Origin of the sequence: Burkholderia sp. BCC0506 (genome assembly GCF_902833145.1) — a bacterium.
Taxonomy (GTDB): Bacteria; Pseudomonadota; Gammaproteobacteria; order Burkholderiales; family Burkholderiaceae; genus Burkholderia.
In genome coordinates this window covers 288,358-346,028 of the sequence record NZ_CADFEN010000004.1, presented here as the reverse complement: position 1 = coordinate 346,028, position 57,671 = coordinate 288,358, and the positions used below count along the sequence as shown (strand labels likewise).

48 protein-coding genes and 1 riboswitch (1 of these 49 running past the window's edge) are annotated in these 57,671 nt (G+C 67.7%); of the genes, 35 read left to right on the top strand and 13 right to left on the bottom strand.

Annotation, left to right across the window (positions count from 1 at the left end; genetic code table 11):
• From HWX62_RS11500 to HWX62_RS11490, 3 genes are all read right to left on the bottom strand, one after another.
• Positions 1 to 1,024, bottom strand: the 5' portion of a protein-coding gene (locus HWX62_RS11500) for a type II toxin-antitoxin system HipA family toxin (RefSeq protein WP_175928484.1). The gene continues 317 nt to the left of window position 1, outside the view; 1,024 of the gene's 1,341 nt are visible here — the first part of the coding sequence; its start codon is at positions 1,022 to 1,024; the stop codon falls past the left edge of the window.
• A gap of 2 nt (positions 1,025 to 1,026) precedes the next feature.
• Entirely contained in the window at positions 1,027 to 1,434 is a 408-nt protein-coding gene (locus HWX62_RS11495) for a helix-turn-helix transcriptional regulator (protein WP_175928485.1), read from the bottom strand.
• A gap of 177 nt (positions 1,435 to 1,611) precedes the next feature.
• A complete protein-coding gene (locus HWX62_RS11490) occupies positions 1,612 to 2,277 on the bottom strand; it encodes a cation diffusion facilitator family transporter (protein ID WP_175928486.1) in 666 nt (221 codons plus the stop codon).
• A 62-nt stretch (positions 2,278 to 2,339) separates the two neighbouring features.
• Between HWX62_RS11490 and HWX62_RS33065 the strand changes: the two genes are divergently transcribed.
• The 17 genes from HWX62_RS33065 to HWX62_RS11405 all read left to right on the top strand — a co-directional run bounded on the left by HWX62_RS33065 (position 2,340) and on the right by HWX62_RS11405 (position 18,870).
• Positions 2,340 to 3,284 (top strand): hypothetical protein, encoded by a 945-nt coding sequence (locus HWX62_RS33065; RefSeq protein WP_244136030.1) that lies wholly within the window; start codon positions 2,340 to 2,342, stop codon positions 3,282 to 3,284.
• 33 nt (positions 3,285 to 3,317) lie between these two features.
• Positions 3,318 to 4,220, top strand: coding sequence for an alpha/beta hydrolase (locus HWX62_RS11480; RefSeq protein WP_244136029.1), 903 nt, complete (start codon positions 3,318 to 3,320; stop codon positions 4,218 to 4,220).
• Between the two features lie 260 nt (positions 4,221 to 4,480).
• Positions 4,481 to 5,500, top strand: a complete 1,020-nt coding sequence (locus HWX62_RS11475) for a DNA-binding protein (protein ID WP_175928748.1) — start codon at positions 4,481 to 4,483, stop codon at positions 5,498 to 5,500.
• A gap of 331 nt (positions 5,501 to 5,831) precedes the next feature.
• Positions 5,832 to 6,452, top strand: coding sequence for a TetR/AcrR family transcriptional regulator (locus tag HWX62_RS11470; protein ID WP_175928488.1), 621 nt, complete (start codon positions 5,832 to 5,834; stop codon positions 6,450 to 6,452).
• 234 nt (positions 6,453 to 6,686) lie between these two features.
• The gene (locus tag HWX62_RS11465; RefSeq protein WP_175928489.1) at positions 6,687 to 7,745 is read left to right on the top strand and encodes an NADP-dependent oxidoreductase; all 1,059 of its coding nucleotides are present in this window, start codon (positions 6,687 to 6,689) and stop codon (positions 7,743 to 7,745) included.
• 94 nt (positions 7,746 to 7,839) lie between these two features.
• On the top strand, positions 7,840 to 8,139 hold the full coding sequence (locus HWX62_RS11460) for a putative quinol monooxygenase (protein ID WP_175928490.1): 300 nt from the start codon (positions 7,840 to 7,842) through the stop codon (positions 8,137 to 8,139).
• A 147-nt stretch (positions 8,140 to 8,286) separates the two neighbouring features.
• On the top strand, positions 8,287 to 8,742 hold the full coding sequence (locus HWX62_RS11455) for a (2Fe-2S)-binding protein (protein ID WP_059505285.1): 456 nt from the start codon (positions 8,287 to 8,289) through the stop codon (positions 8,740 to 8,742).
• A 1-nt stretch (position 8,743) separates the two neighbouring features.
• Entirely contained in the window at positions 8,744 to 10,963 is a 2,220-nt protein-coding gene (locus tag HWX62_RS11450; RefSeq protein WP_175928491.1) for a xanthine dehydrogenase family protein molybdopterin-binding subunit, read from the top strand.
• A gap of 15 nt (positions 10,964 to 10,978) precedes the next feature.
• On the top strand, positions 10,979 to 12,283 hold the full coding sequence (locus HWX62_RS11445; RefSeq protein WP_175928492.1) for a cytochrome c: 1,305 nt from the start codon (positions 10,979 to 10,981) through the stop codon (positions 12,281 to 12,283).
• A gap of 158 nt (positions 12,284 to 12,441) precedes the next feature.
• A complete protein-coding gene (locus HWX62_RS11440; RefSeq protein WP_175928493.1) occupies positions 12,442 to 13,887 on the top strand; it encodes an NAD-dependent succinate-semialdehyde dehydrogenase in 1,446 nt (481 codons plus the stop codon).
• Positions 13,888 to 14,077: 190 nt separating this feature from the next.
• Positions 14,078 to 14,656 (top strand): DUF4337 domain-containing protein, encoded by a 579-nt coding sequence (locus HWX62_RS11435; protein ID WP_175928494.1) that lies wholly within the window; start codon positions 14,078 to 14,080, stop codon positions 14,654 to 14,656.
• A gap of 126 nt (positions 14,657 to 14,782) precedes the next feature.
• Positions 14,783 to 15,124, top strand: coding sequence for a hypothetical protein (locus HWX62_RS11430; protein ID WP_175928495.1), 342 nt, complete (start codon positions 14,783 to 14,785; stop codon positions 15,122 to 15,124).
• Positions 15,125 to 15,204: 80 nt separating this feature from the next.
• Positions 15,205 to 15,651: a VOC family protein gene (locus HWX62_RS11425; protein ID WP_175928496.1), complete on the top strand. Its 447-nt coding sequence runs from the start codon at positions 15,205 to 15,207 to the stop codon at positions 15,649 to 15,651.
• 105 nt (positions 15,652 to 15,756) lie between these two features.
• Positions 15,757 to 16,278, top strand: coding sequence for a hypothetical protein (locus HWX62_RS11420; protein WP_244136028.1), 522 nt, complete (start codon positions 15,757 to 15,759; stop codon positions 16,276 to 16,278).
• A 193-nt stretch (positions 16,279 to 16,471) separates the two neighbouring features.
• Positions 16,472 to 17,683, top strand: a complete 1,212-nt coding sequence (locus tag HWX62_RS11415; RefSeq protein WP_175928497.1) for a porin — start codon at positions 16,472 to 16,474, stop codon at positions 17,681 to 17,683.
• A gap of 401 nt (positions 17,684 to 18,084) precedes the next feature.
• Entirely contained in the window at positions 18,085 to 18,576 is a 492-nt protein-coding gene (gene pal, locus HWX62_RS11410) for a peptidoglycan-associated lipoprotein Pal (protein WP_175928498.1), read from the top strand.
• A gap of 132 nt (positions 18,577 to 18,708) precedes the next feature.
• Positions 18,709 to 18,870, top strand: a complete 162-nt coding sequence (locus tag HWX62_RS11405; protein ID WP_175928499.1) for a hypothetical protein — start codon at positions 18,709 to 18,711, stop codon at positions 18,868 to 18,870.
• Positions 18,871 to 18,949: 79 nt separating this feature from the next.
• On the opposite strand, the gene HWX62_RS11400 is transcribed toward HWX62_RS11405, so the two are convergent.
• From HWX62_RS11400 to HWX62_RS11390, 3 genes are read right to left on the bottom strand one after another with little or no spacing between them, the layout of a single operon-like run.
• Positions 18,950 to 20,209: a cytochrome c gene (locus HWX62_RS11400; RefSeq protein WP_175928500.1), complete on the bottom strand. Its 1,260-nt coding sequence runs from the start codon at positions 20,207 to 20,209 to the stop codon at positions 18,950 to 18,952.
• On the bottom strand, positions 20,206 to 20,904 hold the full coding sequence (locus HWX62_RS11395; RefSeq protein WP_175928501.1) for a (2Fe-2S)-binding protein: 699 nt from the start codon (positions 20,902 to 20,904) through the stop codon (positions 20,206 to 20,208). The genes HWX62_RS11400 and HWX62_RS11395 overlap by 4 nt, the downstream gene beginning before the upstream one ends.
• Entirely contained in the window at positions 20,901 to 23,777 is a 2,877-nt protein-coding gene (locus HWX62_RS11390) for a molybdopterin cofactor-binding domain-containing protein (protein ID WP_175928502.1), read from the bottom strand. The genes HWX62_RS11395 and HWX62_RS11390 overlap by 4 nt, the downstream gene beginning before the upstream one ends.
• Before the next feature lie 428 nt (positions 23,778 to 24,205).
• Between HWX62_RS11390 and HWX62_RS11385 the strand changes: the two genes are divergently transcribed.
• The 4 genes from HWX62_RS11385 to HWX62_RS11370 all read left to right on the top strand — a co-directional run bounded on the left by HWX62_RS11385 (position 24,206) and on the right by HWX62_RS11370 (position 28,726).
• Positions 24,206 to 25,258: an RNA-guided endonuclease TnpB family protein gene (locus tag HWX62_RS11385; protein ID WP_175928503.1), complete on the top strand. Its 1,053-nt coding sequence runs from the start codon at positions 24,206 to 24,208 to the stop codon at positions 25,256 to 25,258.
• Positions 25,259 to 25,368: 110 nt separating this feature from the next.
• Positions 25,369 to 26,919, top strand: a complete 1,551-nt coding sequence (locus HWX62_RS11380; protein WP_175928504.1) for a sensor domain-containing diguanylate cyclase — start codon at positions 25,369 to 25,371, stop codon at positions 26,917 to 26,919.
• A 254-nt stretch (positions 26,920 to 27,173) separates the two neighbouring features.
• Entirely contained in the window at positions 27,174 to 27,449 is a 276-nt protein-coding gene (locus HWX62_RS11375; RefSeq protein ID WP_175928749.1) for a hypothetical protein, read from the top strand.
• Between the two features lie 242 nt (positions 27,450 to 27,691).
• The gene (locus tag HWX62_RS11370) at positions 27,692 to 28,726 is read left to right on the top strand and encodes a succinylglutamate desuccinylase/aspartoacylase family protein (protein WP_175928505.1); all 1,035 of its coding nucleotides are present in this window, start codon (positions 27,692 to 27,694) and stop codon (positions 28,724 to 28,726) included.
• Between the two features lie 58 nt (positions 28,727 to 28,784).
• Here HWX62_RS11370 and HWX62_RS11365 read toward each other — a convergent pair whose 3' ends face one another.
• Positions 28,785 to 29,855 carry a zinc ribbon domain-containing protein gene (locus tag HWX62_RS11365; RefSeq protein ID WP_175928506.1) on the bottom strand — a complete coding sequence of 357 codons (1,071 nt, stop codon included), beginning with the start codon at positions 29,853 to 29,855 and terminating at the stop codon, positions 28,785 to 28,787.
• 251 nt (positions 29,856 to 30,106) lie between these two features.
• Here HWX62_RS11365 and HWX62_RS11360 point away from each other — a divergent pair, with 251 nt between their 5' ends.
• From HWX62_RS11360 to HWX62_RS11330, 7 genes are all read left to right on the top strand, one after another.
• A complete protein-coding gene (locus HWX62_RS11360) occupies positions 30,107 to 31,030 on the top strand; it encodes a recombination-associated protein RdgC (RefSeq protein ID WP_175928507.1) in 924 nt (307 codons plus the stop codon).
• A 457-nt stretch (positions 31,031 to 31,487) separates the two neighbouring features.
• Positions 31,488 to 32,048 carry a GNAT family N-acetyltransferase gene (locus tag HWX62_RS11355; RefSeq protein WP_175928508.1) on the top strand — a complete coding sequence of 187 codons (561 nt, stop codon included), beginning with the start codon at positions 31,488 to 31,490 and terminating at the stop codon, positions 32,046 to 32,048.
• A gap of 74 nt (positions 32,049 to 32,122) precedes the next feature.
• A complete protein-coding gene (locus tag HWX62_RS11350) occupies positions 32,123 to 33,076 on the top strand; it encodes an ABC transporter substrate-binding protein (protein ID WP_175928509.1) in 954 nt (317 codons plus the stop codon).
• 52 nt (positions 33,077 to 33,128) lie between these two features.
• A complete protein-coding gene (locus HWX62_RS11345; RefSeq protein WP_175928510.1) occupies positions 33,129 to 34,178 on the top strand; it encodes an LLM class flavin-dependent oxidoreductase in 1,050 nt (349 codons plus the stop codon).
• Positions 34,179 to 34,188: 10 nt separating this feature from the next.
• Positions 34,189 to 35,541, top strand: coding sequence for an LLM class flavin-dependent oxidoreductase (locus HWX62_RS11340; RefSeq protein ID WP_175928511.1), 1,353 nt, complete (start codon positions 34,189 to 34,191; stop codon positions 35,539 to 35,541).
• Positions 35,542 to 35,601: 60 nt separating this feature from the next.
• Complete coding sequence (locus HWX62_RS11335) at positions 35,602 to 37,380, top strand: amino acid ABC transporter permease/ATP-binding protein (RefSeq protein ID WP_175928512.1); 1,779 nt, start codon at positions 35,602 to 35,604, stop codon at positions 37,378 to 37,380.
• A 34-nt stretch (positions 37,381 to 37,414) separates the two neighbouring features.
• A complete protein-coding gene (locus HWX62_RS11330) occupies positions 37,415 to 38,347 on the top strand; it encodes an ABC transporter substrate-binding protein (protein ID WP_175928513.1) in 933 nt (310 codons plus the stop codon).
• Positions 38,348 to 38,422: 75 nt separating this feature from the next.
• Here HWX62_RS11330 and HWX62_RS11325 read toward each other — a convergent pair whose 3' ends face one another.
• Together HWX62_RS11325 and HWX62_RS11320 are read right to left on the bottom strand one after the other, a co-directional pair.
• Positions 38,423 to 39,517, bottom strand: a complete 1,095-nt coding sequence (locus HWX62_RS11325; protein ID WP_175928514.1) for an LLM class flavin-dependent oxidoreductase — start codon at positions 39,515 to 39,517, stop codon at positions 38,423 to 38,425.
• Between the two features lie 62 nt (positions 39,518 to 39,579).
• Entirely contained in the window at positions 39,580 to 40,548 is a 969-nt protein-coding gene (locus HWX62_RS11320) for an ABC transporter substrate-binding protein (protein WP_175928515.1), read from the bottom strand.
• Between the two features lie 298 nt (positions 40,549 to 40,846).
• On the opposite strand from HWX62_RS11320, the gene HWX62_RS11315 reads away from it, so the two are divergent.
• The 3 genes from HWX62_RS11315 to HWX62_RS11305 all read left to right on the top strand — a co-directional run bounded on the left by HWX62_RS11315 (position 40,847) and on the right by HWX62_RS11305 (position 44,092).
• Positions 40,847 to 41,764, top strand: a complete 918-nt coding sequence (locus HWX62_RS11315) for an alpha/beta hydrolase (protein WP_175928516.1) — start codon at positions 40,847 to 40,849, stop codon at positions 41,762 to 41,764.
• Complete coding sequence (locus tag HWX62_RS11310; protein WP_175928517.1) at positions 41,761 to 42,192, top strand: MarR family transcriptional regulator; 432 nt, start codon at positions 41,761 to 41,763, stop codon at positions 42,190 to 42,192. The genes HWX62_RS11315 and HWX62_RS11310 overlap by 4 nt, the downstream gene beginning before the upstream one ends.
• A 454-nt stretch (positions 42,193 to 42,646) precedes the next feature.
• Positions 42,647 to 44,092 (top strand): sialidase family protein, encoded by a 1,446-nt coding sequence (locus HWX62_RS11305; RefSeq protein WP_175928518.1) that lies wholly within the window; start codon positions 42,647 to 42,649, stop codon positions 44,090 to 44,092.
• Between the two features lie 130 nt (positions 44,093 to 44,222).
• On the opposite strand, the gene HWX62_RS11300 is transcribed toward HWX62_RS11305, so the two are convergent.
• Positions 44,223 to 44,729 carry a 6,7-dimethyl-8-ribityllumazine synthase gene (locus HWX62_RS11300; RefSeq protein ID WP_175928519.1) on the bottom strand — a complete coding sequence of 169 codons (507 nt, stop codon included), beginning with the start codon at positions 44,727 to 44,729 and terminating at the stop codon, positions 44,223 to 44,225.
• Positions 44,730 to 44,795: 66 nt separating this feature from the next.
• Positions 44,796 to 44,952, bottom strand: a riboswitch (FMN riboswitch).
• Positions 44,953 to 45,315: 363 nt separating this feature from the next.
• Between HWX62_RS11300 and HWX62_RS11295 the strand changes: the two genes are divergently transcribed.
• The 3 genes from HWX62_RS11295 (at position 45,316) to otsA (ending at position 51,310) form a co-directional block, all read left to right on the top strand.
• On the top strand, positions 45,316 to 47,400 hold the full coding sequence (locus tag HWX62_RS11295) for a TonB-dependent receptor (protein WP_244136027.1): 2,085 nt from the start codon (positions 45,316 to 45,318) through the stop codon (positions 47,398 to 47,400).
• Between the two features lie 464 nt (positions 47,401 to 47,864).
• Positions 47,865 to 49,484, top strand: coding sequence for a methyl-accepting chemotaxis protein (locus HWX62_RS11290; protein ID WP_175928751.1), 1,620 nt, complete (start codon positions 47,865 to 47,867; stop codon positions 49,482 to 49,484).
• A gap of 419 nt (positions 49,485 to 49,903) precedes the next feature.
• A complete protein-coding gene (gene otsA / locus HWX62_RS11285) occupies positions 49,904 to 51,310 on the top strand; it encodes an alpha,alpha-trehalose-phosphate synthase (UDP-forming) (RefSeq protein ID WP_175928520.1) in 1,407 nt (468 codons plus the stop codon).
• A 15-nt stretch (positions 51,311 to 51,325) separates the two neighbouring features.
• On the opposite strand, the gene HWX62_RS11280 is transcribed toward otsA, so the two are convergent.
• Positions 51,326 to 51,544, bottom strand: a complete 219-nt coding sequence (locus tag HWX62_RS11280) for a hypothetical protein (RefSeq protein ID WP_244136026.1) — start codon at positions 51,542 to 51,544, stop codon at positions 51,326 to 51,328.
• A gap of 25 nt (positions 51,545 to 51,569) precedes the next feature.
• Positions 51,570 to 53,546 (bottom strand): ATP-dependent zinc metalloprotease FtsH, encoded by a 1,977-nt coding sequence (gene ftsH, locus HWX62_RS11275; protein WP_175928521.1) that lies wholly within the window; start codon positions 53,544 to 53,546, stop codon positions 51,570 to 51,572.
• A 271-nt stretch (positions 53,547 to 53,817) separates the two neighbouring features.
• Here ftsH and HWX62_RS11270 point away from each other — a divergent pair, with 271 nt between their 5' ends.
• A complete protein-coding gene (locus HWX62_RS11270; RefSeq protein WP_175928522.1) occupies positions 53,818 to 55,482 on the top strand; it encodes an acid phosphatase in 1,665 nt (554 codons plus the stop codon).
• A 100-nt stretch (positions 55,483 to 55,582) separates the two neighbouring features.
• Here the strand turns inward: HWX62_RS11270 and HWX62_RS11265 are convergent, their stop codons facing one another.
• On the bottom strand, positions 55,583 to 57,448 hold the full coding sequence (locus HWX62_RS11265) for a phosphoenolpyruvate carboxykinase (GTP) (protein ID WP_175928523.1): 1,866 nt from the start codon (positions 57,446 to 57,448) through the stop codon (positions 55,583 to 55,585).
• Positions 57,449 to 57,671: the final 223 nt, after the last annotated feature.

Here is a 57,671-nt window from a genome sequence, read left to right as displayed (position 1 = left end):
CGGACAGCACGTCGTACAGCGGTGTGCTGCGATACGCATTCCCGGGCAGGTGCGCGATGCTGAAGTTCTTCGCGTGGCCATCGATTGCCGCCAGCACCCAGAACACGAGCTGCGCGACGAAAAAATTCATCCGGTCCCGGGAAGCGTCGGCCGAATTCGCGAGGATGCTCATGATCGTCTCGATGCCGGGGCCGCCGTCGGATTCGTATTTCGCCGCCGACGGCGTGCCGGTCGCCTGGCACATGTCTTCCTGCGGCAGCCGCAGGATCCACGAGCCGTCGCGCGACGGACGTCGGTCGAAGCGCTCGACGACCAGCGCCTTCTGGTCGTCGAACCGGCCGATTTCGCACGGCGCGACCGGCAGCCCGTACGCGGCGACGAGCTTCGAGCACAGCCATTCGTTTTCGACGGATGTCCGCATGTCTGCCTGCATGTTTCCGACGCGCCCGAGCGGCAGCTTGAAGATATGCGTCGTCGGCGTGCTGCCCGACGGCCGCAGCCAGCGGTTGCGATGACGCAGCAGCGCGGTCTTTTCCTGCGCGCCGGCGATCGACAGGCGCAGGTCGCCGTCCGGCTCCGCGCGGCCGGGCAGCGGCGTGGCCGTCGCCCGGCGCAGCACGTCGGCGACGGCCGCGTCGTCGAGCGTCACGCCGTCGATGGCCTCGAGGTCGACCGGCGCCTCGCCGGGCGGCAGCATCTGGATCGCGCCGACGCAGTCGCGGCCGATCGACGCGAGCAATTCGAACGGCGCCGTCGATTCGAGCCGGTAACGCTGCGCGATACGGCGGCGGATCGGCTCGCTGTCCGGCAGCAGGTTGTCGAAGTAGTCGGCCACGATCGCGCCCTGGTGCGGCTGGTTGCCGGGCGTGAAGGGCAGCGACAACGACAGTGGCCGGCCCTGGGGGTCGTCGAGCCAGTCCGGCAGGTAGACGAGGCGCTCGACGCCGCGTCGAACCTCCCAGTAGCCGACCGGAATACCGTTCATCCACAGGTCGAGGCGGTCGTGGCGGGCGCGGGTGGCCATCGTCACCAGTCCTCCCGCTTCGAGACGCGCGGCCTGGCCCGGGGCGTCGCTGGGGGGCGCTTCCGCTCGGAGGCGGCCGCGGCGCCGGTCGGCGCTTTGTCGGGCGTGGTGCCGCGCTTGCTCGCGACCGGCTTGCGGCGTACCGCCGGCTCGGCGCCGGAAGTCGAATCGGACGCTTCCGCCGGCGCATCCCGCTCGTCCAGGCTGAGCATCATGCGAACGCCGAGCACGTTCAGCACCTTGAAAAGCCGTTCGATGCTGACCGCCGACGGGTTGGCTTCGAGCTGGGCATAGGATTGCTGGGTGATGCCGAGGCGGGCGGCCAGTTGCGCCTGCGTGAGCCCCGCGGATTTCCGGAAGCCGACGAGTATCGGGCGCAACTGGGTCAGGGTCTGGACAGGAAAAGCCATCGGGCGCTCCGCGAGATGACAGGCGATCGCTTGTAATCGGAAAATACAGTCTATGGCATGTATTGTAAAAATACAAACAATAGTCTGTATTGACAAAAAACAAACGATAACCTGTTAAGAAGCACCCGATCGAGTGGGCAACAGCATGAATCGGACATTGGGCGATGCCCGCGGCGTTTACGACCCGCGCGTCGAGCGATTCGCCCAATCGGCCCATGCCGGCCATTGCGCCCGGCCGCGCCGGATGAACCCGGCGCCCGTGCGAATCACGAGCGCGCCGATCGCGAGCGCGGCCAGATCGTCCAGACGGCCGAAGCCGACCAGCGCCGCACTCATCGCGAGCGCCGCCAGCAACGACGACAGCGCATCGGTCCGCACGTGCCAGCCGCTCGCCTCGAGCAGCGCGGAGCCGGTCTCGCGTGCCTTGCGCAACATCCAGAACGACAGCACGGCCTTGCCGGCGAGCGTGGCGGCAACCAGCGCGAGCGCGGTCGCGCCCGGCTGCACGACGGGCGGCGTACCGAACCGGGTCAGCGCATGCCAGATCATCTGCGCGCCGGTTGCGACCAGCAACGCGCCGAGGCCCGCGAGCGCGAGCGGCTCGTAGGTCGGACGACGCGCCGGCGGCAGGCGCGCGTCGAGCCGGCAGGCGACGAGGATCAGCGCATCGGCCGCAAGGTCGATCGCGGCGTGTGCGACGTCCGCGAGCAGCCCCGACGAATGCGCACACCATGCTGCCGCCGTCTCGACGGCGAGCAGCAGCAGGTTGATCGCGAGGCTGACGGCAAGGGCGCGGGACGTGGCTGCGTAAACGTGGGGCGTGGCGCGCGAGGGGCGCTGCATGGCGGATCGCTTGTCGGAATCGGGGGCGACTTCGGACGTTACGGCCCGACGGTGGCACGCGAATGACAGACGAAACGAAGACGCCGGTCGAGCTTTCGATGCGACGGCGATCCGCCGACCGGCCACCCGCCGCGCTCACCGCTTTCGGTCGTGCTGAAAAAATTACAGCGCTCCTTCATTGGGTATCGGATTCGGTATGCAGCACACGGCGCTTCGGCTCCAGCGATGCAGGCCGCTCGATGGAGCGCCGAAGCACGATGAGCGACGCTGCCGACATGCAAGCGGGACCGTGGTTTGCTTTCGCGACGATCCGGCAGCTTCGCCCTGGCAGCCTATCCGACGGGTTCCCCGACCATGATCGGTGCACCGCCGGGCGACGAATCGCATTGCCCACTCGTTTCAGCAAGCCGATGCACGACCGCCAACGCCGTTCTTCGCCCGACACGATGCGTGAGTCAAGCACGATCGTCGTCAGCCGCGTCGTTCATCCGGGGCGGGAAGGGCAATTCGATCGCTGGGCGCGCGAGATCGACGCGGCAGCGCGGCGTTATCCGGGGCACCTCGGAAACGTCCGCCTGAGCGATTCGAGCGGCATCAACTACCTGATTTATCGCTTCGACTCGCCGGCACACCTGCATGCGTGGGAGTCCTCCGGGGAACGGCGAAAGCTGGTTGCGAAGGGCGACGAGATATCGGACGAACATCGCGACGCCGCCGTCGGCATGGATGCGTGGTTCGCGATCGCCGGCAAGCCTGCTACACCGAAGTGGAAGACGTTTCTCGTGACGTGGCTGGCCGTTTACCCGGTCCTGCTGTCGATCACCTTCCTCCTGAACGCGCTCCTTCCGGCGTTGGAGCGTCCTGTCCAACTCGCGCTCAGCTCCGCGCTGCTGACTTCGTCGCTGACGTGGATCATCATGCCGCTCCTCACGAGGCAACTTCGGCCATGGTTGCTCCGGGGCGTGAAGCAGGTCGACAGGCTGAGCGACCGACACAGCAACGGATGACGACCCATGCAGAATGAACACTCTGAACACTCGATGTCAGGAATGCCGGCGCCCGGCCTGCCGGCCGGTTTCGACCGACGATTCAGTCGACGCTACGCGCACGTCAACGGCGTCCGTCTCCATTACGTGACCGGCGGCCCGGACGACGGCGAACTGGTGGTCCTGCTGCACGGCTGGCCGCAAACCTGGTACACGTGGCGTCACGTGATGCCGGCGCTGGCGCAAGAGGGATATCGGGTCGTCGCGGTCGATTACCGCGGGGCGGGCGAATCCGACAAGCCGCTCGGCGGCTACGACAAAGCCTCGATGGCGGGCGACATCCGCGCGCTCGTGCGCGAGCTCGGCGCGATGCGCGTCCACCTCGTCGGCCGCGATATCGGCGTGATGGTGGCCTATGCGTACGCCGCGCAATGGCCGGCCGAGATCGTCAAGCTCGCGATGCTCGACGTTCCGGTGCCGGGCACGCGCGTCTGGGACGAAGCGAAGGCCCGTGCCGACCCGCAGATCTGGCATTTCGGACTGCATCAGCAGCGCGATATCGCGGAAATGCTGGTTGCGGGCAAGGAGCACGCCTACATTCTCGATTTCTACAAGAAGCGAACGCACGTCGCGCTGTCGAACGACGATATCGCCGTCTACGCCGACGCTTACGCGGCGCCGGGCGCGCTACGCGCCGGGTTCGAACTCTATCGCGCGTTCCCGCAGGACGAGACGCAGTTCAAGGCGTTCATGAAGCACAAGCTCCCGATGCCGGTGCTCGCGCTCGCCGGCGACAAGAGCAACGGCGCCAGCGAGCTCGACATGGCAAGGGAACTCGCGCTGAACGTTCGCGGAGCCGTTGCGCCGGACACGGGCCATTGGCTGCCGGACGAGAACCCGGCCTTCCTGACGCAGCAGTTGATCGATTTCTTCCGGGAATCCGAATCCGGCCGTTGACGGCTACATCCGTGACCGGGCAGGGGCAGTCGGCTTTCAAGCACGCAGTTGCGGCGTTTTCGAGGCGGCCATAGCGCTGCTTCTTGCTCGGCAACCACGTTGGGCGACAGCCAGGCGGCCAACTACGCACGTCGCTACCAAACACCCCCGGGATCAACGAATTCGACATTATAGAAATAATGTCAAATCTCAAGCGCCGACTGGTTGGATATTTAACGGTTTACGTTATATTATTTACGAAACTCCCGATACGACACGCCATGTCCGATCTCGCTGCCGACGAACCTCGCCTGACCGCCGAAATCGAGCGCCTCAAGGCCGACTTCCCGAAAACGCGCGAGCTGTACCGCGAAGCCTGCGCGCTGCTGTTCTTCCGCTTCGGCATCACGCCGACGGCGAACCGCCTGTACCAGCTCGTTCGGAGGGGCAGCATGAGCACGCCGACCGCCGTCCTCGGCGAGTTCTGGGCCGAATTGCGGGAAAAGAGCCGGGTCCGCATCGAGCATCCCGACCTGCCGGCCGATCTGCAGGCGGCAGCAGGCGAACTGGTCGCGGCGTTGTGGAAGCGGTCGAGCACCGACGCGGCCGCCGCTCTCGACGCGCTACGCGCGGAAGTCGAAGCCCAGCGGGCCGCGGCGCAAGCGGAAGTCGCGACGTTGCAGGCCGAACTGGCCCGCACCGAAACCGCGCTGGAGCAACGCACGGCCGCGTTGCTGGCCGCGCAGGTCCGCATCCAGGAACTGGAGCAGGCGAGGGCGGCGGACGAGGCGTCGCGGCACGCGTTGCAAGCGGATATCGAACGCCTGAAGGCAGACAACGCGGAGGCCGACCGTGCACTCGCGCAGGCCCGCGCGGATTTCACCACCCAGCTCGACCGGTTGCGCGACGACGCTGGCCGCGCCGAGGCGCGCCTGCGCGCATCGGAAAAGCGTGCGCTTCAGGAGATCGATCGCGAGCGGCTCGCGGCCGCGCGCTTGCAAAAGGAACTCGACGCCGTGACCTCGCGCGCAGAGGAGCGCGATGCGCAGCAGCGGAAGGACACGGCTGCACTACAGGCGCAGCTCGGCGACGCGTTGCATCGCTGCGGGGTGCTTCAGGGGCAGCTCGACGGCGCGCTGGCGGCCGAGGCGGCGCGCCGCGACGAACTCGATGCACTGAGGCGCGAGATGGCGGCACTCGTGCGCCGGCCGCCGTTGCGCGGCGTCAAGACTGCCCCGGCCGCGCAGCGCAGCGAGCGGCGGGCGCGCACGAGAAAGCGCGCCGACGAAGCGCCGCGCTGATGGCGCGGTCATGCGCGTGCGTCAACCGTCGGCGCCCCACGCACAAAGCGGAGGCCCACCAGGATTCGAGAGTCGCTACACGCGCGTGCAACGCCGGCCGCGGCCTTGCAAATCGCCGGCGCATGCGCCGCGCGCATTTGTCCGGGAGATCGATGAAATACCTGCGACGAAACCGGGTCGCCGATGTGACGCGACCCGCGCGCGGCACGGGCGTAGGCGGGCCGCGCCGCGCAGACATTGGGCGCACGACGGGGATCGGGTAAAGTGCCGCTCAACATGCCGGTTCGACGTTACTAGACGACCGGTCTAATCGTTGCTACCATACGCCATCATGAATGCATCTTCGGGCGCCGAAGTCCGCCAGCACATCCTGAATATCGCGAAGCCGATCATGCTCCACAAGGGGTTTTCGGCGGTCGGTCTGAACGAGATTCTCGCCGCGGCGGGCATCCCGAAGGGCTCGTTCTACCATTACTTCGGCTCGAAAGAGGCATTCGGCGAAGCGCTGCTCGAATCGTATTTCGAAGGCTATCTCGCGCATCTCGACAAGCTGCTCAAGCAGCAGGCCGGCACGGGCGCCGAGCGCCTGATGACGTACTGGGGCAACTGGCTGCACACGCAGTGCGCGGACGATCCGGAGGGCAAGTGCCTCGCGGTCAAGCTCGGCGCGGAAGTGTCGGATCTGTCGGAAGCGATGCGCGCGGTACTGCGGCGCGGCACCAGCCAGATCATCGAGCGGCTCGCGGGCGGCATCGAGGCCGGGCTCGCCGACGGTTCGCTGAGCGGCGTCGACGATACGTCGTACACCGCCGCGATCCTGTACGAGCTGTGGCTGGGCGCGACGCTGCTGGAGAAGATTCACCGCAACCGCAAACCGCTCGAGAGGGCGATGGCCGAAACGCGGCGCATGTTGAACCTGCCGCCGGCCGCACACGACGGAGTACAGTCGTAGTCCGGGCGCGCATGGGCGCGCCTTGTTTTTACCCTGATTCTAGACGACTGGTCTACTCAATCATCCATGACGAACGCTTCGCGCCGCGTTACGCTGTCCCGATTGCTCCAACCGCCTGCCCACGGCCGCACCGGCCCGCTCGCCGCTGCCGCGTCGGGCGCGCACTTCCCGCTGGTTCATCCCTGATCCGATCGTGCCCGCGACGCACGTTCATTCCTGTTGACGGAGGCTCACATGCCGCAAAGCAAGACCGCAAACCGCCAGATCATCCTGAATTCGCGCCCGGTCGGCGCACCGACGCCGGAGAACTTCCGCGCCGAAACCGGTGACGTGCCGGTACCCGGCCCGGGCCAGGTGCTGCTGCGCACCGTCTGGTTGTCGCTCGATCCGTACATGCGCGGCCGGATGAGCGACGCGCCGTCATATGCGCCGCCGGCCGAGCTGGGCCAGCCGATGGTCGGCGGCACGGTCAGCCGCGTGGTCTCGTCGAACCTGCCGGCGTTTCGCGAAGGCGATCTCGTCGTCGCCGGGGCCGGCTGGCAGGACTACGCGCTGTCCGACGGACGCGACCTGATCCCGCTCGGCCGCGACTTCGCGCACCCATCGTACGCGCTCGGCGTGCTCGGTATGCCGGGCTTCACCGCGTACACGGGGCTGCTGAAGATCGGCGAGCCGAAAGCCGGCGAAACCGTGGTCGTCGCGGCCGCGAGCGGCGCGGTCGGCGCGGTGGTCGGCCAGATCGCGAAGCTGAAGGGTTGCCGCGTGGTCGGCGTCGCGGGCGGCGCCGACAAGTGCGCGTACGTGACCGGCACGCTCGGCTTCGACGCGTGCGTCGACCACCACGATCCGGCGTTCGCCGCGAAGCTGAAGGAAGCGTGCCCGAACGGCATCGACATCTATTTCGAGAACGTCGGCGGCGCCGTGTTCGACGCTGTGTGGCCGCTGCTGAACGACCATGCGCGCGTGCCCGTCTGCGGGATCATCGCGCATTACAACGACGCGGCCTACGACGACAAGGCGCTGTCGACCGGCCGCGACCGCGTGCCGGCGCTGATGGGCGCGATCCTGCGCAAGCGCATCCGCGTGCAGGGTTTCATCATTCTCGATCACTATGCAACCGGCTATGCACCGTTCCTGAAGGACATGAGCGAGTGGGTCGCGCAAGGCAAGGTCAAGACGCGCGAGGACATCGTTCCCGATCTCGCCGACGCGCCGCAAGCGCTGATCGGCCTGCTCGCCGGCAAGAATTTCGGCAAGGTCGTCGTGCGGGTCGGTCCGGACGAATTGGCCTGAGCCCTCCGCTCGACGACATACAACCGATGCACGCTGGCGTCGCGCGACGCCGGCTTGTGGCATGCTCGTTTCCGTTTTCAAAGGAGTCGAAAATATGGCGCTTCACGTGATTGCCTCGCTGTTCCTGAAACCCGAACACGCGCAGGCCGCCGAGGCCGAACTGCGCAGCATGGTCGCGAAGACGCGCACCGAACCGGGCAACCGGCGCTACGACCTGTTCCGCGAGCAGGACGGTTCGCCGAACCTGCATCTGTACGAGATCTACGACGACCAGGCGGCGTTCGACGCACACCTCGCGAGCCCGTATTTCGGCGAATTCCGCGCGAAGTCGGCCGAGTGGTTCACGGCGCCGCCGGTGATCAAGGTGCTGTCGGCCATCGACGTGGCCGAGTAACGACGCAAACAGGCGACACCCCGCCGGCTCGCCCGCACCCGGGCCGGCGGCATCCGTTGCGCACGACGCAACGGCGATGACGACGACCCTGCGGCGCAGCGCGCCCCGTTCGCGCCGCTTCCCCAATACAACGGCCCCGGAGGCTGAATGATCACCCTCAACATCAACGGCGAAACCCGCTCGGTCGACGCCCCCGACGACATGCCCTTGCTCTGGGTGCTGCGCGATGTCGTGGGCCTGACCGGCACCAAGTTCGGCTGCGGCATCGCGCAATGCGGCGCGTGCACCGTACATCTCGACGGCGTGGCCGCGCGTTCGTGCGTGCTGCCGGTCGCCGCCGTCGCGGGCCGCAAGATCACGACGATCGAGGCCGTCGGCGCGACGCCGGCCGGCCACAAGGTCCAGCAGGCCTGGCGCGAACTCGACGTCGTCCAGTGCGGCTATTGCCAGTCGGGCCAGGTGATGGCGGCCACCGCGCTGATCGCAGCGAACCCGAATCCGAGCGACGCCGACATCGACGCGGCCATGGCCGGCAACATCTGCCGCTGTGGCACGTACCACCGGATTCGCGCGGCCGTCAAACAAGCCGCGAAGGAGGCCTGACATGTCGCGAGGACTGATCGAAGCAGGTCGGGCTAATGCGGGCGTCTCGCGCCGGTCGTTTCTGAAACTGGGCATGTCTCTCGGCGCGGCGGCCGGCGGCGGCTTGCTGCTCGGCTTCAGCCTGCCGGCGGCGGGCGACGACGCGCGCCGCTCGGTGATCGGCGGCGACGCGGCCGAGCCCGCGCAACCCGGCGTGTTCGCGCCGAACGCGTTCGTGCAGATCGACCGCGCCGGCAAGGTCACGCTGGTGATGCCGAAGGTCGAGATGGGGCAGGGCGTCTATACGGCGCTGCCGATGCTGATCGCGGAAGAACTCGAAGTGCCGCTGTCGAGCGTGACGCTCGATCACGCGCCGCCGAACGAGAAGCTGTTCCTCGATCCGCTGCTCGGCGGCCAGCTCACCGGCGGCTCGACGTCGGTGCGCTACGCGTGGGAACCGCTGCGCCGCGCGGGCGCCACCGCGCGCACGCTGCTGGTCTCGGCAGCCGCGAAACAGTGGAACGTCGATCCGGCCAGCTGCCGCGCGGCGAATGGCGAGGTGCAGCATCCGCCGAGCGGCCGGCGCGCATCGTACGGCCAGTTGGCGGACGCCGCGGCGAAGCTGCCGGTACCGAAGGACGTCGTGTTGAAGAAGCCCGAGGATTTCAAGCTGATCGGCACGCCCGCGAAGCGCCTCGACTCGCCGGAGAAAGTCGACGGCACCGCGCAGTTCGGGCTCGACGTGCGCCTGCCCGGCATGCTGTACGCGGTGATCGTGAACAGCCCGGTATTCGGCGGCACGGTCGCGAGCGTCGACGACACGGCCGCGAGAAAGATCCCCGGCGTGCGCCAGGTCGTGCGCGTCGACAACGCGGTCGCGGTGGTCGGCGATCACACGTGGGCCGCGAAGCGCGGCGCATCGGCGCTCGTCGTGAAGTGGAACGAAGGGGCGGGCGCGAAGGTGTCGACGAAGGATCTGTTCGCGGATCTCGCGCAGGCGGCGGCGAACGGCAAGGGCGCGGTCGCACGCAAGGAGGGCGACATCGGCAAGGCGTTCGCGAATGCGAAGACGCGCGTCGACGCCGTCTACGAACAGCCGTTGCTCGCCCACGCGACGATGGAGCCCGTGAACTGCACGGTGCACGTGCGCGGCGACGGCTGCGAGATCTGGGTCGGCACGCAGGTGCCGACCCGCGCACGCGACACGGCGCAGCAACTGACCGGGCTGCCGCCGGACAAGATCGTCGTGCACAACCACCTGCTCGGCGGCGGGTTCGGCCGACGGCTCGAAACCGACATGATCGGCCAGGCGGTGAAGGTCGGCAAACAGGTCGACGCGCCGGTGAAGGTGATCTGGACGCGCGAGGAAGACGTCCAGCACGACATGTACCGGCCGTGCTACTACGACAGGATCTCGGCCGGCCTCGATGCGAACGGCAAGCCGGTCGCCTGGCAGCACCGGATCGTCGGCTCGTCGATCCTCGCGCGCTTCGCGCCGCCCGCGGTCAAGGACGGCGTCGATCCCGACGCGGTCGAGGTTGCCGCCGAACTGCCGTACGACCTGCCGAACCAGCTCGTCGACTACGTGCGCCAGGAGCCGCGCCACGTGCCCACCGCGTTCTGGCGCGGCGTCGGGCCGACGCGCAGCACGTTCGTCGTCGAGAGCTTCATCGACGAACTGGCCGCGCAGACCAAGACCGACCCGGTGCAATACCGCCGCGCACTGCTCGACAAGACGCCGCGCGCCCGCAACGTGCTCGACGTCGCGACGAAGGCGGCCGGCTGGGGCGCGCCGCTGCCGAAGGGGCAGGGGCGCGGCGTATCGGTGATGCATGCGTTCGGCAGCTTCTTCTCGATCGTCATCGACGTCGCGGTGGACGGCGGCGAGGTGCAGGTCAAGCGCGCCGTGTGCGCGGTCGATTGCGGCATGGTTGTGAATCCGAACACGATCGAGGCGCAGGTGCAGGGCGGCATCATCTTCGGGATCACGGGCGCGCTGTACGGCGAGATCACGATCGAGGACGGCCGCGTCGTACAGACCAACTTCACCGATTACCGGATGATGCGAATCAACGAGGTGCCCCCGATCGAAGTCCATCTGGTGAAGAGCGGCGAGGCGCCGGGCGGGATCGGCGAGCCGGGCACGGCCGCAACCGCGGCGGCGCTGTCGAACGCGATCTTCGCGGCCACCGGCACGCGGCTGCGCAAGCTGCCGGTCGGCAACCAGCTGAAAACGGCCTGAGGGGAGGGGACGACCATGCGACATCTCACCTTGAACCTGAACGCGCTCCGCGCGTCGCTGCTCGCGCTGTCCGCACTGCTGGCCGGCACGGCCGCGCATGCCGCGCAGACGGCGCCCGCCGACAGCGCGCTCGTCGCGCGCGGTGCATATCTCGCGAAAGCCGGCGACTGCGTCGCGTGCCACACCGCGCCGCGCGGCACGCCGTTCGCGGGCGGCCTGAAGATGGTCACGCCGATGGGCGCGATCTACACGACCAACATCACGCCCGACCCCGAGACGGGCATCGGCGGCTATACCGAAGCGGAGTTCGCGAGCGCGTTGCGCAAGGGCGTCGCGAAGGACGGCCACAACCTGTATCCGGCGATGCCGTACCCGTCGTACGCGAAGCTGAAGGACGACGACGTGAAGGCGTTGTACGCGTACTTCATGCACGGCGTCGAACCGGTGAAGCAGGCGAACCGGCCGTCCGACATCCCGTGGCCGCTCAACATGCGCTGGCCGCTCGCGTTGTGGAACATGGTGTTCCTCGACACGACGCCTTACGCGGACAAGCCGGCGAAGGACGCGATGTGGAACCGCGGCGCGTATCTCGTGCAGGGGCTCGGGCACTGCGGGTCGTGCCACACGCCGCGCGGTGTCGGCTTCCAGGAGAAGGCGCTCGACGAAAGCGGCGCGGCGTTCCTGTCCGGCGCGCCGATCGACAACTGGTTCGCGTCGAACCTGACCGGCGAGCACAACACCGGGCTCGGCCGCTGGAACGAGGCCGACGTCGCGCAGTTCCTGAAGACCGGCGCGAATCAGCACGCGACCGCGTTCGGCTCGATGGTGAGCGTGATCAACCACAGCACGCAGGAAATGACCGACGACGATCTGGCCGCGATCTCGCACTACCTGAAATCGCTGCCGGCGGCAGGCGGCACGGGCGCGCCGCCGTACCGCTACGATCCGAAGGCGACGCAGGTCGCGCTGGGCCGGCCGGCAGCCGATCCGGGCGCGAAGGTGTATAACGCTTACTGCCTGCATTGCCACGGGGCAGACGGGCGCGGCTACGCGCCGTTGCTCGCGCCGCTCGCCGGCAATCCGAACGTGCTCGAGGCCGATGCGTCGTCGCTGATCAACGTGACGCTGAACGGCAGCGACACGCTCGTGATCGGTGGCGTGCCGTCCGCGTATCCGATGCCGGCGTTCTCGAATCAACTGAACGACCAGCAGATCGCCGACGTGCTGACGTTCATGCGCGCCGGCTGGAACAACGGCGCGCCGGCCGTGCAGGCAGCGGACGTCGCGAAGCTCCGCAAGGCGACGGCGGCCGCGCACTGAGCGCGGCGCGCCGCGCAACGATGGCGGGCCGCCGTGCCTGCCGTCGACGCCGCCGGGTGCGTGCCTGCCCCGGCGGCGTGGCTTTTCTGTTTCTGTCAACCGGCGTGCGGCCGTTCGCGGCCGCGCGCGTTTTATCGACGCAATGTAGGGGTGTCTGGATGGCTAACGTGACTTATACGGATACGCAACTGCTGATCGACGGCGAGTGGGTCGACGCCGCGAGCGGCAAGACGATCGACGTCGTGAACCCGGCGACCGGCAAGCCGATCGGCAAGGTGGCCCACGCGGGCATCGCCGATCTCGACCGTGCGCTCGCCGCCGCGCAGCGCGGCTTCGAAGCCTGGCGCAAGGTGCCCGCGCACGAACGCGCGGCGACGATGCGCAAGGCGGCCGCGCTGGTGCGCGAACGCGCCGACACGATCGCGCAACTGATGACGCAGGAGCAGGGCAAGCCGCTCACCGAAGCGCGCGTCGAAGTGCTGTCGGCGGCCGACATCATCGAGTGGTTCGCGGACGAAGGCCGCCGCGTGTACGGCCGGATCGTGCCGCCGCGCAACCTCGGTGCGCAGCAGACGGTCGTGAAGGAGCCGGTCGGCCCGGTCGCGGCATTCACGCCGTGGAATTTCCCGGTCAACCAGGTCGTGCGCAAGCTGAGCGCCGCGCTCGCGACCGGCTGCTCGTTCCTCGTGAAGGCGCCGGAGGAAACCCCGGCCTCGCCGGCCGCGCTGTTGCGCGCGTTCGTCGACGCGGGCGTGCCGGCCGGCGTGATCGGCCTCGTGTACGGCGATCCGGCCGAAATCTCGTCGTACCTGATTCCGCACCCGGTGATCCGCAAGGTCACGTTCACCGGTTCGACGCCGGTCGGCAAGCAGCTGGCCGCGCTGGCGGGCCAGCACATGAAGCGCGCGACGATGGAGCTGGGCGGCCATGCACCGGTGATCGTCGCCGAGGATGCGGATGTCGCGCTCGCGGTGAAGGCCGCCGGCGGGGCGAAGTTCCGCAACGCGGGGCAGGTCTGCATTTCGCCGACGCGCTTTCTCGTGCACAACAGCATCCGCGACGAATTCACGCGCGCGCTGGTCAAGCATGCGGAAGGACTGAAGATCGGCAACGGCCTCGAGGAAGGCACGACGCTCGGCGCGCTCGCGAACCCGCGGCGCCTGACCGCGATGGCGTCGGTCGTCGACAATGCACGCAAGGTCGGCGCGAGCATCGAAACCGGCGGCGAGCGGATCGGCTCGGAAGGCAACTTCTTCGCGCCGACCGTGATCGCGAACGTGCCGCTCGAAGCGGACGTGTTCAACAACGAGCCGTTCGGCCCGGTGGCGGCGATTCGCGGTTTCGACAAGCTGGAAGATGCGATCGCCGAGGCGAACCGTCTGCCGTTCGGCCTGGCCGGCTACGCGTTCACGCGTTCGTTCGCGAACGTGCATCTGCTGACGCAGCGCCTCGAAGTCGGGATGCTGTGGATCAACCAGCCGGCGACGCCGTGGCCGGAAATGCCGTTCGGCGGCGTGAAGGATTCGGGCTACGGGTCGGAAGGCGGGCCGGAAGCGCTGGAGCCGTATCTCGTCACGAAGTCGGTGACGGTGATGGCGGTCTAACTGCCTTGAGTGCGGGCGCGCCGCTGTTGTTGGAGTCGCGCGCCCGTTTTGCAGAGTCGATGCAGAGACAGAGGCTGGGGAATCTGGGCGCCGGTTGCTATCGGGAATCGTCGGGCGTTGCTCGAATTCGCCGTGGTGGCGGATAATCGCGCGTTATCCCGACAGAGCGCGTATCGCGTGGGTGCCACGAATGTCTGAAGAATACGAAGTTCACGGTCCTCACGACCATGCGGTGGAACATCATGCGGCTCACGGTGGTGAGCAGGGTGCGTCTCGTATCGCCGTGCTGACGGCCGTGCTTGCCTGCTTCGGCGCGATATCTGCCTATCAGAGCGGTGCCGAAGAGAGCCTCGCGCTGCTCTACAAGAATGACGCCGCGATCCGGAAAACCGAGGCTGCGAACCAGTGGGCCTATTATCAGGCGAAGGGTGACAAACAGAATCTCGCCGAACTGGGTGCTGCGTTGAGCCCGGACACGTCGCCACAGCGGAAGCGGTTCGAGACGGACGCCGCGCGATATCGCGCCGACAAGGAGCCGATCCGGGCACGCGCCGAGGCGCTCGAAAAGGAAGTCGAAAAGTACAACGCGGCAAGCGAGACGCGGATGCACCGGCACCATCGATGGTCGCAGGCGACGACCATCATCCAGATCTCGATCGCACTGGCCGCGATCACGATTCTAACGAAGCGGTCATGGATGCAAGGCCTGTCGATCGGCGTGGCCGCGATCGGCATCGTGATCGCGGGGTTGGCGTTCTTTGGGGTGTAATTGACGTCGAGGCCTGAGCAGGCTGGTTGTGTCACGCGTGTCTGTGAGGGATCGACCGCTGCGTCATTAATTTGACATAACGTGAATTATCATCGGATTGGTTTGTAGCAGCCATATCCTAATGTCGTGTTCTGGCTATTTACTGGATCGGGCGAGCCAAAACGCATTGTCGTCCGAGGGCACAGTGATATCCGGCGCATTACCGGCCCGCTTGCGGACGCTGTTGGCGACAATCAACGATTATCGGAACTGCGAGCCGACGCAGTGGTCAGCATGTTGCGCCGGCTGCTGACTTACCAGGATGTCGAGATCGTGGCGGAAGGTGCCGGTAGTCGAGAGCCGAAGATCAAACGTCCGGCAGAGACTGCTGGAACACGCTATGAAATCGAACAATGCAACGCACTGAATCGCCGCGTCGAAATCCGTGTGACCTACGCTCGCGGCGTTAGTCGAAGCAACATACACTGACAACCGGGCAATCCGTCGATCAGTGCCTCAGTCGAGCACCCTGCTTCGGCACGGAACCCGACCACCCACCGGAGGGCACCATGGCGATTCACGAAGTCTTTCCGTATCTGCGCGCCAAAAGCGCGGAAGACGCCATCGCGTTCTATGCGAAGGCATTCGGCGCGCGGGAAAAATTCCGGCTCGTCGAACCGTCCGGGCGCATCGGTCACGCGGAATTGCAGCTCGGGCCGTGCACGCTGATGATCTCCGACGAGTTCCCGGAATACGATCTCTTCGCCCTCGACCCGGACGGCAACGCGCCGATGGCGCTCCATCTTCATGTCGACGATGCCGACGCGACGGTCGCCGCCGCCGTCGCGGCCGGCGCCCGCGTGACGCGCGCACTCCAGGACCAGTTCTACGGCGAGCGTACGGGCCGGATCCGCGATCCGTTCGGTTACGATTGGCTCATCGGGCATACGATTGAAGCGCTCGACCCCGACGAAATGCAGCGGCGTTACACGGCGTTGATGTCCGGCGATCGGTAAGCGATCCGGACGGTGCCCCCGATCGATCACCCGCCACCCGCCATTCGCGATGCACTACCACCCCGACGACATCAGCCGGTTTTTCTCGCCGTCCCGACGCTGCAGTTGAACCGCCCCGCGCCGGCCGAACGGTTTCTCGCCGCCGCTGTCGAGTCCGGCGTCGAACTCCGGCATGTGTTGCGCGATTACCCGCATGTCCGCTACCAGCCGCTCGACTTCCACTATCTGTGCCAGCAAAGCCTGTCCGCGCTGGACGACACGCTGCAGGCCGACCTGACACGCGACATGCAGCACGGCTGGCGCGGCGCGCACTGGGCCGCGCTGCTGATCGCGTTGTCGGGCGACGCGCGCTACCTGCCGCACCTCGACGCCGCCAGCCGCCATCGCGGCGTCGAATGGACGGCCGAGCTCGCTGAAGCCGCAGCGGCTGCGGATACGCAATCGTCACCCTGCCCTTGCTGTCGGTCGATCGTGCAGTTGCGCCATCAACTGGCCGAGTTGCCTCGCGTCGTCGTCCGGCTGAGACCGTGGCACTCGCCGGAAACGCTCGAAGCGAGAGCGAACGCCGTGCGCACCGCCTATCGCAGCGGCGGCGCCGACGCGGCGCTGCCGGTCGCGCGCCGCTAACCGTCCAACATGCCATCAACACGCGTTGACGCGCTGAATCCCACGCCCCTCCCCGCCGTCGACGCATCGCGATTCCGAGCGATTCCGCAGAGGACCTTTCCTGTGCAACGCCTTAATCGACCGCCGCACGATCTCCAATAATGACCGCTCGATCCATCGGCCGCCAGGCCGGTTCAACAACAACAAAACTCCTATGCAATCCTGCCAAATCAACCCGCATGCCGGCGCACGCGTCGCGGGGACCGTCATTGCCGCCTGCCTGACCGGCTTCGTGCCGGACGTCGCGTCTGCCCAGAGCAGCGTGACGTTGTACGGCCTGATCGACACGTCGATCACCTACTCGACCAACCAGCGCACGCGCGGTGCCGGTTCGCCCGGCGGCGGCAGCGTCGCGATGACGAGCGGCGCGCTGAACGCGTCGCGCTGGGGGCTGCGCGGCCGCGAGGATCTCGGCGGCGGAATGGCGGCGGTCTTCGCGCTCGAAAACGGCTTCTCGGGCACCACCGGCAAGCTGTCGCAGAAAGGCGTCGACCTGTTCGGCCGTCAGGCGTGGATCGGCGTGAGTTCGCAGACGGCCGGCACGCTGTCCTTCGGCCGCCAGTACGACCTGATCCTCGATTTCGTGACGCCGCTCGGCGCGTCCGGCCCCGGCTGGGGCGGCAATCTTGCGGTCCACCCGTACGACAACGACGATTCGAACCGCAACCTGCGCATCAACAACGCGGTGAAGTACACGAGCCCGACGGTCCGAGGGCTGAGGTTCGGCGCGATGGTCGGGTTCTCGAACACGGCCGGACAGTTCTCCAACAACGCGGTGTGGAGCACGGGGGTCTCGTACGAGAACGGGCCGCTGAAGCTCGGCGCCGGCTACCTGAAGATCAGCCGCGACCGCAACGCGCCGAACCCGGACGGCGCGCTGAGCACGGTCGACGGCTCGGCGACGATCACGGGCGGCAACCAGCAGATCTGGGCGATGGCAGGCCGTTATGCGTTCGGGCCGCACTCGATCGGCGCGGCATGGTCGCATTCGACCACCGACGGCGTGACGGGCGTACTCCAGGGCGGCAACATCGCGCCGCTGAAAGGCGAATCGCTGGTATTCGACAACTTCTCGATCGACGGACGCTACTTCGTCACGCCTGCGTTGAGCGTCGCCGCCGCGTACACGTACACGATGGGCCGCTTCGACACGCGCACGGGCCAGACGCGCCCGAAATGGAACCAGGTGGTCGCGCAGGCCGACTATGCGCTGTCGAAGCGCACGGATGCGTATCTCGAAGGCACGTACCAGCGCGTGAGCGGCGGCAACGGCAATCCGGCGTTCAACGCGACCGTCTGGACCTTGACGCCTTCCGCGAACAGCAACCAGGTCGTCGTGGCGCTGGGGCTGAGGCACAAATTCTGACGAGGCGGCGTCACGCGGTCGACCGACCGCATCCGGCGAATGCTTGCCGCATCACCCGATCGCCGTGACCGGCAATAAGGCCGCGCCCGTGCGCGGCTTTTTCACTGTGGCTGGGGCATCGCGGAGCGCCACCGCCCGCGGAAGCAAGAATGCCTCCCGGCTGTCGCGTTTGCGCAAAAAAAGCGAAGAAACTGGTCGCGTTGTGACATTTTTCCTAATCTGTTTGCAGCGACGCCGCGATCCGGCGTTCCGGTCGCAACATACTTTCATCTGGCGCACCGTCGGCTTGCGAACCGGCATCGCGGCAACGAAGCCGGACCTTTCGCGCCATGGCGGCCGGCCGGCTGCGTGCGAACGGCACGCGCCCCGCTTTCAACGCAGTCAACCGCTGGAGAAGAACGATGAGCAAAATGAACCGAATTGCGGTCCTGGCAACTTTCGTCCTGCTGGCCGGTTGCCACAACGCGGCGAAAACGCCCGAGAACGCCGGCGCGGCGCCGGCGCCCTCGAGCGAAGCCGTCGCGACGGTGACGGCCGACGATCTGAACAATCCGAACAGCCCGCTCGCCAAGCGCAGCATCTACTTCGATTTCGACCAGTACTCGGTGAAGCCCGAATTCCAGTCGCTGCTGCAGGCGCACGCCGACTACCTGCGCAGCCACCCCGCGCGGCACGTGCTGATCCAGGGCAACACCGACGAGCGCGGCACGTCCGAGTACAACCTCGCGCTCGGCCAGCGCCGCTCGCAGGCCGTGGCGAGTGCGCTCGAAACGCTCGGCGTGCCCGCGACGCAACTCGAAGCCGTCAGCCTCGGCAAGGAAAAGCCGGTCGCGCTCGGCCACGACGAGGAGTCATGGGCGCAGAACCGCCGCGCCGATCTCGTCTATCGTTGATCCGGCGTCACCGCCCCGCCGATACGCAAAATACATGGAATAAACGCCCCGCCGAAACGTCTTCTCATCGCGCAGACGCGCGGTTCGCGCGAGCCGCCTTTCCTGTGGCCTGCGCGTTGCAAGGAGATTGCGATGAAATCGGCAACGATGGCTGCGACGCTGATCGCGGCGCTGGTGCTCGTGCTGTCGGCGGGCTGTACGTCGTCGGGCAGCGGCGTGTCGCAAGGACCGGGCATGAGCCGGTATGGCGGCGCGGGTGGCAGCGGAGGCAGTGGCGGAGGCGGCGGCTACTGACGCGCCGCCGGGCGACGCATCGCGCACGAGCGCCGGAAACCGGCCGCCACGCGCGCGATGCCCTGCCCCGGAGCACGACTCAACGCATCGCCTTCACGTCGGCCGGCGTGACGCTCGCGGGCTGGCCGCCCCACGTCGCGCGCAGGTAGTTCGCGAGCTGCGCGAGTTCGTCGTCGCTCAGCGTATGCGCGAAACCCGGCATCGGCTGCAGGTTTTCGAAGCCGGCGAACTTCTGCTCGTCGATGCCGTCGAGCATCGCGACCAGCAGGTTGCGCGGGTCGCCCTGGCGCAGCGTCGAGTTGCCGTTCATCGGCACCGCCACGTGCGGCTTGCCTTCGCCGTTGAGGCCGTGACAACCGGCGCAGACCGCGAGATACACCGAGCGGCCGGCGGCCAGCTGCGCGGCATCGGCCGACACCGGCTTCACCGGCTGCGGCGCGGGCGGCGTATCGCCGAGCAGGTACACCGACAGCGCGCGCAGGTCGTCCTTCGTCAGGTACTGCGTGCTCAGGTGCACGACCGGATACATCTCGCCGAACGCCGAGCCCTGCGGCGCGATGCCGACGCCGAAGAACGTCTGCAGGTCGGTGCCCGTCCAGCCGCGCGCGGCGAGGCCGGCCGGCGTGATGTCGGGCGCGGCCACGCGGCCGAGCGCGGCCCCCGCGAACGGCTTCGCCCCGTCGAGCTGGCCCGTGAACGCGCGCGGCGTGTGGCATTCCGCGCAGTGACCGAGCGCGCCCGCGAGATAGCGGCCGCGCTGCCAGTCGGCGGATTGCCCGGCCGACGCATCGGGCAGGCTGTCCTTCAGGAACAGCATGTCCCAGAAGACCATGCCGAAGCGCAGGTTGTACGGGAATTTCAGGTCGTGCGCGCGGTTTTCCTGCGCAACGGGCTTGACCGTCATCAGGTACGCGTACATCGCATCGGCGTCGGCGCGCGTGAGCTGCCGGTACGACGTGTACGGCATCGACGGATACAGGCGCTTGCCCGGCGCCTTGCCGTCGTGCAGCGCGGCGTAGAAGTCGTCCGCGCTCCAGTTGCCGATCCCGTGTTCCTTGTCGGGCGTGATGTTCGAACCGTAGAACGTGCCGAACGGCGATTCGAGCGCCGCGCCGCCGGCGAACGGCGCGCCGTCCTTCGCGGTGTGACACGCCGCGCAGTCGGCGGCCTTGACGAGATAGCGACCGCGCGCGACCGGGTCGGCGCCGGGCGCGCCGGACGCCGCGTTCGCGGCCGGCGCGTCGTGAGCGCCGCAGGCGGCGAGCAGCAGCGCGCAGGCCGCGGCGAGCGCGGGCAGGCGCGCGGCCCGCGCGACACGATGAGCGAGTGTGCGGTTCATGCGGCGTCCTTCACGAGTCCCGGCGTCGTCAGCACCACGTCCTTGACGGCTTCGTAGTAGCGGACGTAGCCCGTGCAGCGGCAGAGGTGCGCGTCGAGCGCGTCGGTGATCGTGCGCTCCACGTCGGCCTTCGCGATCGGCTCGCGCTTCAGGCGTTCGATCAGCACGGTCGCCGCGTTGACGAAACCCGGCGTGCAGTAGCCGCACTGAAAGCTGAAGTGCTCGAGGAACTTCTGCTGGATCGGCGACAGCTCGACCACTTCGCCGGCTTCGTTGCGCTTCGCGTGGCCTTCGATCGTGCGAATCGAACGGCCGTGGAAGAAGTGCGCGCCGGTAATGCAGGTGCGCATTTCCTCGCTCGTGCCGTCCGGCTGGTCGACGATCACGACGCACGCGTGGCAGACGCCCTGCCCGCAGCCGAGCCGCGAACCGGTGAGGCCCACGTACTCGTGCAGGAACTCGATCATCATCAGCCCTTCGGGCACCTGCATCGGGCCGACGGCCTTGCCGTTGATCCTGACCGACAGCGGCTTTTGCTGGAACCGGACGAGCGGACGCTCGATGGGAGCCGATGCCGGCGCAGCCGGAGCGGCGGGAACGGACGCCGATGCGACCGAAGTTGCCGCCGGTGCGGAAGCACCGGTCGCAGCCGCGCCGGCGCGCGCGGCCGAAGCCGCGGTTTGGGCGGTCGTCATGCGAGCACCTCCTGAATCTTTTGCGGGGTCACCGGCAGGTCGGTGAAACGATGGCCGATCGCGTGCGCGATGCCGTTCACGATCGCGCCGACGACAGGGATCATCACCACTTCGGCGACACCCTTCGGCGGATCGGTCTCGGACAGCGGCGGCAGCACGTCGCCCGTTTGCGTCCATACGGCGACGTCGGACGCACGCGGCAACCGGTAACGGTTGAAGTTCCACGTGCCGTTGCCGGGGCCGTCCTCGTAGAGCGGCAGGTACTCGTGCAGCGCATGGCCGATGCCCATCGCGAGACCGCCCTGCAACTGGCCCGACACGAGCTGCGGCGAAATCTGGTTGCCGCATTCCATGATCGAGTGGTGCGTGAGCAGTTCGACCTTGCCGGTCGCTTCGTGCACGGCCAGCTCGACGAGCGTGCCGACCGCCGTGTAGTACGTGACGGCCGCGTTGTTGCGGCTCGTCGGCGGGATGAACACGCGCTTGCGGTCCAGCACGCGGTAGCCGTTCGCGGTGGGCGGCAGCGTGCCGCGCAGCGCGGTCGCGCCGGCCGGTGCGGCGGTGCCCGGGAACGGACCGTCGTCGCCCGTCTTCGGCGCGCCGACACGCAGCGACAGCCCGTCGATCGGCAAGCGCTCGACCGCGCCGCCTACCTCGAATTCCGCATCGGTCCATTGCCAGCGGTTGAACACGTGCACGACGGCGCCGGTCGGCAGGCCGAGCGCATGCGCCTGCTTCGCGAGCTGTTCGAACGTCAGCGGCTCGAGGCCATCGGCGGTCAGCTTGCCGTCGACCCAGCGCGCATCCTCGATGCGGATCGTGTACGGCGCGGCCTGGCCGCCGCCGAGGCCGCGCGTCCAGATCGACATCGCGGCCGGCCACAGCCCGTAGCGGAACACGGCGCGCGCGGCTTCGCGCGTGCTGTGCGTGAAGTAGTACGCCGAATTCGTCGCGCTCGACGGCGACGCATAGCCCGGCGACCAGCGCGGGTTCGTGCTCAGGCGGTCCTGGTCGGCCTGCGACATCAGGTACGGGTCGCCGCTCGTCTCGATCGGCAGGTCCGGCCATTCGGTCACGGCCACGCGCACGTCGGTCGCCGGACGGCCGAGCCATTTCGCGACCGCGACGGCCTGAGACGTCGACATCCCGGTGCCGATCTCGGCCGCCGTGTGCTGCAGCGATACCTTGCCGTGCTCGTCGAATTCGACTTTCGCGAACGACGCTTCCGCGCCCGTGCCGAAATCCTTCTGCACGCACGCGAAGCCGACGCCGTAGCGCTTGCCCGGATGCGCGGCCTCGAATTCGGCCTTGCGCGCGGCGCGACGCGTCCACAGCGGGTGCTGCTTCGCACGTTCGAGCACTTCGTCGACGCGCAGCGCGCCGGCGGGAATCGCCCCCTGCGTGTTCTTCATCCCCGAGCGCAGCGCGTTGCGCAGACGGAAGTCGATCGGGTCGATGCCCAGTTGCGCGGCGATCTCGTCGATCGCCATTTCGGTCGCGGCCATGCTCTGCAGCGTGCCGTAGCCGCGGGCGGAACCGGCGTCGATCGCACGCGACGCGATCGCGACGGCCGCAAGGTCGCTCTTCGGGAAGTAGTAGATCGATTGCGCGGCGGTGGCGCCGACCATCGCGACCGACGGCGAGAAGTTCGAGCGGCCGCCGCCGTTCGCCTCGAAGTCGCCCTTGAACGATTGCAGCAGGCCCGTGTTGCGGTCGACCGCGATCCGGTAATGCATCTTGAACGCGTGGCGCTTCAGCGAGGTCTGGAACTGCTCGTAGCGGTCGTTCGCGAAACGCACCGGGCGGCCGTCGGCGTACAGCGCGCAGACGAGGCCGTAGAACGGCACGTTGAAGTGATCCTTCGAGCCGTAGCCGACCGTGTAGCACGGATGCACGAACAGCTTCTTCACCGGGAAGCGGCATTTCGCGACCATCGCGGCCGCGTTCTCCGACACTTCGAGCGGCGACTGGGTCGGCACGACGAGGTGCAGCGATTGCGTCGCGGCGTCGTACCAGCAGTTCGCGTTGTCGGGTTCGAGCGCGGCCGTATCGACCGACTGCGTGTTGTATTCGCGGTCGAACACGAGCCAGTCGGCCGGCGGATGGTCGAGCTCGCCGGCGATCTGCCCGGCGAGGAACATCCCCTGCTCGTCGAGCTTGCCGTGTTCCTTGCCGTCCGGCCAGACCGGCAAGTGCTTGCGCATCATGCTCGGGAAGATCGGCGCGTCCTTCAGGCTCGAATAGACGTCGTCGTCATAGGCCGTCTTGCCGCCCACGCGCACGTAACGGAAGGTGCCCCACGGATCGCGCTCGAGCGGGCCCGTGACCGCGCCGTAGCGGATCACGTCGTCGCGAAATTTCAGCGCGTTCTTCGCGAAGCGGAAGCGTGCGAAGTCGTGATAGATCAGGATCGCGACCGCGTGGCCGAGATACGCGGGCGTCTTGCCGGCCGGCAACAGCATGTCGTCGCCGTAGAACGCCGGGAACGCGACGCCGTCGCGCGCGAGATCGTCGGCCGTGACCACGCGGTCCGGTTGCAGCGCGTCGCCGAGCAGCGACAGGTCGAAGCCTCCGTACGTGCGGTCGGCCTGCGTGACGCGCAGGATCAGCGCGTGCGACTGCTGCTGCGGCCAGTGCGGCATGTCGGCGGCGCGCACGTCGCGGGCGAACACTTTCGAGCCGGTGACCTTCGCGATGCCGTCGATGCGGAATTGGGGGATGCCGGTGACGCTATCCCATTTGACCGGGGTGAGGAGTTTTTCTTCGAAGAGCGCCGCGAACGCGCGGCTGCCGATGGGCGCGACATACACCGCGACGCCCGCCAGCACGCTGGCTTTCAGAAAACCCCGCCGTGACAGGCCGTGGTTTTTCATTGGGGGGAACCTCCTGATGCGGCTCGGACGGCGATCGGGTGTCGCGGCGTTCGGAGCGGCGCGCATTCTGGCATTGTTTTAGATATATCGCCTATAGTATTTCCCGCATGAAATACTTATTGAATTTCTTATAACGCGATTCAGCCGGGCTGCGGCCGACGGTCGCGGGGGCGATTCGTTGGCCGTTTGCGTGCGGCCGGATGCCGCCGTACATCGTTCCGTTCGCAACGACCCGGCCTTTGCGCCGCGGAATCCGCAAGCCGCTCGCAGCCGGGACTGACGACCGCGCACGCCGCGATGCGCGGTGCCGCCGGGCGGCCCGCGCCGCCGTTTTTTCATCAGTTGCTCCGAGAAACCCCGTCCTTCAGGACGGGGAGGAAAGGCGTGCTGTTGACAGACCGCTTCTTCCACGGGTTAGGATCACCGGCATGATCCTTGTCTATCGCTACCGGGTGAAATCGCTCAACGGACTGCTCAACAAGCAGAGTCGTGCGGTGAACTACGTCTGGAACTTCTGCAACGACACGCAGAAGCACGCGCTCAAGTGGGGCAAGAAGTGGCCTACAGGATTCGACCTGAACGTGCTGACGACCGGCAGCGGCAAGGAACTCGGTATTCACTCCGGCACGGTCAACGCGACGTGCGAGCAATACGCGAAGTCGCGCAGTCAGCACCGTCGCCCCTACCTGCGCTATCGCGGCAGGAAATCGCTGGGCTGGGTGCCGCTGAAGGGGCGTGACCTGAAGCGCGAAGGCGACGCGTTCCGTTTCGCCGGCAACACGTTTCGCGTGTTCAACAGCCGATCGCTTCCCGAAGGCAAGATCAAGGACGGGACCAACTTTGCGCAGGATGCACGCGGCAACTGGTTTCTCAACATCGTGATCGAGATGCCGGATGTTCCTGCCCGACCTATCCGTTCCGGTGTTGGCATCGATCTCGGCCTGAAAGACTTCGCCACACTTTCGACCGGCGAGAAGCTGCCCAATGACCAGTTTGGTCGACGCGCGGCGGAAAAGCTGGCGAAAGCGCAGCGGGCGCGAAAGCACAAGCGGCATATCGCGAAGCTGCACGCCAAGGTCGCGAATGCCCGTGCCGATTTCCAGCACAAGCTCGCGCTCGATCTGGTGCGGCGTTTCGATTACATCGCGGTCGGCAACGTATCTGCCGTCAAACTTGCCAGAACCAGGATGGCGAAGAGCGTCTACGACGCGTCCTGGTCGTCCTTCCGAAACAAGCTCCGCTACAAAGCGATCGCGCACGGGGCCACGTTCGAGGAAGTGGACGAAAGGGGTTCCACCCAGTCCTGTTCGGCGTGCGGGTCGAAAGACAGCACGACGAGGCCGAAAGGTATCGCGGGACTGCGAGTAAGAGAATGGGCCTGCAGTGACTGTGGTGTCGAGCATGATCGAGATACCAACGCTGCGCTGAACATTCTCCGATGCGGACGTGCATCGCCAGGTGTGGGAATCCTCTCCCTTTAGGGAGAGGAGGACGTCAAGGTAATGTCGTGCGCATCCGGCTCGGCCGGGCTTCCGCCACGTGCCGTGCGGGCGCCGCCAGCCATCGAGACATCGTGTCGAGGTCGACAATCATGACAGTCAGAGCGTCTCTCCTGAACTCCGTTCTCGCCACTCCCCCCTCCGGCAACCACCGCGTGACGGCCGCGCTGCGTCCGTCGATGCTCGTGACGCTGTTCGAGGACGTGCGCCCGATGGCGCTGTCCGGGCTCGCGAGCGGCTTTGTCGCGGCCATCGCGCTGATCCGGGTGCAGCAGCTATGGTGCCTCGCATGGCTCGTCGCCGACGTCGGCCTGCTCATTGCACGCCTGTCGATCGCACGGGCCTACACGGTACGGCGCAACGCCGGCGACGATCGCGCGGAATACTGGGCAAGGCGCTATGCGCCGGTGTCGCTCGTCGCCTGCTTCGTGCTCGGCCTCGGCGTGATGGGCTGCGTGCAGGCCGCCGACGTCGAGATCGGCACGCTGTCGGTGATGGTCGCGGGCGGCGTGTTCGGCGGGATCGCCTCGCGCAATTCGGCGCTGCCGCGGCTCGCGATGACGCAGGTCGCGCTCGGCGTGCTGCCGATCGGCGTCGGTGCGCTGCTCGCCCACCGGCCGGGCGCGTGGCTGCTGGTGCCGCCGCTCGCGATCTATCTCGCGGCCATGCGCACGGTCGTGCAGCGTCACTACCGCGTGCTCGTCGCGCTGATCGCCGCGCGCCAGCGCAACGCCGAACTGGTCGCGCGCTTCGACGCCGCCCTCACCTACATGCCGCACGGCCTGTGCATGATCGACGGCGGCAGCCGCGTGATCGTCGCGAACCGGCGCACCGCGCAACTGTTCGGTTCGCCGCGCGAGATCATGCTCGATACGCCGCTGCCGGCCGTGGTCGCCGCGCTCGGCGCGAACGCCGTGACCGATCCCGACGGCGCCGGCCTCGCCGCGCAGTGCGACAGCTGGCTGCGCCGCGACGATCCCGGGTCGCTCGACATCGCGCTCACGGACGGCCGTCAGCTCGAACTGACGCGCCACCGCGTGCCGGACGGCAACGCGGTGATCATCGTCGAGGACGTCACCGCGCGCCGACAGACCGAACAGCACATCCGGCACCTCGCGCGGCACGACGCGCTGACGGGTCTGCCCAATCGCCACGAACTGCACGCCGAACTCAAGCGAAGGCTCGCGCGCCGGCCGCGGCTGCCGAGCCCCGCATTCGCCGTCATGTATCTCGACCTCGACGGTTTCAAGTCGATCAACGACCGCTTCGGTCACCAGGCCGGCGACGACGTGCTCACGCAGGTCGCCGAGCGGCTCGGCAAGACGCTGCCGCCGGGCGAGCTCGCCGCACGCATCGGCGGCGACGAATTCATCGTCGCGATCGACGACACGACGATGCACGCGTGCTCGATCCTCGCCGCGCGGATCATCCGGCAGATTTCGGCGCCGTACACGCTGTCGATCGGCGAGACGGTCTGCATCGGCATCAGCATCGGCATCGCGCTCGACGACGGGCACGGCTCGCCCGACGAGTTGATCCGGCAAGCCGACAGCGCGCTGTACGACGCGAAGTCCGCCGGCAAGGGCATCTACTGTTTCTATTCGAGCGGCAGCCGCCGCGTGGCGCCGGCCGCCGCAAGCTGAGCCGGCAACGCGGCGCCTGCGCACTCGTCCTTTCCGTATCCGCCCCATCCTCCCGACGATTCAACTTCGAAACGCTGCGCCGGTTCGCACGTGGCGCCGTGCGTTCGCGTGTCACGTGACGTGTTCCGTAACATCGCGGTCCGGCACGCCGCAAGATGGCTGCAGAAGCCCGCACGATCGAGACCGGGCGCGGTATTTCTCGGCTGGCACTCTTATTGCTCCTTGATGGGGAAAGAACGTTTCAGGGAGCCACCATGAATACCGTCGACGTCCTCGCACGCACCGAAATCATCGACGAACAGGCGGTGATCGACGGCACATCGCTGATCCGCCGGCTCGTGTCCGACCGCCGGATGCCGGCCGCGCGCGAGGCCGCATGCGTCGACAATCCGCCGCTCACGCTGTACGGCGCGTTTCGTCAGGGCATCGCCGATCACGCCGCGCGACGCGCGAATCCGTATCGCGCCGGCAGCCGTTTCTGGTCGCTGTGGGAAGAAGGACGTATCGAAGCTGAAACATCCGGCCGGTAAGCCGGCGGTACGCGCCGCCCCTGTCTCGACAAGGGATCGGCGCGAATTCCGGCACGCGCGTGCGACCGGGCGGCGTGCCGGCATGCGTTCATCGCGGCAACATCGCGCGCGCTCGCGCGTATCGGCACGGCAACGGGCCCGTTCCGCGGTCACGTGCATCGGCCGTCGATCCGGCCCGCCGCGCCGCGCGGTGCCGGTTTCCCCTATAAGATGGCAGATTCCGTTCATCGAACGATACCGCCATGACCGCCTCTTCCTCTCCCCGAAATCCCATTCACTGCGAAATCGATCTCGACGCACAGGGCAAGCACGCGGGCTACCTGCGGCTGCCGCACTCGGTGCATCGCTCCGCGTACGGCTGGCTGCCGATCCCGATCGTATCGATCCGCAACGGCGACGGCCCGGTCGCGCTCGTGATGGCCGGCAATCACGGCGACGAGTACGAAGGCCAGATCATCGTGTCGCAACTGATGCGCGAGATCGAACCCGACATGGTCAGCGGGCAGTTGATCCTGCTGCCGATGGCGAATTTCCCGGCGGCGGATGCGGGCCTGCGCGTGTCGCCGCTCGACGAAGGCAACCTGAACCGCAGCTTTCCCGGCGACCCGACCGGCACGCCGACGCAGATGATCGCCCACTACATCGAGCATGTGCTGCTGTCGCGCGCGCAGTACCTGGTCGACCTGCATTCGGGCGGCAGCTCGCTGCTGTACCAGGGCGGCAACATGCTCGCGATCGATCCGCTCGACGCCGAAGAAGCCGCGAAGCTCAACGGGCTGCTGGTCGCGTTCGGCTTGCACAACGCGCTGCTGCACGCACCGAATCCCGTGCATTCGGCGTCGGCCGCGCGCCGGCAAGGCGCGATCTCGATCGTCACCGAGCTTGGCGGCGCCGGCATGGCCGATCCGTCGCTGATCCGGCTCGGCCGCCAAGGGCTGCTGCATTACCTCGGCCATATCGGGTTGCTGCACGGCGCGCTCGTGCCCGACGCGCCGCCGACCGTCCCGCGTTTCATGCGCGTCGACGGCGATCGCCATTTCGTCTATGCGTATGAGCGCGGGCTGTATGAACCGCTCGTCGAACTCGGCGATCAGGTGAAGGCCGGGCAGCCGGCCGCGTGGGTGCATTTCCCCGATACGCCGTTGCGCGAACCGGTGTTGCACCGGTTCAAGGGCGACGGCGAGGTGGTGTGCAAGCGCGTGCCCGCGCAGGTGCGGCGCGGGGATTGTCTGTTTCAGCTGGCGGAGTTGTCGACACCGCCGCGTGTCGTCGGGTGATGAACCCGACTGGCGCGTTCACGGCCGTCGTGCATCGCTCGTGCGTGCGCGCTGACCGTCAGTCGGACGACACAGGCGACTCGTTTCCCTGCGCAACACCGCATTGATGGCAATGCGGAAAGAAGAAGAAATTCCGGCCACCGCATTCGCACACGTTGAAAAGCCTCAATCCGCAATGTACGCAGAACGTGGAATCGTCGCCGCCGAGATTCCATTGTTTGTCGCATGACGGGCAGCGTTTCTTTTCCAGCGATCGAACGGCCTTTTCGTATCCGATCGAGCGCGCGCGTTCCCCCTGATCCTGTTGCAATTCGAGCCGCTTGCGTTCGGCATAGCGCTGAAATGCCTTCATCATGTAGAGGCCGGCGAATACCGTGAGCGCGATGCCAACGAGGACCCGGACATAGCCGCCGAAATTCGGCAGGTACGGGACCAGTTCAATGAAAAACGCGCTCAGTGCGAACAGGCCGAAACCGTACACGAACGGCCAGTAGCGCGCCTTGCGGTAGCGGATGAACAGCCAGGTCGCAACCAGCAGGATCGGCAACGTCAGCGCAAGCCGCAGCCCGAACACCTGCATCTCGTAGTGCCGGGTGGCCGCGTCGAAGCGCCGCTCGGCTGCTGCGTCCGCTTCGGCGATTTGCGCGTCGACTTGAGCCTGCTGCGATGCCAGTGCCCGTTGCTGGTCGCTGATCGCATCGATCCGATGCTGCCAGTCGATCACCACGGCCTGGAGCGCATCGAGCTCGCGCGTTCTCGCCAGAATGTCCGGGTCCTTCGCGCCGTCTCCAGTCACCGCGCGGGTTGCGAGCCAGTTGCGGAAACTTTCCTTCTCGGCCGCGTACGCCTTCGCGGCGCGGCCGCGCGAGACTTCCATCGTGTCGATCTTCTCGGCCAGCGCGTCGCGCTGCGCCTGCAATTGACGCCGCGCCGCGTCCAGCCGCGCTTTTACCGGCGCATCGGCGAATTGCTCGATGACCGGCGGACCACCGCTCGGAGCGAACGCCATGTCGCGGATCACGAGACTGCCGAGCATGTTCAGAAAGACGGCGAAGATGATCGCAATCCCCCATGAAGCGAGTCGCAGGAGCCGCGCCGGGCTGGTCAGGCCGTCGCCGGAAGTCATCATTGTTTTTGCCCTCTTGTTGGAATGGTCTCCATTGTCGTCAATCTCGATGCAACCGTCGATTCTCTCTTTTTCGACAGCTCGCGGTCACCCGACATTTGCGGAGGAGCGTGTGGATTTGGCTCCATGAGTTCACGGGCTAACCGGACGGACATCACAACGCTGCAACCGAGACAAACGCTATTGTCGAAATGTCCGCAACTGGCCGCTGACCGCCCCCGTCATATAGAATGACGCGCTTTGCCCGTACGCCTATGTGGTTCAAGAACCTTCAGCTTCATCGTCTTCCGGCACCTTGGGCCGTCACCCCAGACCAGATGGAAAAATGGCTGGCGCCATACGCGTTCCAGCCGGGCAGCAGCGTCGAGATGCAGCGCGCCGGCTGGGCGTCGCCGCGTGACGACGGCGCGCTCGTGTATTCGATCAACCGGCAGATGCTGCTGCTGTTTCGTGCCGAAAAGAAGCTGCTTCCGGCGTCGGTCGTCAATCAGGTCACCAAGGCGCGTGCGCTCGAAGTCGAGGAGCAGCAGGGCTTCAAGGTCGGCCGGAAACAACTGCGCGAACTCAAGGAGCAGGTGACCGACGAACTGCTGCCGCGCGCGTTCAGCATTCGCCGCGATACGCGCGTGTGGATCGATACGGCGAACGGCTGGCTCGTCATCGATGCGGCTTCCCAGGCGCTGGCCGACGACGTTCGCAGCCTGCTCGTCAAATCGATCGACCAGTTGCCGCTCGCGGGCGTCCAGGTGGCGCGTTCCCCGGTCGCCGCGATGACCGATTGGGTGCTGTCCGGCGAGGCACCGGGCGGATTCACGGTGGACCAGGACGCCGAGCTGCGCTCGAGCGGCGAAGGCGGCGCCACGGTGCGATACGTCGGCCACGCGCTGGAAACGAACGACATGCGCCGGCACATCGAAGCCGGCAAACAGTGCATGCGCCTTGCGATGACGTGGGACGACCGGATCTCGTTCGTGCTGACGCCGTCGCTGACGATCAAGCGTGTCACGCCGCTCGACGTGATCAAGGAGGCGGCGGACCCCACCGCGCAGAACGACGATGAGCGCTTCGACTCGGATTTCACGCTGATGACGGGTGAACTGGTACGGATGCTGACCAGTCTCGTCGATATCCTGGATGGCGATCAGCAGGACGCGATTCAGCAGGCGGCAGCGGCCTGAACGCCGTCGTCGCCGAGGATCGTCGCCTCGCGGTGATGCGACGAGTCGAGGCGGCCCGTCGCCCGCACGGCGGCGGGCACCGACCGGCCGCGCCGCGACGGGCCAGCCCCCGGTCGGCATGACCGTTCGGCCGTCGAAACGACAACGCTCGGCGTTCATTGCCGACGTACACACCGCGAACGGGCATGGCCTCCACACCACGCCCGCTTGCCCCACCCCACGCCCCCTGCAAGCCTTCTTCCACCGCCCGCGAAATCCTTATCGAAATTGCTTCGTTCGCCTTTGCGGGCCGCGCCGCTAACGTGTTCAAAACGGCGGCGGCGCGCCGGATGCATCGCACCAGGCACGACAGCCGCCGCCATCACGACAACTGCGTCGCGATAACGGAACAGACCGGACGGGTCGCGTGCCCGCACCCTGCCAGGAACGTCCGCATCGCGCGCCATTCGCGATGCCCATGGCCACGAACGACCGCATCATCGACACGACGCCGCTCGACGTCCGCGCACAGCCGCTGATCGACGCGCTGATCGACGAGTATTCGACCCGTTACGCCGCATACCGCCCCGACAGCCGCGCGTCGGCCCGCGACGAACTCGCGCGCTACCCGGCCGAACGCTTCGCGCCGCCCGACGGCGCGTTCGTGCTGCTGCTGCGCGACGGCGAAACGATCGGCGGCGGCGCGTTCAAGCGCTACGACGCGCAAACCGCCGAACTGAAGCGCATCTGGACGCGCACCGACCTGCGCCGCCAGGGCCTCGCGCGACGCATCGTCGAAGCGCTCGAACAGCGCGCCGTACGACAGGGTTACCGCCGCCTCTACCTGACCACCGGCTTCCGCCAGCCCGAAGCGTGGGCGCTGTACGACCGCACCGGCTACACGCGGCTGTTCGATTCGTCGATCGACCCCGAAGCGTATTTCCACCTGCGCTTCGGCAAGGATCTCGTCGATCCGTCGCGCACGTCGACGCTGGCCGACCTGTGGGCGCCCGTGCCCGAAGCGGCGCTGCCGCGCTGAGCGCACCACATCACGCATTTCATCTCGACCATCCCGCTTTTTTCCACGCTTCCACGACACGACAGGACGTTTTCATGCATCGAGCCGTACCGCTTTCATCCCGTGCCGTGCGCACGCTGGCCACCGCACTGGTCGGCCTGACCGCCCTCGCCGCCGCCATGGCTACGACCGCCGCGACGTTCGACCTGAGCCCCGAACAGCGCGGCCGCCCGCGTGGCACGCCCGATGCGGCCGTCGAGCGCGCGGTGCCCGCATCGTTCAAGTTCGCGGAACCCGGCACGCTGACGATCGGCATCGCGCCGAGCCTGCCGCCGATCAGTTCGTATGCGACCGACGCGCGCACGGTGGTCGGCTTCGACGCCGACGTCAGCCAGCTCGTATCCGACAGCCTCGGCCGCAAGCTGAAGATCGTCGCGCTCGCGTGGGCCGACTGGCCGCTGGCGCTCGAATCGGGGAAAGTCGACGCGGTGATCTCGAACGTGACCGTCACCGAGGAGCGCAAGCAGAAGTTCGATTTCTCGACCTACCGCAAGGACCAGGTCGGCTTCTACGTGCGTAACGACAGCAAGATCCAGGCGATCCGCGAGCCGAAGGACGTCGCGGGGCTGCGCATCGTGACCGACGCCGGCACCAACCAGGAAAAGATCCTGCTCGCATGGGATCGCGAGAACGTCGCGCACGGGCTGAAACCCGTGCAGATCCAGTACTACGACGACCAGGCGATGCGCATCGTCGCCGTGCAGTCGGGCCGCGCGGACGCGGTATTCAGCGTGAATTCGGTGCTCGCGTATCAAAGCGCGCAGCAAGGCAAGACGCGGCTCGTCGGCGCGATCAGCGGCGGCTGGCCGCGCACGGCCGACATCGCGATCGCGACCCGCCGCGGCAGCGGCCTCGCCGAGCCGCTGACCGTCGCGCTGAACGGGTTGATTACGAGCGGCCGCTACCAGCAGGTGCTCGACCGCTGGAACCTCGCGTCCGAGGCGATCGACCAGTCGCGCACGAACCCGCCCGGGCTGCCGAAAAGCTGAGCGCCGCGCCCGCAACCGTCCCATCCACGCTCACGCAGGAACGCCGCTCACCATGTCTTATTCGCTTTCGTTGCTGGACAAGAGTCCGATCGCCGACGGCGCGAACGCCGCCGACGCGCTGCGCTTCACCACGACGCTCGCGCAGCGCGCCGAACAGCTCGGCTACGAACGATTCTGGGTCGCCGAGCATCACGGCACGCCGGGTTTCGCCAGCTCGGCGCCGGAGATCGTCGTCGCGCACCTGCTCGCGCACACGTCGCGCATCCGCGTCGGCTCGGGCGGCGTGATGCTGCAGCACTACAGCCCGTTCAAGGTCGCGGAAACGTTCAAGCTGCTGGCCGCGCTCGCGCCGGGCCGCGTCGATCTCGGCATCGGCAAGGCGCCCGGCGGGCTGCCGCTGACCACGCGCGCGCTGCAGTGGTTCCACGACAAGGCGCGCAAGCCCGATTTCGCGGGGCAGCTCGCGGAGCTCGACGCGTTTCTCGGCTGGGGCGTGGCCGAAGATCATCCGCTTGCCGGCGCGGTCGCGATGCCGGTGCCGCCGCAGTTGCCCGAACGCATCCTGCTCGGCGGCTCGCCGGACAGCGGCGCGCTCGCCGCGCGCAACGGCTGGCGCTTCTGCTACGCGGGCCATTTCAACGGCGACGACGCGAATCTCGAACGCTCGCTCGACGCCTACCGCAGCGCGGGTGGCGAAAAGCCGATCGTCGCGCTGTACGCGGTCGCTGCCCCCACCCGCGACGCGGCCGAACAACTGATCGGGCCGTTGAAGATCTTCAAGCTGCAGCTCGCGGGCGGCCAGAGCTTCAACCTCGCCAGCGCGCAGGCGGCCGCGGAATTCGCGCGGCAAAGCGGCGCGTCCGACTACCGGATCGACGAATTGCGCCCGACGGTGCTGGCCGATACGCCGGAGCGCGTGCATCGCGCGCTCGACGCGCTGAGCCGCCGGCTCGACGTCGATGCGTTCGTGATCGATTCGCCGGTGTCCGACTACGCGGCGCGGCTCGCGTCGGCCGAATGGCTCGGCGGCGCGCTGTCGACCACGCCGTTGCAGGCCGCCCTCGCGGCCGGCCGCTCCCTCTCCCCTGACCAGAACGCGTGACGCTCCCATCATGACGACCCGACGATCGATTCCCTTCGGCCTGATGCTGCAAGGCGCAGGCAGCCACATGAACGCATGGCGGCATCCGAGCAACCCGCCGGATGCCAGCATCAACCTCGACTTCGCGATCGGCGTCGCGCGCAAGGCGGAAGCCGCCGGCATCGCGTTCGCATTCGTCGCGGACGGCCTCTACATCAACGAGAAGTCGATCCCGCACTTCCTGAACCGCTTCGAGCCGCTGACGGTGCTGTCGGCGCTCGCGGTCGCGACGAAGAAGATCGGGCTCGCGGGCACGATCTCGACGTCGTACAGCGAACCGTTCACGGTCGCGCGCCAGCTCGCGTCGCTCGACGCGATCAGCGGCGGGCGCGCGGGCTGGAACGTCGTGACGACGCCGCTCGAAGGCACCGCGAAGAATTTCGGCAAGGCGCACCCGGATCACGAACTGCGCTACGAGATCGCCGACGAATACCTCGAGGTCGTGCAGGGCCTGTGGGACAGCTGGGACGACGATGCATTCGTGCGCGACCGCGCGACCGGCCGCTTCTTCGATCGCGACAAGCTGCATACGCTCGATCACCACGGCCGCTTCTTCCAGGTCGCGGGCCCGCTGAACATCCAGCGCTCGCCGCAGGGGCAGCCGGTGATCTTCCAGGCCGGCTCGTCCGACACCGGGATCGGCCTCGCGGGCAAATACGCGGATGCCGTGTTCACGCATTCGCCGTCGATCGAGGAAACGGCCGCGTTCACGCGGCGCGTGAAACAGAGCGCGCTCGAGCACGGACGGCGGGCCGATGACGTGAAGATCTTCCCCGGCGTCGGGCCGATCGTCGGCCGCACGGCCGCCGAGGCGGAGGACAAATACCAGGCGATTCGCGACCTGCTGACGATCGACGAGGCGCTCGCGTACCTCGGCCGCTATTTCGATCACCACGATTTCACGCAGTACGCGCTCGACGCGCCGTTCCCGGAGCTCGGCGAGCTGGGCCGCAACAGCTTCCGCTCGACCACCGACCGCATCAAGGCCGACGCGAAGCGCAAGGGCCTGTCGCTGCGCGAGACGGCGCTCGCGGTCGCGACGCCGCGCCCGAACTTCATCGGCACGGCCGAGCACGTCGCCGACGAGCTGATCCGCTGGCACGATGCCGGCGCCGGCGACGGCTTCATCCTCGGTTTTCCGGTCCAGGCACAGGGCGTCGACGATTTCGTCGAACTCGTGATTCCGGTGCTCGAGGCGCGCGGCCGCTACAGCCGCGACCTGCCCGGCGCCACGCTGCGCGACCACCTCGGCCTGCCGCGCAAGGCGAGCCGTTACGCGACGCCCGGCGCCGCCCACGAGACGGCGGCCGAAGCGCACGCCTGACGCCGCCGCGCCGCGCGCGCGGCGCACCCGCCGATCGACCGATTCGAGGATGCCCACGACATGAGCGACACGACCCACCTCGGCGGCGCGCTGCCGCCGCTCTCTTCCCCCGGCGCACGCGACGCCGGCACGCGTTTCCGGATCGTGCCCGCGCGCCACCGGTCGCGCACGGCCGGCACCGTGCTCGCGCTCGCGCTGATCGCGATCGCGCTGCATTCGATCCTCGGCAACCCGCAATGGGGCTGGCCGGTGTTCGCCGAATGGTTCCTGTCGCCGCCGGTGCTGTCGGGGCTCGCGCGCACGCTGGTGCTCACGCTGCTCGGCGCGGTGTTCGGCTTCGTGCTCGGCGCGTTCGTCGCGCTGGCCCGGCTGTCGCGTTCGCGCCTGCTGTCCGCCAGCGCGTGGACGTTCGTGTGGCTGTTCCGCTCGATTCCGCTGATCGTGCTGCTGCTGATCCTGAACAACCTGGGCTACCTGTACGAGCATGTGCGGCTCGGCGTGCCGTTCACCGACATCGTGTGGTTCGACACGCCGACGACCGACCTCATCAGCCCGTTCCTCGCGGCCGTCCTCGGCCTCACGCTGAACCACGCGGCGTTTTCCGCGGAGGTGATCCGCGGCGGCATCCTCGCGGTCGACCAGGGCCAGCTCGAAGCCGCCGCCGCGCTCGGGCTGCCGCGCGGCCGTCAGACGTCGCGGATCGTGCTGCCGCAAGCGATGCGCGCGATCCTGCCGACCGCGTTCAACGACCTGATCACGCTCGCGAAAGGCACGTCGATGGTGTACGTGCTCGCGATGCCCGAGCTGTTCTACACGGTGCAGGTGATCTACCGCCGCAACCTCGAAGTGATCCCGCTGCTGATGGTCGCGACCGTCTGGTATCTGATCATCCTGACCGTGCTGTCCGCGATCCAGGTGCAGGTCGAGCGGCACTATGCACGCGGCGCGCTGCGCAGTCCACCGCCGTCGGCGGTCACGTTCGCGCTCGCGCGCCTCGGCAGGCTGTGGCGGCACGCCACGTCCCGCCGCGCGGCCGCGGGCGACACCCGCGCCGATACCGTGGCCGCCGTGTCGCGCACCGGCGGCGAAGTGGCCGTGCATGGCGTGTCGAAGCAGTTCGGCATGCAGCGCGTGCTCGACAATGTGTCGTTCGTCGCGCCGCGCGGCAGCGTGACCGTGATCGTCGGACCGTCCGGCTCCGGCAAGTCGACGCTGCTGCGCACGATCAACCATCTCGAACGCGTCGACGACGGCTTCATCGACATCGACGGCGAACTGATCGGCTATCGCCGCGACGGCGACGTGCTGTACGAGCTGAAGGAGCGCGACGTGCTGAAGCGGCGCACGGCCGTCGGCATGGTGTTCCAGAACTTCAACCTGTTCCCGCATCTGACGGTGCTCGAGAACCTGATCGAAGCGCCGCTCGCCGTCGCCGGCGTGACGCGCGATGCGGCCGAGCACGCCGCGCGCACGCTGCTCGCGCGGGTCGGCCTCGCGGATAAGGCCGATGCCTATCCGCGCCAGTTGTCGGGCGGCCAGCAGCAACGCGTCGCGATCGCGCGGGCGCTCGCGTTGCGTCCGAAGGTGCTGCTGTTCGACGAGCCGACGTCGGCGCTCGATCCCGAACTCGTCAACGAAGTGCTCGACGTGATCAAGGAACTCGCGCGCTCGGGCACGACGCTCGTGATCGTCACGCACGAGATCGGTTTCGCGCGCGAAGTGGCGGACAACGTGCTGTTCATGGAACACGGGCGCATCGTCGAGGCCGGGCCGCCCGCCGTCGTGCTCGACGCGCCGTCGCATCCGCGCACCCGCGCGTTCCTGTCGCGGGTGCTGTGATGCGCGCCGCTTCCGACCTGCGAGGTGCCGCGCGATGACCGATCGACGCCAGTTCATCACGGCCGCGCTGGCCGCGGCATCGGGCCTGCGGTGGCATGCGGCGCGCGCGGCGGCCGCCACCGCCGACCTCGACCCGCGCCAGGCCGGCCGCCCGCGCGCCGGCCCCGACGACGCGGCCATCCGCGCGGCGAGCGGCTACCGCTGGGTACGCGACGGCGCGTTCACGGTCGCGATTTCGCCGCACGCGCCGCCCGTCTCGACCTATGCGACCGACGCACGCACCGTGGTCGGCGCCGATCCCGACTATGCGCAACTGGTCGCCGACGCGCTCGGCCGCACGCTCGTGCTCGTGCCGATCGCATGGGCCGACTGGCCGCTCGGTCTGACCTCCGGCAAGTACGACGCGGTGATCTCGAACGTCGGTGTGACGGAGAAGCGCAAGGAGAAATACGATTTCACGACCTATCGGCTCGGACTGCACGGCTTCTACGTGCGCACCGCCAGCCCGATTGCGAAGATCGCGGAGCCGAAGGACATCGCGGGCCTGCGGATCATCACCGGCGCCGGCACGAGCCAGGAGCGCATCCTGCTCGAATGGAGCAAGCGCAACGTCGCGCAGGGGCTGAAGCCGGCCGAGCTGCTCTATTTCGACGACGATGCGACGGCGCGCGTCGCGCTGCTGTCGGGCCGAGCCGATGCCGAGCTGAACCCGAACGCGTCGCTCGCGTACGAGGCCGCGCACAGCGGCAAGATCCGCCGCGTCGGCGTCGTCAATGCCGGCTGGCCGGCGAATGCCGATGTCGCGATCGCGACGCGTCGCGGCAGCGGGCTCGCGCCCGCGCTGACGCTCGCGACCAATACGCTGATCGGCAACGGCCGCTACGGACAGGCGCTCGCGCGCTGGGGTTTGCAGAGCGAGGCGATCGCGCGGGCGGAAACCAACCCGCCGGGGTTGCCGTCGTTCTGAGCGGTTGGTTCGACACCAGGGCGCCGGCATGTCGTGACGGACAGGCCGGCGCCATTCGATCGATCGGTCGTTCGCCTACGCCGGCACCGCCGCACGATAGCGATCGAGTTCCGCAATGTGCGCGTGAATCGCTGGGATCAGCTCGCGCCCATAGGCCAGCGCATCGTCGAGCGGATCGAAGCCGCGAATCAGGAACGTCGATACGCCGAGCCGGTAATACGCGCCCAGCGCCCGCGCGACCTGCTCGGGCGTGCCGACCAGCGCGGTCGAATTCCAGCGCGCGCCGGTCAGGTTCGCGACGCCCATCCACAGCCGCTCGTCGAGCACGTCGCCCTGCGCGGCAGCCGCCATCAGCCGCTGCGAGCCTGCATTCTGCGGCGCGTGGCCGGCGATCGGCTGGCCGTTCGCGAGCCGCGCCGCACGCACGCGCGCGCGGATCGCCTCGGCCTTCTCCCACGCGGCCGCCTCGGTGTCGGCGACGATCGGCCGGAACGACACGCTGATGCGCGGCGCGCGCCCGAACGGCGCGGCAGCGGCCCGCACGCGCGCGATCTGCTCGCGCACCGCGTCGAGCGGCTCGCCCCACGTCATGTAGACATCCGCGTGCTCGCCCGCCACGGCGAGCGCGGCCGGCGACGAACCGCCGAAATAGATCGGCACGTGCGGCCGCTGCGCGCCCTTCACGACCGGCGACGCGCCGCGCAGCCGGTAGAACGCGCCGTCGTGATCGACCGGCGCGTCGGCCAGCCAGATCCGTTTCAGCACGTCGAGATATTCGCCGGTGCGGCGGTAGCGGGCATCGTGCGGCACGAAATCGCCGTCGCGCTGCAGATCCGCGTCGTCGCCGCCGGACACCACGTTCAGCGCGAGCCTTCCGCCGCTGAACACGTCGAGCGTCGCTATCTGCCGCGCGGCGGCCGACGGCACGATCACGCCCGGCCGGTGCGCGAGCAGCAGGCGAATGCGCCCGGTCGCGGCGGCCGCGAACGACGCGACGATGAAACCGTCCGCCGCATTGCTGAAATGGCCGATCAGGATCTGGTCGAAGCCGGCCGCCTCGTGCGCCTGCGCGAAGCGGCGAACGTAGTCGGGCTGGACGGCCGCGCCGCCCGGTACGTCGACCTCCGCGCCGGGCGTCGCGGTGATCATGCCGATGATGTCGACGGGCATGTCGGGATGTCCTCGGGTGTGTCGATCGGGAAAACGCGAAAATCGTGCAGCAGGCTGCACGGTCACTGCGCGGCGGCCGTCTTCTGCGCGGGCACGGCGAACGCGCCCGCATACGAGCGGTCGAGCAGCTTCGACGTGTCGTATGCGGCCGGAATCACGCCGGACTTGTGCAGGAAGTCGGCCGTGTTCTGCGCATCCTTCGCGGCCGTCTCGTCGACCGGGCCGACGCGCTGCTTCGCGTTGTTCAGCCAGCGATACGCGACGTCGGGTTCGAGATTCGCGCGTTTCGCCCACAGGTCCGCGTACTCGCGCGGATGACTGTCGACCCACTGGCGCGCGGCCACCACGCGCCGCAGGAAATCGGTGATCTCCGCGCGCTTGCCCGACGCGGCCTGCTCGTTCGCGGCGACGAAGCTCAGTGCGGGCATCAGCCCCTGCGCGGTCGTCACGGGCCGCGCGCCCTGTCGCAACGCCAGCGTGCTGACGAACGGCTCCCACAGCGACACGGCGTCGACCGAGCCGTTCGCGAGCGCGTTGGTCGCGTCGATCGGCATCAGGTACGCGTACTTCACCGAATCGGCGCGCAGGCCCGCATGTTCGAGCGCGCGCAGCACGAGCTGCTGGCTCCATGCGCCGCGCCAGACCGCGATGGTCTTGCCCTGCAGGTCGGCCACGGTACGCACCGGCGAGTTCTTCGGCACGAGGATCGCGACGCCGTCGAGGCTCTGCCGCGACACCGCGACGACCTTGACCGGCGCGCCGCGCGCGGCCAGCGTGAGCAGCGCGGAATCGCCGAGGAAGCCGACGTCGATCGCATTGCCGTTCAGGCTTTCGGCCACCGGCGCGGCGGCCTGGAAGTGCTTCCACTCGATCGTGTAAGGCAGGTCCTTCAGCACGCCGGACGCTTCCATCGACGCCTGGATGTTGAAGTAATTCTGTTCACCGACGCGCAGCGTGACGGTGTCCTTGGCAATGCCCGGCTGCGCGGCAAGCGCCAGCAAGAGCGCCGTGACGATTCGGCTCAACAACATGATCTCCCGGAAGGTTCGCGAGCGGCCGCGCGGCGGCGACGCTCTTTTGTCCGCCGTGCGCAACCGCCGGCGGAACGGATGGAACCGATGAAGATACGTCGATCCAATTCATGAGACAAACGCAATATTCTTCTATGCAAAGATGCAAATGTTTTATGAAACACGTTCACGTGCCCGTTGCTCGCCACCGGCCCCTGCCCGCATGAAGTTCGAACGATTCCTCGACATATATTTCGTGCACGAAATAAATCCACGACTATATTTCGCATACGAAATAACTGCCCGAGCGAGGACAACCATGACCTCCCAACCCATCGAGTTTTCCGCCGCCGACGGCTATGTGCTGCACGGCACGTTGTGGTCGCCGGACGCGACGCCGCGCGCGCTGGTCCTGCTCCATCCGGCGACGGCCGTGCCCGAGCGGCTGTATGCGGGCTTCGCGCGCTTCCTGACCGAACGCGGTTTCGCGGCGCTGACCTACAACTATCGCGGCATCGGCGCATCGCGGCCCGCGCGTCTCGGAGCGCTGCAGGCCCGCATGCGCGACTGGATGGAGCTCGACGTGGGTGCCGCGACGGCATGGGCCCGCCACACCCATGAAGGGCTGCCGTTGCTGGCGGTCGGCCATAGCGTCGGCGGACACGCGATCGGCCTGTCCGGCGCGACGACGCATCTGCGCGCGGCCGTGCTGGTCGCCGCGCATGCGGGCAGCACGCGGTTGATCGCGCAGGCGGCCGAGCGCCTGAAGGTGCGGCTGATCCTGCGCGTGCTCGGCCCGCTGATGTCCGCGCTGCTCGGCTACGTGCCCGGCAAGCGGCTCGGGCTCGGCGAGGATCTGCCGGCCGGCGTGTTCCGCGAATGGAGCCGCTGGACGACGCTGCCGCACTACTTCTTCGACGACCCGACGCTCGGCGCGGCCGAGCGCTTCTCGAAGCAGCGGTTGCCGATCCTCGCGCTCGGCTTCGACGACGATCCGTGGGCGAACCCGGCCGCGATCGACCTGCTGGTAAGCTATCTGACCCGCGCGAAGGTCGAACGCCGCCAGATCGATCCGCGCGCGGCGGGCACCGGCCCGGTCGGGCACATGGGCTTCTTTCGCAGCCGGCCCGGCGCCGTGCTGTGGCCCGACGTCGCCGACTGGCTCGCGCAGGCGCTCGACACGCCCCGCCCCGCGGGCCGTCCCTCCCTTTCCATTGCAGCCGGGAACCCAGCTTGAGCGAAGACCGACGACTGTTTTTCATGTTGAACATCGGCCAGCGGCGCGTGCAGCGCTGGATCGACCGCAAGGCGGAAACCGAAACGCGCGCGAGCGCCGCGCAAGCCGGCGTGCTGTTCTGTCTCGCGAAGCAGGATGGTGCGCTGATCGGCGAAGTCGGCGCGGCGCTGCAGCTCGCGCCGTCCGCGATGACGGGGCTTGCCGACCGGATGGCGAAAGCCGGCCTCATTACGCGTCATGCCGATTCGGACGACGGCCGCGCGACGCGGTTGTACCTGACCGACGCAGGCCGCGCGGCGCTCAAGCGTGCGCGCGTGCTGCTGCGCGAACTCAACGGCAAGCTGTGCGACGGGTTTTCCGACGACGAACTCGATGTCGTCGCGCGCTGGCTGCACGCGTTGCAGGAGCGGTTTCCGGCGGAACGCTGAGCAGCGCGTCACGCGGGTGCGAGCGGCGCGCGCCGGCAGCAATCGCAAGCGATTGCGATTCGCGTTTTCGATTCGATTTTCATGCCGGTGCAACGGCAATTCTTGCGTGCCGGACGCGGGCTTCCGGCAACGCTTTCCGGCTACGCTCTGTTACAAAAAACTGCCTGTCGCGCGGCATTCGGATCGCCTACATTGCAATCCACTTCGACGCATTCGTCGCATGACCGGACCGGCTTTCCCGTCGGGTCGACGTCGCAGACACACCCGACAAGCAATGAAAACGAAGAGGAGTCTTAACCGACGCGCTGGCGGCATCCAGCGCACGCGGATGGCGATGACTCGAGCAGCAGGCTGAACGGCACGTCACGACGTGCGCGGCATGATCGGTCGCGCCCCGCGCGCGTCGTCCCGCCGTGCCCCGCCATCGCATCCGCACGTCACCGAGGAGTCGTCCATGCGACGCATGATCGTGTCCCATCCGCTTGTCACCCGCCTGTCCGCCGCGCTGGCGCTGGCCGCCGCTGCCGCCGCGCACGCCGACCCCGTCGTCGTGTCGGGCCCGAGCCCGTTCGCCGCGTGCACCATCGGCGGCCCGGGCACCAACTACGTGAATGCAGAAGTCGAACCGTGGCTCGCGGTCAACCCGGCGAACCCGAACAACATGATCGGCGTGTGGCAACAGGACCGCTGGTCGAACGGCGGCGCCCACGGGCTCGTCGCCGGCTACACGTTCGACGCCGGCGCGACCTGGGCGCGCACGCCGCAGCCGTTCAGCGCATGCGCGCCCGGCGGGCTGAAATACGAGCGCGCGTCCGATCCGTGGGTATCGTTCGGGCCGGACGGCACCGCGTACTCGGTATCGATCTCGTTCAACCAGTCGAACAACGGCAACGCGGTCGCCGCGTCGGTCTCGACCGACGGCGGACAGACGTGGAGCAGCCCGGCCGTGCTGATCGCGAACGACGAACCGACGACGCAGTTCTTCAACGACAAGGAATCGGTGACCGCCAACCCGGTGAAGGCCGGCACCGCGTACGCGGTATGGGACCGCCTCGAGCTGCCGAACGGCAACCCGTACGCGAACCTGCACACGATGGCGTACCGCGGGCCGACGCTGTTCTCGAAGACGACCGACGGCGGCAAGACGTGGAGCGCCGCGAAGGTCATCGTCGACGTGCCGTCGCGCCAGCAGACGATCGGCAACCAGATCGTCGTCGATCCGAAGAGCGGCACGCTCTACGATTTCTTCGACCTGATCCAGCCGCCGTTCAGCAAGGCGGCCGGCAAGGTCGCGTTCATCAAGTCGACCGACGACGGCGCGACGTGGACCCAGCCGCAGATCATCGCGGGACTGCAGACGGTCGGCGTCACGGATCCGAACACCGGCGAACCCGTGCGCACCGGCGACATCATTCCGGAACCGGCGATCGATCCCGCATCCGGGCAGCTCTACGTCGTGTGGCAGGACAGCCGCTTCAACGGCGGCGCGTACGACGAGATCGCGATATCGACGTCGAAGGATGGCGGCGCGACGTGGAGCACGCCGCAACAGGTGAACACGCCGACCGGGCGCCCCGCGTTCAATCCGTCGGTGCGCGTCGACAACACGGGGGCGGTGATGGTCACGCACTACGACTTCCGCGATCTGCAGGCCGGCAACACGACCACGCTGCCGACCGGCTTCTGGCGCAAGATCTCGCACGACGGCGGCGCCACGTTCGCCGACGAGCGGCGCGTCGGCGGCCCGTTCGACATGAAGCTCGCGCCCAACGCCGAAGGATTCTTCATCGGCGACTACCAGGGGCTCGACGTCCTGCCGTCGTCGTCGTTCCATCCGTTCTTCGTCCAGACCAACGCGGGCAACCTGACGAACCGCACCGACGTGTTCTTCGCGCCGTGACGCGAGCCTGAGCACCTCGCCGCCGCCGCGACGCCAACGCCGTGGCGTGGCTGCGTTCGCGGACACGCGGGAAAAGCCGACGTACGTGCCGCGGCGCGACGCCACGCCGCGGCACGCACACGTCAAGGCGTCACGCAGCCTGCGGTATCGGAGCCACCGCGGATCCCGCCTTCAGCGCAGCCACTTTGCCGATCGTGTCGACACAGGCATGCGCGAGCTCCGCGCCCTTCACGAGGAAATGCTCGTGGAAGAAGGCAACGTGCTCGGCCCCGTGGAAATGATGCGGCGTCAGCACCGCCGACAGCACCACCACGCCGGTTTCGAGTTGCACCTGCATGAGACCGGAAATCACCGCCTGCGCGACGAAGTCATGGCGATAGATGCCGCCGTCGACGACCAGGCCGGCGCACGCGATCGCCGCGTATCGACCGGTTTGCGCGAGCAGTTTCGCATGCAGCGGAATCTCGAAAGCGCCTGCCACTTCGAAGAAATCGCAATCCGCCTGGCTCAGGTTCGCGTTGACGAGCCCGTCGACAAACGCGTTTCGGCATTGGTCGACGATCTCCTTGTGCCAGCACGACTGGACAAAGGCGATACGCGGCGCGGCGGATTGGGAGGGGGATGCAAGTTGAGTCATCGATGGGTCCTGTGTGAGTTGAATGGGCGCACAGGGACAAGCCGCGTACCTTGCGTACGCAACGAACCCCGCTCTCTCTCATCCGGACTGTGACCGTCGGCCCCGGAATCCAACCGGGTCTGCTGACCTTGCCGTGCACATGCGTGCCGACAAGCGCTCGCGGGCTACGCGCAATCGCGCGATTACCGCCGGTGGGGAATTTCACCCCGCCCCGAGAACGTTCGCGGCACGTTGGCCGCGCCGGAAATCTATCACAGTCTCGTCATTCGGATGTCCGGCTTCCCTGCTCGCTTCGCTGGCCCGACGCGCCGGGACCCGCGCCTTTCGGCATCCGCCTCGCTCCCGCCCCGCTTTCGCCGCTCTGACGGAGATCCGACGGAATCCCGTCATCCTGCTTGGAAATTGACATGATATAACATATCATGTCGCGTGCTCGTCCGCCTGACGCCGTTTCGATCCAGGTGGCCGCGCATCGCCGAGCCATGTTCCAACGGGTCATTGCGCGTCATCGACGCAACAATATATCGTATCCGGCGGTGACCCGCATCGCTCGTTACCCGATCCGATTCCAACCGATTCACCGACCATGCGCGACCTCCCTCGCTTACCGCTTCGCCCGCTCTCGTCCCTGTCGCTGATGCTGTTCGCCGCCGTCGCCCACGCGCAGACCGATGCGCCTGCGGCGTCCGGCACGCCTGCCGCCGCAACCGCGACGCTCGCACCGATCTTCGTGACCGCGAACCCGCTCGGCGACGCCGAACTGATCGCACCGACCGTCCAGTTGTCCGGCGATGCGCTGACGCGCCGCCAGGCCGATTCGCTCGGCGAAACGCTCAACGGGCTGCCCGGCGTGTCGACCACCACCTACGGGCCGATGGTCGGCCGCCCGATCATCCGCGGGATGGACGGCGACCGGATCCGGCTGCTGCAGAACGGCGTCGCGGCCTATGACGCGTCGTCGCTGTCGTACGACCATGCGGTGCCGCAGGATCCGCTGTCGATCGAGCGCGTCGAGATCGTGCGCGGCCCGGCCGCGCTGCTGTACGGCGGCAACGCGGTAGGCGGCGTGGTCAACACGATCGACAACCGGATTCCGCGCGAAGCGATCGAGGGCGTGACCGGCGCGCTCGACGCACGCTACGGCGGCGCGAATTCCGTGCGCGCGGGCGCCGCGCAGGTCGAAGGCGGCAACGGCCGCTTCGCGTTCCACGTCGACGCGTTCGACCGCGAAACGAGCAAGCTGCGGATTCCCGGCTACGCACGCAGCAGCCAGCAACGCGCGATCGACGGCCCCGACACGCCGCAGCCGGAAGGCAACGTACCGAACAGCGACGGCCGCGTGCACGGCGGTGCGGTCGGCGCGTCGTACACGTGGGCGGACGGTTTCGCGGGCCTGTCGTACAGCGGCTACGAATCGAACTATGGCTCCGTCGCGGAAAGCGACGTGCGGCTGCGGATGCGACAGGAACGCCTCGCGCTCGCATCCGAGGTACGCAACCTGAGCGGACCGTTCACGCAGCTGAAATTCGACTTCGCGTACACCGACTACCGCCACAAGGAAGTCGACAACGGCGAGACGGCGACCACCTTCCGCAATCGCGGCTACGAGGCGCGCATCGAGGCGCGTCATCGCAAGATCGGGCCGTTCGAAGGCGCGATCGGCGTGCAGTTCGGTCAGAACACATTCTCGGCGCTCGGCGACGAAATGCTCGTGCCGTCCACGCGCACCAGCAGCGTCGCGCTGTTCGGCCTCGAGGAATGGCAGGTCGTCCCGGCGCTGAAGCTGAGCCTCGGCGGCCGCTTCGAGCACGTGAAGGTCGATCCCGATCCGGCCGGTGTCGAGAAATTCGCGGGCGCGCAGCCGCGCGACTTCAACGCGGGCAGCCTGTCGGCCGGCGCGCTGTTCTCGCTGACGCCGGTATGGTCGGTCGCAGCGAACGTGGCCTACACCGAACGCGCGCCGACCTTCTACGAGCTGTATTCGAACGGCCCGCACGACGCGACCGGCCAGTTCCTGATCGGCAACCCGAACGCGTCGAAGGAAAAGGCCGTGTCGACCGACCTGTCGCTGCGCTATGCGAGCGGGCCGAACCGCGGCAGCGTCGGCGTGTTCTACAACCGCTTCTCGAACTACCTGACCGAGTACAACACGGGCCGCGTCGTGGACGACGACGGCGAACCGGTCGCGCCCGGCACCGACGGCTCGCTCAACGAGGCGATCTATCGCGGCGTGCGCGCCGAGTTCTACGGCATCGAACTGGACGGCAAGTGGCGGGCATTCTCGCGGCGCGGCCACACGGTCGATCTCGAACTGACGGCCGACTACACGCATGCGCGCAATGTCGACACGGGCCAGCCGCTGCCGCGCATCGCGCCGCTGCGCGCGACGCTCGCGGCCGACTACGGTTACGGCCCGTTCGGCGCGCGTGCGCAGGTCACGCATGCGTGGTCGCAGCATCGCGTGCCGGACAACGACTTCTCGACGGACGGCTACACGTCGCTCGGCGTGATGCTGACCTACAAGTTCCGCGTCGGCCCGACGCACTGGCTCGCCTACCTGCGCGGCGACAACCTGACGAACCAGGAGATTCGCTACGCGACTTCCGTCGTGCGCGGCTTCGCGCCGGAAGGCGGCCGCAGCGTGATGGCCGGACTGCGCACCACGTTCTGACCGTCGTACGGCTCGCGGCGCCCGCCGCGGGCCTTTCTCCCGCGCGAAACGAGCAGCCGTCTCTTTTCCGTCCGCCAGTCGATCCTTCGCGTCGTTCACGTCAGGTACGCCTATCGGCTCCCGCCCCGGTCCCTCCGAAACGATATTCGGGTATTCGCCGGAAAATCAGAACGAAATCATCAGACAATTACAATTAAAAAGACGATTTTTGTTTCATCAATAAAACCGGTTTCAAATTCTCCGTATAACGCCTCGAATAATCGGCGACGCTTCCGGCTTTTTGATCGAGATCAAGAACGCCCGTGCGACAAGGCTCCCATCAATAAAATAGCGAATATCAGGGTTTCGAAGGGTAAAGAATCATCCCGAATACCCGTTAAAGCTGGCACGAGCCCGTATCTGGTCGAACGATAAATTCCATTTGCCAACCACACGCACAGGGGCACAACGTGAAAATCGCCAGAATGCGCATCAAGACAAAACTCCTTGGCGGCTTCGGCCTGCTCGCAGCAGTCACCGTGATCGTGTCGGGCATGGCCCTCAAGGCACTGTCCGATACGAATGCCGAGTTTTCGCGCTACATGAACGGCATCAACGCGCGGGCGAACCTGTCCGCGCGAATCCGCACCGCGGTCGACCGGCGCGCGATCGCCGCGCGCAACCTCGTGCTCGTCACCCGGCCGTCCGACGTCGAGGCCGAGCTGGCCGAGGTGAATCACGCGCACAAGGACGTGCAGGACCATCTCGCGAAGCTCGAGGCGCTCATGGCGAACGCGAACGACACTTCCGGGCGCGCACGCGAACTGGTGGCCGACATCGTGCGCATCGAGGCCCGCTACGGGCCCGTTGCGCTGCGCATCGTCGGGCTCGCGCAGGCCGGCAGGAAGGACGACGCCATCGCCGACATCGAGGACAATTGCCGCCCGTTGCTCGCGCAACTGGTGCGTGCGACCGACGCCTACGCGACCTATACGCACGAACGCGAAATCGAGATCGCGCAGGCATTCGCGGATCGCTATACGGTGGAGCGCAATCTGCTGGCCGGCATCTGCGTGATCGCCGTCGCGATCGCGGCCTGCGGCGGCCTGTGGCTCACGCGCAAGATCACGGCGCCGATCGGCGCGGCCGTGGCAGTCGCGCGCACGGTGGCCAACGGCGATCTCGGCAGCCGTATCGAGGTGCGCGGCAACGACGAAACGCGCGACCTGCTCGACGCGCTGCGCACGATGAACGAACGGCTGGTCGGCATCGTCGGGCGCGTGCGCGAATCGTCGAACAGCATCGCGCACGCGGTGAGCGAAATCGCATCGGGCAACCTCGACCTGAGCCAGCGCACCGAGGAACAGGCCGCGTCGCTGCAGGAAACCGCGGCGACGATGGAGCAATTCACGTCGACGGTGCGCCTGAACGCGGAAAACGCGCAACAGGCGAGCACGCTCGCCGCGAACGCGTCGGACGTCGCGCAGCGCGGCAGCGCGGTGGTCGGCCGCGTGGTCGACACGATGACGGAAATCGGCCACAGCTCGTCGAAGATCGCCGACATCACGGGCATCATCGAAGGCATCGCGTTCCAGACCAACATCCTCGCGCTCAACGCGGCGGTCGAGGCCGCCCGCGCGGGCGAACAGGGACGCGGCTTCGCGGTCGTCGCGAGCGAGGTGCGCAATCTCGCGCAGCGCTCGTCGACGGCGGCCAAGGAAATCAACGAGCTGATCTCCGCGTCGGTGCAGACGATTCGCGACGGCTCGGCGCTCGCGGGCGAAGCCGGCAAGACGATGGCCGACGTCACGCAGGCCGTGGCCCGCGTGACGGACATCATGGGCGAGATCGCGGCCGCATCGGCCGAGCAAAGCCGCGGCATCGACCAGGTGAACCTGACGATCACGCAGATGGACGAGACGACGCAGCAGAACGCGGCGCTCGTCGAGCAGGCGGCAGCCGCCTCGAAGTCGCTCGAAGCGCAGGGCCGCGAGCTGTCCGATACCGTCGCCGCGTTCCGGATGCCGTCGGGCGCACATCGGGCGTCGTCGGGCACGCATGCGCAGGAGGCCGATATGCGTCAGTGGCAACCGGCTGGCGCGTAACGTAACGACCGATGCGCAGAAGGCGGCGGTAGGCACACCGTTTCGCGTATCGGCCTGCGTCACGCGCGCGTGCGCCGCACGATGTGCGGCATCCGCCCCACTCGCCGCACGGCCTTGCGGGCATTGCATCCGCCGCGATGCGCAAATTTCGGTCCCGCTCGGGCAGCGCACGCTGCCGCACCGTCGCCATCGATACCGCGCGACAGGCTCGCCGGCCGCGTCCATCGACACGGACTTTTAAAACCCGCGAATGACGAGTATCCTAAAAAAGCACTTTTCGACCGGACGGCGAATCGCTTGCCCTGACTCCCGTCCGATCGCCCTGCGGCCCCAGCGTCGCGCATCGCGCGCCGATGGCGGCGTCTGCCTCTCGCGCCTTGGCCGCACGAACCTTCCCCCAACGATCGTCAGGAGAGCTGGTGAGCCGACTCGTCGTCGTATCCAATCGCATCGCAGATCCCCGTAAAGCCGCGGCCGGCGGCCTCGCCGTCGCCGTGAAGGACAGCCTGCAGGAAACCGGCGGCGTCTGGTTCGGGTGGAGCGGCCGGCTACGCGGCGGCGAGGATCAAGCCGCGCATGGCGACGACGTGCAGATCCAGAATGTCGGCGGCATCCAGCTCGCGACGATCGATCTCGATCCGCAGGATTACGACGCTTATTACCTCGGCTACTCGAACAACGTGCTGTGGCCGGTGTTTCACTACCGGCTCGACCTCGCGCAGTTCGACCGGCGCTTCGCCGACGGCTACCGGCGCGTGAACCAGTTGTTCGCGCGCAAGCTGCGCACGCTGCTGCGGCCCGACGACATCATCTGGGTGCACGACTATCAGCTGATTCCGCTCGCCGCCGAGCTGCGCGCGATGGGTTGCACGAATCCGATCGGCTTCTTCCTGCACATCCCGATGCCGCCGCCGCCGATCATGGCCGCGATCCCGGAGCACGAATGGCTGATGCGCTCGCTGTTCGCGTACGACCTCGTCGGCTTCCAGACGGAATCGGATCTGCTCCACTTCGAGCATTACGTCGAGGCCGAGGCCGGCGCGGCGCGGCTGCCGGACGGGCGGCTGCGCGCGTTCGGGCGCACGCTGTCGGCCGGCGCGTTTCCGATCGGCATCAACGTCGACGAGTTCGAATCGCTCGCGCGCGATCGCGATGGCCTCGACATGTTCGAGCGGATGCGCGACGAATATTCGCGCCGCCAGTTGCTGGTCGGCGTCGACCGGCTCGATTACACGAAAGGGCTGCCGCAGCGCGTGCATGCGTTCCGCGAGTTGCTCGAACAGTATCCGGAGAACCGCGACCGCGCGACGCTGATCCAGATCGCCGCGCCGAGCCGCGAGGATCTCGGCGCGTACGACGACCTGCGGCGCGAGATGGACAGCCTGTGCGGCGCGATCAACGGCGACTACGGCGAGCTCGAATGGATGCCGATGCGCTACATTCACCGCACCGTCGCGCGCAAGCGCCTGCCGGGCCTCTATCGTGCAAGCCGGGTCGCACTCGTCACGCCGCTGCGCGACGGGATGAATCTCGTCGCGAAAGAGTTCCTCGCCGCGCAGGACGCGGCCGACCCGGGCGTGCTCGTGCTGTCGCGTTTCGCGGGTGCGGCCGAGCAATTGAAGTCGGCGCTGCTCGTCAATCCGTACGATACGCAAGGCACCGCGCAGGCGATCCAGCGCGCGCTCACGATGCCGCTCGAAGAGCGCCGCCAGCGCCACGCGGCGCTGATGGCGATCCTGCGCAAGACCGACGTGCACTGGTGGCGCACGCGCTTTCTCCAGGCGCTCACCGAAGCGGCCGAAGTCGCGGCCGCGACCGAATCCTGACGCGCCGGCCCGCGCTCACGCCCCCGTCGCAGTGCATTCGAGCGCGACGCCGCTCGCATCGCACACGTCGACCGAAATCGGGATGCCCGCGCGCATGCTCTCGCTCACCACGCAATACGCATCGAACCCGTCGAGCGCGCGGATCGCGGCCGCGAGGTCGGCCCACGTCCGGCCGATCGACAAGCGCACGGCCATCTCGCCCACGCGCACCCTGCCCGCTTCGGTTTGCACCATGTCGACGTCGATATGCGCGGCGGCTTCAGCGGTCGGGTTCGTGCGGCCGTCCGTACGCGACGAAATCGCGCTCGACCGCCGAGGCCTGCTCCGTCTCGACCGCGCCGCCGCGCGCACCGGCATCGTCGCCAGGCGCGATCGACGCGGCCGACGACGGTTCGCCGCGCCCGTCGATCAGCGCCTGCAGCGCGTCGCGTTCGAGCACCTCGCATTGCAGCAGCCGTCGCGCGATGCGTTCGAGCGCGTCGCGGCGTTCGCCGAGCGTCGCCGCGACCCGCGCATGCGCATCGGCCAGCAGCGTGCGCACCTCGTCGTCGATCATCCGGGCGGTGTGCTCGCTGCAGCGGCCGTCGCCCGCGTGCCATGCGCCGGGCATGCCCTGGCGCGCATCGCCGTCGTCGAACGTCGCGAGCCCGATCTTCTCGCTCATCCCGTACTGCATGACCATGTGGCGCGCCATCGCGGTCGTACGTTCGAGGTCGTTCTGCGCGCCGGTCGACACATCGCCGAACACGAGTTCTTCCGCCACGCGTCCGCCGAGCAGCGCGTCGATCCGGTCGAGCAGTTCGCTGCGGCGCAGCACGTAGCGATCCTCGGTCGGCACTTGCTGCGTGTAGCCCAGTGCCGCCACCCCGCGCGGGATGATCGACACCTTCTTCACCGGGTCGCAATGCGCGCGGCTTTCCGCGACGAGCGCATGGCCGGCCTCGTGGTACGCGATGGTCAGCTTCTCCTGCTCGTTCATCACGCGGCTCTTGCGTTCGAGGCCCGTCAGCGCGCGGTCGATCGCCTCGTCGAAGTCGGCCATGCCGACCGCCGGCTTGCCGAGTTCCGCCGCGTGCAGCGCGGCCTCGTTCACGACGTTCGCGAGATCGGCGCCGACGAAGCCCGGCGTGCGCGACGCAAGCTCGCCGAGATCGACGTCGGCCGCGAGCTTCACGCGCTTCACGTGCACGCCGAGGATCTGGCGGCGGCCATTCACGTCGGGCCGGTCGATCGCGATGTGACGATCGAAGCGGCCCGGCCGCAGCAGCGCGGGATCGAGGATCTCGGGCCGGTTCGTCGCGGCCATGATGATCACGCCCGAGCCGGCCTGGAAGCCGTCCATCTCGACCAGCAACTGGTTGAGCGTCTGTTCGCGCTCGTCGTTGCCCGACATCGGGCCGACGCCGCGCACCTTGCCGAGCGCATCGAGCTCGTCGACGAACACGATGCACGGCGCCTTCTGCTGCGCCTGCTCGAACAGGTCGCGCACGCGCGCGGCGCCCACGCCGACGAACATCTCGACGAACGCCGAGCCGCTGATCGAGAAGAACGGCACGGCCGCTTCACCCGCCACCGCGCGTGCGAGCAGCGTCTTGCCGGTACCCGGCGCGCCGACGACGAGCACGCCCTTCGGAATCTTGCCGCCGAGCCGCTGGTAGCGATCGGGGTTGCGCAGGAACGCGACGAGCTGCTGCAGTTCGGCCTTCGCTTCGTCGATGCCGGCGATGTCGTCGAACGTGATGCCGGTTTCCTGCTGCACGTACACGCGCGCGCGGCTCTTGCCCATCCCCGTGAAGTCCTGCAGCCCGCCGCGCTTGCGCACCATCATGTTCCACATGAACACGAGCAGCATGAGCGGTAGCAGCCACGACGCGAGCGACGCGATCCAGCCGGTGTCGGGCGTGCCGTGATAGCGGATGCCCGCGGCGGTCAGCATGTCGATCAGGTGTTCATCGGTCACGCGGGTCGTCGTGAAGCGCCACGGCGCGCCGGCCTGCCGCACAACCGCGGCGTCGGAAGCCGGCAGCATCGTGCCGGCCTGCGGCATCTTGAGCGTGCCCGAGATCGACGCGGGGCCAACTTCCAGATCGTCGACGAGCCGCGCCGCGACGAGCCGGTGGAAATCGCTGTACGCGATCGGTGCCGACGTCGGGTGCAGCATCAGCAACTGCGCGGCGAACAGCACGAAGAAGCCCGCCGCGATCAGCAATCCCGGGTAGTCGAATTTCCTGTCCATGGCATCGGGCCGGCCGTATCCCTGATTCAAGTCTAGTTCGCGCACGCGCGCCGCGCATCGCTCGCCGCGCGAGCGTCGAATCGTCCGACGAACGGCTTTCATCCGCCCCCTTGCCGCGTTATAGTCGCGCTCATGACATTTTTGTGACAGTCGGATCGCGCCGCCGCGCACGATGCCGGCCGTTGCATCCCGCCCTGTGTCGCGGCAGCCCGCGCGGCGCCGGCGCGCATCGAACGACGACGCCCACCCGCCCATCCGAGGAGCCCACGACGTGAACGACACCCCCGATCGCCCCGACGACCTTCCCGCCGACCCCGACCGCCGCCGTGTGCTCGGCGGCCTCGCCGCACTCGGCGCCGGGGTCGCGCTCGCCGGCTGCGAAACCACCGCGGGCAGCGCATCGCGTTCGGCCGCCGACCAGCGCATCGACGAAGCGTTGCGCCAGCGCGTACGCCACATCGTCGTGATCTATGCGGAAAACCGCAGCTTCGCGAACCTGTACGGCGATTTCCCGGGCGTGCGTTACCCGCTGAGCGAAGTGCGGCCCGAACATGCGCAGCAGCTCGATCGCGACGGCAAGACGCCGCTGCCGGTGCTGCCGAAGATCTGGGGCGGGCTCGTGCCGCAGGCGCAGGAAGTGAACGGCAAGCGCTACGCGATCGCCGAGCGCGACATCGACAAGCTGCCGAACGCACCGTTCCGGATCACCGACGCGCAGGGCCAGCCGCTGCCGAACGGCGTGATCACGCGCGACCTGTGGCATCGCTTCTACCAGAACCAGATGCAGATCGCGGGCGGCCGCAACAACCAGTTCGCCGCGTGGGCCGATTCGGGCGGCCTCGTGATGGGCCATTACCGCAATTCGGCCGACACGCTGCGACTGTGGAATCTCGCCCGGCAATACACGCTGTGCGACAACTTCTTCATGGCCGCCTTCGGCGGTTCGTGGATGAACCACATGTTCCTGATCTCCGCGCAGCCGCCGCTGTATCCGGACGCGCACAAGCATCCGCATGCGGCGAAGCTCCTGTCGAAGGTCGAAGGCGACGATCCGGCCGGCACGCGCCTGAAGCTCGCGGACGATTCGCCCGCGTCCGCGCTCGACGGTCCGCCGAAATTCGCGGCCGACGGCCCGCTGACGCCGGACGGCTACGGCGTGAACACGATGGCGCCGCCGTACCAGCCGAGCTACGTGCCGCCGCCCGATCCGGGCAACGCCGCGTATGCGGATCCGGCCGACCATCGCGTGATGCCGCCGCAGGGCTACGCGACGATCGGCGACCGCCTGTCGGAAAAGAACATCGACTGGGCGTGGTACAGCGGCGCATGGCAGTACGCGCTCGAGCATCGCGACACGGGCACCGTGCCCGACTTCCAGTACCACCACCAGCCGTTCAACTACTTCGCGAACTACGCGCCGGGCACCGAGGCGCGCCGCAAGCACCTGCGCGACGCGGGGCTCGGCGACGAGCCGTCGACCAACCGCTTCATCGCCGACATCGACGCGGGCCGCCTGCCGGCCGTCACGTTCTACAAGCCGCAGGGCAACCTGAACATGCACGCGGGCTATGCGGACATCGCATCCGGCGACCGTCACATCGCGACCGTGATCGACCATATCCGGCGCGGGCCGCAATGGGAAAACACCGTGATCGTGATGACGCACGACGAGAACGGCGGATGGTGGGATCACGTCGCGCCGCCGGTCGGCGATCGCTGGGGCCCCGGCTCGCGAATTCCGGCGCTCGTGATCTCGCCGTTCGCGAAAAAGGGCTTCGTCGATCACACGCTGTACGACACGAACTCGATTCTGCGCTTCATCAGCCGCGTGCACGGGCTCGCGCCGCTCGACGGCATCGTCCTGCGCAACAACGCGTTCGCCGCGCGCGGTGAGACGCCGCCCGGCGACCTGACGAACGCGCTCGAGCTCGGCTGACGACCGCGCGAGCGCCTGAAACGACGACGCCCCGGGCCATGCGATCGCTGGCGCGGGGCGTTCTCGTACTGCTTTCCGGTGATGACAGAAATTCCTGCCGTCAGCCGCCGATACGCTGCTCGATCTTCTTCATCGTGTCGGTCAATTCGGCCGGCAGCCGCAGCTTCAACGTATCGAACAGCGCCGCGTGCAGCTTCAGCTCTTCGCGCCATTCGTCGGGGTTCATCGACGTCACCGCATCGAACTGATCGCGCGTGAAATCGAGGCCGTCCCAGTGCAGGTCTTCATACGCAGGCGACACGCCGAACGCATGTTCGCCGCCACCGCCGCTGCCTTCGAGACGATCGAGCATCCACTTCAGCACGCGCATGTTCTCGCCGAAGCCCGGCCACACGAACTTGCCGTTCGCATCCTTGCGGAACCAGTTCACGCAATAGATCTTCGGCAGCTTCGCGCCGGCGGCTTCGAGCTGCTTGCCGAGTTTGAGCCAGTGCGCGAAATAATCGCTGACGTTGTAGCCGCAGAACGGCAGCATCGCGAACGGATCGCGGCGCACGACGCCCTGCTGGCCGACGGCTGCCGCCGTCGTCTCGGAACCCATCGTCGCGGCCATGTACACGCCTTCGACCCAGTCGCGCGCCTCGGTGACGAGCGGCACCGTCGTCGAGCGGCGGCCGCCGAAGATGAACGCGTCGATCGGCACGCCGGCCGGGTTTTCCCAATCGTCGTCGATCGACGGGCACTGCGCGGCCGGCGCGGTGAAGCGCGAGTTCGGATGCGCGGCCTTGCGGCCGGTTTCCTTCGCCGTTTCAGGCGTCCACGGCTTGCCCTGCCAGTCGGTCAGCTTCGCGGGCGGCGTGTCGGTCAGCCCTTCCCACCACACGTCGCCGTCTTCCGTCAGCGCGACGTTCGTGAAGATCACGTTTTCCGTCAGCGTGGAGATCGCGTTCGGGTTGGTCTTCACGCCCGTGCCCGGCGCCACGCCGAAGAAACCGGCTTCCGGGTTGATCGCATACAGGCGGCCGTCGCGGCCCGGCTTCAGCCACGCGATGTCGTCGCCGATCGTCGTGACCTTCCAGCCGTCGAAGCCCTGCGGCGGAATCAGCATCGCGAAGTTGGTCTTGCCGCACGCGGACGGGAACGCAGCGGCGACGTGATACTTCTTGCCGGCCGGCGACGTCACGCCGAGGATCAGCATGTGTTCCGCGAGCCAGCCCTGATCGCGGCCCATCGTCGACGCGATGCGCAGTGCGAAACACTTCTTGCCGAGCAGCGCGTTGCCGCCGTAGCCCGAACCGAAGCTCCAGATCTCGCGCGTTTCGGGGAAGTGCACGATGTACTTGACCGGATTGCACGGCCACGGCACGTCCTGCTGGCCGGCTTCGAGCGGATGCCCGACGCTGTGCACGCACGGTACGAAATCGCCGTCCTCGCCGAGCACGTCGTACACGTCGCGCCCCATGCGCGTCATGATCCGCATGTTCACCGCGACGTACGGGCTGTCGGACAATTCGACGCCGACGTGCGCGATCGGCGAGCCGAGCGGGCCCATCGAGAACGGTACGACGTAGAGCGTGCGGCCGCGCATCGCGCCGCGGAACAGACCGTTGAGCGTCTCGCGCATTTCGGCGGGATCGATCCAGTTGTTGGTCGGGCCGACGTCGTCGCGCGAGGCCGCGCAGATGAACGTGCGATCCTCGACGCGCGCGACGTCCGACGGATCGGATTGCGCGAGATACGAGTTCGGACGCTTCGCCGGGTTCAGGCGCTTGAGCGTGCCCTGATCGACCATCGCCTGGCACAGCGCGTCGTATTCCTCCTGCGAACCGTCACACCACACGATGCGTTCGGGCTCCGTGAGCGCCGCGATGCGCGATACCCAGTCGATCAGCTTGCGATGTTTGACGAAAGCCGGCGGAGCGATCAGCGGGCCGTGCGTTGCTTCGGCCAAAGTGTTTTGCGACATGGGGATGTCTCCAGATTATTGGGCGGGAATGGGGATGCGGGGCGAGCCCGCGAGATGGGGAATGCGTGCGGAGCGCAGGAAGCGGCAGCGCGCAGCACGGGAGGCGCGAGCGGAGCGCGCGTCGAAGCCGCGATGCGTGCGAGAGAAGGTGAAGTCTCGTTGGAAAGTGCGAACGCGCGTTTCGCCATGCAAGCAACCTGCCGTACAACTCCATGCCGGCCAG

What these genes read in the sequence shown, in the direction of transcription:
- HWX62_RS11265 (WP_175928523.1), bottom strand. Translation starts at nt 57,448, where the DNA reads ATGTCGCAAAACACTTTGGCCGAAGCAACGCACGGCCCGCTGATCGCT.
- HWX62_RS11435 (WP_175928494.1), top strand. Translation starts at nt 14,078, where the DNA reads ATGTCTGAAGAATACGAAGTTCACGGTCCTCACGACCATGCGGTGGAA.
- HWX62_RS33065 (WP_244136030.1), top strand. Translation starts at nt 2,340, where the DNA reads ATGACAGACGAAACGAAGACGCCGGTCGAGCTTTCGATGCGACGGCGA.
- HWX62_RS11365 (WP_175928506.1), bottom strand. Translation starts at nt 29,855, where the DNA reads ATGATGACTTCCGGCGACGGCCTGACCAGCCCGGCGCGGCTCCTGCGA.
- HWX62_RS11375 (WP_175928749.1), top strand. Translation starts at nt 27,174, where the DNA reads ATGAATACCGTCGACGTCCTCGCACGCACCGAAATCATCGACGAACAG.
- HWX62_RS11295 (WP_244136027.1), top strand. Translation starts at nt 45,316, where the DNA reads ATGCGCGACCTCCCTCGCTTACCGCTTCGCCCGCTCTCGTCCCTGTCG.
- HWX62_RS11330 (WP_175928513.1), top strand. Translation starts at nt 37,415, where the DNA reads ATGACCGATCGACGCCAGTTCATCACGGCCGCGCTGGCCGCGGCATCG.
- HWX62_RS11315 (WP_175928516.1), top strand. Translation starts at nt 40,847, where the DNA reads ATGACCTCCCAACCCATCGAGTTTTCCGCCGCCGACGGCTATGTGCTG.
- HWX62_RS11475 (WP_175928748.1), top strand. Translation starts at nt 4,481, where the DNA reads ATGTCCGATCTCGCTGCCGACGAACCTCGCCTGACCGCCGAAATCGAG.
- HWX62_RS11370 (WP_175928505.1), top strand. Translation starts at nt 27,692, where the DNA reads ATGACCGCCTCTTCCTCTCCCCGAAATCCCATTCACTGCGAAATCGAT.
- HWX62_RS11405 (WP_175928499.1), top strand. Translation starts at nt 18,709, where the DNA reads ATGAAATCGGCAACGATGGCTGCGACGCTGATCGCGGCGCTGGTGCTC.
- HWX62_RS11465 (WP_175928489.1), top strand. Translation starts at nt 6,687, where the DNA reads ATGCCGCAAAGCAAGACCGCAAACCGCCAGATCATCCTGAATTCGCGC.
- ftsH (WP_175928521.1), bottom strand. Translation starts at nt 53,546, where the DNA reads ATGGACAGGAAATTCGACTACCCGGGATTGCTGATCGCGGCGGGCTTC.
- HWX62_RS11490 (WP_175928486.1), bottom strand. Translation starts at nt 2,277, where the DNA reads ATGCAGCGCCCCTCGCGCGCCACGCCCCACGTTTACGCAGCCACGTCC.
- HWX62_RS11450 (WP_175928491.1), top strand. Translation starts at nt 8,744, where the DNA reads ATGTCGCGAGGACTGATCGAAGCAGGTCGGGCTAATGCGGGCGTCTCG.
- HWX62_RS11480 (WP_244136029.1), top strand. Translation starts at nt 3,318, where the DNA reads ATGTCAGGAATGCCGGCGCCCGGCCTGCCGGCCGGTTTCGACCGACGA.
- HWX62_RS11460 (WP_175928490.1), top strand. Translation starts at nt 7,840, where the DNA reads ATGGCGCTTCACGTGATTGCCTCGCTGTTCCTGAAACCCGAACACGCG.
- HWX62_RS11470 (WP_175928488.1), top strand. Translation starts at nt 5,832, where the DNA reads ATGAATGCATCTTCGGGCGCCGAAGTCCGCCAGCACATCCTGAATATC.
- HWX62_RS11455 (WP_059505285.1), top strand. Translation starts at nt 8,287, where the DNA reads ATGATCACCCTCAACATCAACGGCGAAACCCGCTCGGTCGACGCCCCC.
- HWX62_RS11495 (WP_175928485.1), bottom strand. Translation starts at nt 1,434, where the DNA reads ATGGCTTTTCCTGTCCAGACCCTGACCCAGTTGCGCCCGATACTCGTC.
- HWX62_RS11440 (WP_175928493.1), top strand. Translation starts at nt 12,442, where the DNA reads ATGGCTAACGTGACTTATACGGATACGCAACTGCTGATCGACGGCGAG.
- HWX62_RS11320 (WP_175928515.1), bottom strand. Translation starts at nt 40,548, where the DNA reads ATGTTGTTGAGCCGAATCGTCACGGCGCTCTTGCTGGCGCTTGCCGCG.
- HWX62_RS11380 (WP_175928504.1), top strand. Translation starts at nt 25,369, where the DNA reads ATGACAGTCAGAGCGTCTCTCCTGAACTCCGTTCTCGCCACTCCCCCC.
- HWX62_RS11390 (WP_175928502.1), bottom strand. Translation starts at nt 23,777, where the DNA reads ATGAAAAACCACGGCCTGTCACGGCGGGGTTTTCTGAAAGCCAGCGTG.
- pal (WP_175928498.1), top strand. Translation starts at nt 18,085, where the DNA reads ATGAGCAAAATGAACCGAATTGCGGTCCTGGCAACTTTCGTCCTGCTG.
- HWX62_RS11345 (WP_175928510.1), top strand. Translation starts at nt 33,129, where the DNA reads ATGTCTTATTCGCTTTCGTTGCTGGACAAGAGTCCGATCGCCGACGGC.
- HWX62_RS11350 (WP_175928509.1), top strand. Translation starts at nt 32,123, where the DNA reads ATGCATCGAGCCGTACCGCTTTCATCCCGTGCCGTGCGCACGCTGGCC.
- HWX62_RS11305 (WP_175928518.1), top strand. Translation starts at nt 42,647, where the DNA reads ATGCGACGCATGATCGTGTCCCATCCGCTTGTCACCCGCCTGTCCGCC.
- HWX62_RS11395 (WP_175928501.1), bottom strand. Translation starts at nt 20,904, where the DNA reads ATGACGACCGCCCAAACCGCGGCTTCGGCCGCGCGCGCCGGCGCGGCT.
- HWX62_RS11340 (WP_175928511.1), top strand. Translation starts at nt 34,189, where the DNA reads ATGACGACCCGACGATCGATTCCCTTCGGCCTGATGCTGCAAGGCGCA.
- HWX62_RS11290 (WP_175928751.1), top strand. Translation starts at nt 47,865, where the DNA reads ATGCGCATCAAGACAAAACTCCTTGGCGGCTTCGGCCTGCTCGCAGCA.
- HWX62_RS11355 (WP_175928508.1), top strand. Translation starts at nt 31,488, where the DNA reads ATGGCCACGAACGACCGCATCATCGACACGACGCCGCTCGACGTCCGC.
- HWX62_RS11325 (WP_175928514.1), bottom strand. Translation starts at nt 39,517, where the DNA reads ATGCCCGTCGACATCATCGGCATGATCACCGCGACGCCCGGCGCGGAG.
- HWX62_RS11425 (WP_175928496.1), top strand. Translation starts at nt 15,205, where the DNA reads ATGGCGATTCACGAAGTCTTTCCGTATCTGCGCGCCAAAAGCGCGGAA.
- HWX62_RS11360 (WP_175928507.1), top strand. Translation starts at nt 30,107, where the DNA reads ATGTGGTTCAAGAACCTTCAGCTTCATCGTCTTCCGGCACCTTGGGCC.
- HWX62_RS11445 (WP_175928492.1), top strand. Translation starts at nt 10,979, where the DNA reads ATGCGACATCTCACCTTGAACCTGAACGCGCTCCGCGCGTCGCTGCTC.
- HWX62_RS11280 (WP_244136026.1), bottom strand. Translation starts at nt 51,544, where the DNA reads ATGGTGCAAACCGAAGCGGGCAGGGTGCGCGTGGGCGAGATGGCCGTG.
- HWX62_RS11335 (WP_175928512.1), top strand. Translation starts at nt 35,602, where the DNA reads ATGAGCGACACGACCCACCTCGGCGGCGCGCTGCCGCCGCTCTCTTCC.
- HWX62_RS11415 (WP_175928497.1), top strand. Translation starts at nt 16,472, where the DNA reads ATGCAATCCTGCCAAATCAACCCGCATGCCGGCGCACGCGTCGCGGGG.
- HWX62_RS11385 (WP_175928503.1), top strand. Translation starts at nt 24,206, where the DNA reads ATGATCCTTGTCTATCGCTACCGGGTGAAATCGCTCAACGGACTGCTC.
- HWX62_RS11300 (WP_175928519.1), bottom strand. Translation starts at nt 44,729, where the DNA reads ATGACTCAACTTGCATCCCCCTCCCAATCCGCCGCGCCGCGTATCGCC.
- HWX62_RS11400 (WP_175928500.1), bottom strand. Translation starts at nt 20,209, where the DNA reads ATGAACCGCACACTCGCTCATCGTGTCGCGCGGGCCGCGCGCCTGCCC.